Origin of the sequence: Streptomyces sichuanensis (genome assembly GCF_020328095.1) — a bacterium.
Lineage (GTDB): Bacteria > Actinomycetota > Actinomycetes > Streptomycetales > Streptomycetaceae > Streptomyces > Streptomyces cinnamoneus.
Map to the genome: position 1 here is coordinate 1 of NZ_JAIXMK010000004.1, position 56,065 is coordinate 56,065.

The window sequence follows — 56,065 nt, forward strand, 5'->3', positions numbered from 1 at the left end:
GCTCTCCCTTTTTGCGTTTCCCCGCCCAACGCGGGCAGCGCCTCACCAGACCACCTAATGGCTACGGCCGGCAAAAGACTGACGGCAGCAACAGGCGACGGCGCCAGCAGAAACACCCACCACCCCGCCAATAGCAGCCCAGCCGCACCCAGCGGGGGCGACACCCTCAAGCAGGTCCTCAGGCACGGCCGACAACAACCCGCCCCCGCTTGACCACACCCACAACCACACCCCCAGCCAGACCAGCACCCCCCAGCACCAAGCCCGGATCGACGCCTACGTCCCGGACTCCCTGCGCGGCGTCGAGCTGGGCTGCGTCACGACCGCAGCCTGCCCCGCACAAACGAACGGCATCCTCGATCAGCCTCATTTCTTCACGCTGAGGCGCGCCCTGCGGCGCTGCCGTCTGGCTGCGGTGCTCTACGGCCGGGGAAGCCCCTCAGCGCGGCAGGACGCCAGGAGAGTTTCCGCTGTTACCGGCGCCGATGCGAGGGCGCCAGCTCAGTGGGAGCCCTGCACAAGCCCCTCCCCGGCCATGCTGCACGAAAGGCCGGCGGATATCGTCACCGTCAGCCTGCGCTCCCTTCTCCCCTGGCCATGGTTCCGTGCTGCCTGTGCACGGCATCCATGCCCGGCGAAGTGGCGCGGTGGGCGGTGTTCTACGACGGTGAAGCAGAGGCGGGATCGGGTGGGTACGGCGACAGATTCCCTCGTGTTCGACCAGGAATCGGGACTCACCTTGATTCCGCCGAACCGGCAGCCCAAATTCGCGCTCGGCGTCTCCGTCTGGGGCGAGCCCGCCGAGAAGGCTTTCCACGCCTTCGTCCAGCGCGAGGCCGCCTCCGGTGGCCTTGACCGCATCAGCAGACTGCCCGGGCAAGGGGAAACCGTCATGCCCGTCAAGGTCCAGCTCGTTCCGCGTCCCGACAACGACTACAACCCCAAAGCCGTCAGCGTGGCCGCCCCGCCCGAGCACCCTGGCACCGACCACGAACGGCACGTCGGCTACATGTACGACCGCAACCTGGTCGCCCTGGGCGGCCCCATACGCGCCCTGGCCTACGCCACCGGTGGCCCCGTCGGCTGCCACGCTTACGTGCAAGTGCGCCGCGTCGGCCCCAAGGAGTACCGGAAGAGGAAGGCCGACTACGGGTCGGCCATCACCGCCTCCCACAACCTCATGTACAGCTACACCGACAGCGACATACGCCTGCTGATGCCCTGGTGGGAGGACTTGCAGCAGATGGCCATCGCCTACACCCGGACGCTACGCCCCGAGCTGATCCTGCCCTTCACCGGACACTGGGCCCCCTGGAAGCCAGGCGCCCGCCAGGAACTCGCCGCCCGGACCCAAGAGCACCTCTTCCCCATCACGCTGCGCTGTAAGGACGGAGAGCTGCTCGCGTACCACCAGGACCTGCTGCTGGCCTGCCTGTGGCCCTCAGGCAGGGACTTCTTCGATCGCACCGTGCAACGGGTCCAAGAGCTGGGTGGAAGCGCCTGCGCCTACGCGGAAGACTACGAGGGCTCCATCAAGGTCTACGTCGAGGACAGCAGCCCCCGCACCTGAGCTTGACCGTCTTCTACATGCCGGTCGCGGAGTGGACGCCGTCGACGAAGGCGCTCCGCCACTGCGCCTTGTCGCCGCCCCCGGCGTCCTGATCGGCTTCCGACTTGCATGTGCGCGTCGCGGGGTTGTAGCCGTTGCCGGCTGGCCTTGGGGTCGTTGTACTGAGGGTGGGAGAGGGCCCAGGGGAACAGCAAGCATCAGAAGCGCATTCGGTCGGCGTGGATGGGCTGGCGGAGTGGGTGCACCGAGTTGATCTTGCGGTGCCGGAACTGAAGCGGCTGGAGCGGCTGCATCCAGAGTGCGGCTCGCTGGCCGAGGCGTTGAGGGCCTCCGGGACGAGCTGGGGAGATGTTGGCCTGACCAGTGAGGACGGTGCACGTCTCGATGAGGTGTTCACCTGTATCGACGAGACCTGACCAGCACTCCACCGGTGGCCAAGCGGCAGGCCCGACCGCAGGCTCCTGCGGCCGGGAATTGCTGGCTTGTCCGTCTCCTGTCACCTTCAGCATGCCGCCGTCCCGGCTACGGCGCCGCCGCCAGCAAGCCGGCCCTCATCCTGCCCGTTGTACACCCCACCGGTCCTCGATGGTGGTGGTGTAAGTGCTACTTGTGAAGCCTTGGTCGCAGACGGGTAGCTTTTGCGAGTTGCCCAGGAGTGGTCGGTGACGGGCTTGCCGGGCGCGGCGACTTGCAAGGGGCAGGTGAGAGCCCGGCTCGGGATTGCCGTCTCCGTGAAGGGAGCGGGGGCAGGTGTCCGGGCCGGGTTCGGGCTGGGTCAGGGCGAGGGGCTATACCTCGCAGTTGGATTCGGTGCCGAGGAAGGGGATGTCTTCCTGGCAGGTGTCCATGCCGGGGCCACCGTCGACGGTGCCGGTGGCTTCGGCGCCTTCGTGGATGTTGTCGTTACCGGCCCCGCCTCTGACATTGCAGCCGTTGGCGTCGGTGACGTCGATGGTGTCGTCACCGTCGTCACCCTCGAGGGTGCTGAGATTGCAGACGCCCACGGTGATGCTGTCGGCGCCGCCGCCGCCGTGGAGGCTGCTGTCGCTGACGTTGTAGGTGTTGATGTTGGCGAAGTCGTTTCCGGGGCCCAGGCTCAGCTCGTCGGCGGTGACAGCGCCGTGGACGATGAACCGGTCGTTGCCCGAACCGGTGTCGGCAGCTCCGGTCTTGTTGCCGGTGATCTCGACGGTGTCGTCGCCGTCCCCAGTGTTCAGTGAGTTGCCGGCGTGGTTGCCGAGGATACGGACGGTGTCGTTGCCGGTGCCGGTATCGAAGGCGGCCAGGGTGTCCACCGAGCCGACGGTGAGGATGTCGCTGCCGGAACCCGAGTTCACGGTGCCCCCGGCGCTCGCCAGGATCGTGATGGTGTCGTTGCCGCCGAGGCTGTTGATGGTCTGCCCGGGCAGCAGGAACGGGCAGGTGATGTTGTCCGGGCCGTTGGTTTCCGTGCCCGTGCACTGCGCCGGCAGGGCGGAGGCGGCCGTGGCCGACAGGCCGACGAGCCCGAAGGCCATCAGCGCCACCGTGGACAGGCTCGCCAGTCCACGACGAAGGGGTATCGCCTGCATTGGTGCTCCTCTCCGTTCTCTCTCCCCTCTGGGGTGAGAACGACAGGCAGGGGATGTTTGTTGCCACGCGTCCGTACGGGCCCTGGGGATCAGGCCGTCGTCAGCGGGCGGGTGCGGCAGGGGCGCACGGCATGTGACGTCGCAGAAATCCGCACCCTTGCGGGGCCCGGTTCTTGCGCCGGAGGCGCCCCCTGCAGTGCCATGAGTGTGCGTGCGGGGTGGCTGGAAACAGCAGGCGTGTGAAGCGGCATGCGGTGGTGAAAAACAGCGCATGGACACCCCGTGAGCCCCTGCCAGGCCGGTCATGTCTGGGCGCATCACTCGGCGCCCACGCGTTCAGCTTGGCGGGCCTCGATGGCCGAATACGAATGCCTCATGCGGGAACGCGCCAGCTGAGGCATGGGAGCCAGGGTCTTCCGGAACCTTGCGGTGACGACAGGGCTTCCCTCGTGCGGCCTTGACCCTCCCTCCTGGGCAGGGCCGCCATGGCGTCCGAAGGATGGCCTCGGGCGCTGGGCTGGCGTTGAAGCTGTCCACGGACAGGGCCGCGTCCTTCTGGGTGGCCTTTACATGCCCCTGTGGGCGAACAAGTGATCTCCCTTTGCGGTGTGACTTTCCCTCATCGGGCAGGGCGGCGTCTGCGGCGGTGGAGTCGTGGGCTTGTGGGCCCTGCCCGCCCGGGGGGTGATCTGTGAGCGAGCGGCCACCCGCCGTCACAGCCCCCTAGTGCTGTGTCCGGGAAGGTTTGCCGGGTTGCTCGTTGTGCTGGTCGGATGTGACGACTTCGACAGGCATGGGGGCGGACATGGCGTACCGGTCCGGGTTCGCGGACTGACCGAGCAGGAAGGTCAGAAACTGCAGCAGATTGTTCGGCGGGGCAGTACCAGCTCGGTGCGGTTTAGGCGGGCGATGATGCTGCTGGCGTCAGCCGGCGGCAGCACCGTCCCGGTCATCGCACGGTTGGTCCAGGCGGATGAGGACACCGTCCGCGACGTGATCCACCGCTTCAACGAGATCGGGCTCGCATGCCTGGACCCTCAGTGGGCGGGAGGCCGTCCCCGCCTTCTCAACCGTGACGACGAGGACTTCGTCGTCCAGGCGGCCACCACCCGCCCGACCGCACTGGGCAAGCCCTTCACCCGCTGGTCGGTCCGCAAACTCGCCGGCCACCTGCGACGCGACAGCACCCGGCCGATCCACATCAGACGCGAGGCCCTGCGCTGCCTGCTGACCCGCGGGGGCATCTCCTTCCAGCGCACGAAGTCCTGGAAGGAGTCCCCGGACCCGGCCTTCGACGCCAGGCTCGCCAGGATCGAATACGCGATCAACGAGCGCCCGGACCGCACATTCGCCTTCGACGAGTTCGGGCCCTTGGGGATCCGTCCGACTGCCGGATCGTGCTGGGCCGAACAAGGCAAGCCGGACCGGTTGCCGGTCACCTACCGACGCACCCACGGCATCACCTACTTCCACGGCTGCTACTCCGTCGGCGACGACAAGCTCTGGGGCGTCAACCACAGACGCAAGGGCATCGACCACACCTGGGCCGCCCTGCGGTCGATCCGCACTGCCCGCCCCGACGGCGCCCCGATCTACGTGATCCTCGACAACCTCTCCGCCCACCTGAACTGGAAAATCCGCAGGTGGGCGGCCCGCAAGAAGGTCGAACTGTGCTTCACCCCGACCTACGCGTCCTGGGCCAACCCCATCGAGGCCCACTTCGGACCCCTGCGACAGTTCACCCTGGCCAACTCCCACCACCCGAACCACACCGTTCAGACCAGGGCTCTGCACGCCTACCTGCGCTGGCGCAACATGCACACCCGACACCCAGACGTGCTGGCCGCACAGCGACGCGAGCGTGCCCGCATCCGAAGCGAAAAGGGTGTCCGCTGGGGCGGCAGACCCCTATCAGCCGCGGCCTGACCACCCAACCCGGCAAATCTTCCCGGTCACAGCACTAGCTGGTTCGCGGAGCCAGTGAATCAAGGAGGCCAGGACGATTCCGGCTCGGTAGTGGTCGGCGAGCTTGTCGAACCGGGTCGCGATCGCGCGGAACTGCTTGAGGCGTGCGAAGCATCGTTCAAGGAGTAAGCCGCACTGCTGACATAGGTGGGTCCGGCTCGGGGAAGGCGCCGGGCATAGGAGTTGATGGCCTGCTCGCGGCAGTTGCTGTTGTCCGGAAGTTGCGTGAACGGCAGGCCGGTGAAGAAGAGGGCGGTGAGCCAGGGTGGACGAGCACGTCGTCGCTGAGCTCCCCAGATCCCCCGGTGGGGAGCGGTTCCGGTCTGGACGACGAATCCGTACGGGCTGGCGGGCTGCCGGCGCAGTACGACGCGGGCGACGCGGGCGTCGAGCGGTTCCTGTCCGGCAAGCAGCATCGCCTCCAGTTGCACCCGGCCGACGGGCTCCTCTCGGGACGGCCAGGCGGCCTCGATGGTGAGGCGGGCCCGAGTTCCCTGGGCGAGCCAGCGGTGGTTGACCTGCTCATTGGCGGTCACCACCTGCTGGGTGGCTCACTGGGCGGTCTTCCGGTCAGGGTAGGTGGAGGATCGGGTCAGCATCGGATCATTGTCTCAATTCACGTTGAACGACCAGAAGACGCCCACCTCGTCTGCGGACACCGCGATCAGACCGAGGTCCATGAGGTGGTCGGTGACGGGGTGGCCGCCTTCGAGGTCCCCCGCCAGGAAGTCGGGCGCGTCGGAGGTGCGGGCCAGGTCGGAGGAGGACCAGAACACCGCATCGGGGCCGAACCGGTGCAGCACGATCCGGGCGTCCGCCAGCACCACGTCGCGGTCCGCCCGCGACCGGACCGGGAAGCCCTCGAAGAACCACTCCTGTGTCAGCGAGGCGAGCAGCTCGACGGCAGCCCCTGCCGTGATCGGGTGGACCCGGGCGCGGAGGTCCGCGGCGGTCATCGCGCGGAACGGGTAGGAGGGACGGACGGTCTCCCGTCCCTCCTGGTCCGTCTGCCACTCCAGGGCAGGCCAGCCACGGGGGTCGTCGACCGACCGCTCCATGACGGCGAGGACGTCCTCGGCCCAGTCCTCGTGCAGCCGGGGGCCGCTCCTGGCGAAGGTGTAGACGTCCTCCAGGAGCCGTACCAGTGCAGCTTCCCAGGTGTTGCTGTCGAGGGGGGTCATCAGGGGCCCTGAGGGATCGGTCGCGGTGAGGGCATCGAGGTGTAGATGATGTAGGGGGATCGAGGCTGGAATCGTACTTGAGGACGGACTTTGACGTATTTGACCTCGACTGCCTTCGCTGCGAGGCCGCGATCCTTGTAGCCCGTTCCAGGGATCGTGCCCGGGGAGCCGTCCTGATTGGGTGTGGGCTGCTTGGAGACGTAGGTGCCGCTGACCTCGCCATTGGGCGCGGGGCTCTCGAAGGCCTTGTTCTGGCCGTCCGGAGGGTTGGTGGCGAGCCAGGCCTCGATCTCGGCCTCCTTCGTCCGGAGGTTGTGCTCCGTGAGCCGCTGCGCACCCTGCATGGTTTTGAAGCTCGACGAACCGCCGATGGTGGGCCTGCTGTTCTCGGGCCATGAGGCGGCCGGGTCGGACTGGTCGTGCAAGCGCTGGGCGAGCTGCTCGTCGGTCTTGCCGACGTGCTTGTCCAGGGTGTGGCCGCCGCCGAGGTACTCGTTGGCCGCCAGGTCGAAGGCGATGTTGCCGTTCGAGCCCTGGACCGTCCACTGCTGCTCGTGCTTGAAGTCGTTGAGCGACTGCGCCGAATCCATGTGCCAGGGCAACGCCGGCCTCGAAGTTCGGGGCGCTCATGTGTGCTTCGTCCAGGACGCCCTTGAGGGCGTTCATGCGCGCGGTGAGGCCGTCCAGAATGCCGGTGTACTTGTCCACGATCCGGTTCAGCTTGGCCTTGTCCAGGTTCAGGACCGTGTTGACGTCGAACTTCAGCAGGAGTCCGGCGGCCCCGCCGACCACGCTGGTGACGGCACCGGTGATGCTCTTGAGGCTGGGCTTCTTCTTGGCCTTCTCGATGTCGTCGATGATGTCCTTCGCGGCCTGCTTCATGGCCCGCTTAAGCTCTTCGAAGACATCGTGGTTCAGCTAGACGAGTCATTCCGAAGTGATCGTGTTCAGCTTGTCGATGGGCCAAGGGGCCATTCGATGGCCTGCTGCTGGCCCGTGGGCATGCACGCCTCCTGCGCCAAGGCGGTCTTTGCGTCCCTCGAGAAGCCGACGAAGTAGATGATGCTCGCCGCACAATGGAGGCCGGAGCTGGTGCTGCTTGTCCCGGGCCGCTCACGGCAGCTGCCGAATCCCTCCCCGGGGTTTCAACTCAGCTGGTCGCGCACGAGATCAAGGAATGCCTGTCGGCTCGGACGGATGTGCGCCCAGACTTTCTCATCCTGTGGCTCTCCCGGGTCTTCGGGGCCCTTCCTGATCACCTCCTGTACTGCCCACGCGAGGCTGCGTGCCGCTTCGCTGACCTCAGGCGTGCACAGCACGTGGATCGTCTTCTGCATCACCCACACCCTGTCAAGGACCTGCCTGGCCCGGGCCTGCCACTGCTCGTCAGCCAGGTTGTGGTGATGCCGATCCACCGCGACTCGTTCAGCTTCCTGCACCGCAGACAGAAATTCGATGAGGTGAGTGAGACGCTCGTTGCGGCGCGCCTCGGCAAGTTCACGAACACTGCGGCGCGCCTCGCCGCGTTCCAAGGCGCGTCCTGCCGAGCGCTGGGCCAGCATCGACATGAGCCCGCCGAGCAGGACGCCAATGAGCGGCGCAAGCGTTGTCCACACAACGTCCAACTATGACATCGATGGCATGGGCATGGCGCGGGGGTTCGGCAATCTCGGGCCGGACCGGGACACGCAGACGGCCAGGTCATCGCAGCCTTCGACAACGGCGGGCAGCAGACAGCGGAAGATCTGAGATCTTCGCGCTGCCCTGGGCGCTCTTGGCCACAGCGCGGACCGGGAGGTCCGGCACGGGCGGCCATGGCGGTGGCGTCCGGTCTCCCGCGGCTTGTCGGCCTGCTCAAGCGTGAAGCCGAGCAATCGGGCAGCCCCCTGCCGGCGGCCGGAGAGACAGACAGGGCGGCCAAGATCGTTCTGTGACGAGTGACCTGGACGCCCTGCTCACCGCACTGTATGTGAAGATTGACGACGAGATCACGGACACCCGGTGGCTGGGACGCCCTCCCCGGCTGACCGATTCCGAGCTCGTCTGCCTCGCCGTCGCCCAGGTGATGCTGGGCTTCACCTCGGAGTCCAGGTGGCTGCGGTTCGTCGGCTCCCGCCTCGGCGAGATGTTCCCCTTCGTGCCGAAGCAGCCGGGCTGGAACAAGCGGCTGCGGGCCGCGCTGCCGCTGGTCAAGCGGGCTATACGGCTCCTTGCAACGGACACCGACTTCTGGTTCGACAACCACTGGATCATCGACTCCACCCCGGTCGAGTGCGGCCGGTCACGCCCCACCGTGAAGCGGTCGGACCTGGCAGGCTGGGCCGGATACGGATACTGCGCCAGCCATTCCCGATTCATCTGGGGCCTGCGGCTATACCTGGTGTGCACCCCAACCGGTATGCCGATCTTGTGGTCCCTTGCGAACCCGAAGCTGGACGAGCGCGAGGTGCTGACGGCGATGTTGGATCGTGAGCCTGACACAGTCACCGACCGCCCCGGCCTGCTGGTGATCACGGACAAAGGCTTCGCCTCCAAGGAATTCGAGACCGATCTGGCCATGCGCGGGGCAGAGCTGCTGCGGCCCTCGTTCAAGCGGGAGAAACGCCGCAAGGGCGAGTCGCTGCTGAAATCGGTGCGGCAACTGATCGAGTCGGTGAACGACACCCTCTAGAGCCAATGCTGTTGCGTTACGGTCTGGGCGATGCCGGGCTGTGAATGGTGACGGCTGTGGCGGGTGGTGTGGTCGGCTGGGTCCAGTGCCGGTGTTGAGCGCGTTTGAGGCGGTAGTTGGACATCTTGCGTTTGACCACGCGAGGTTGCGCCCGTAACCGCCGTGGCGGCAGGAGCTGGGACAGGAGGTCATCGCGGAGCCGGGCGAGTGCGGTGACCAGTTGTTCAGGGGGAAAGCACGCCTGGTGTTGTGGTGACGCTGCGGCGGGCTGACCGCAGGGTGTCGGTGAAGGAGAGCCGGTCGGGGTCGGTCCCGCGGGTAGCAGCTGTTCTGCAGATCAGTGACCTGAGCGCGTGGTGGACCAGCAGATGGGCCCAGATCTGCTGGAGCACACCGTCCGGTGTTTTGCTGGACAGCACCACACGGGTTCCACGCTGCTGGGTCTTGATCTCCCCGAATACGGACTCGATCTCCCACCGCTGGCAGTACAAAGCGGCCAGCTCCTTCGCCGGGAACCGATCCGCATCGAGCAGGTCGGTGACCAGCCGGTACTCGGTGTCGTGCCTGTCCAGCCCATAGGCGATCACGCGGACCCGGACTGGGGCGCGTTTCTTGCCGTCGGTGCAGGCATGGATCCGGCTGAGCCAGGAGCCGTCCGGCAGCCTGGTCTGGACCGACAGGACACGGTTGGCCGACACCCGCCACAACACGTGGGCGCCGGCCCCGGTGAAAGCCCTCCACAACGGGACACCGAGGAACTCACGGTCGGCCAGGACCAACATGCCCGGCCCCACCGAGCGGACCAGGCGGGCGGACAGGGTGAGCTCACCAGTCCGGCAGCCACCCAGTTCCGCGTCCAGCACCGCATGCGTGCCACACTCGGCCAACGCGGCCATCCTCACCTGCGGAAACGCCGCCCTGTCCGGGCCGCGGGTATTGCCAGGCCGGCCAAACGCTGCCTCGTTCACGGCCGTGTCCGCTACGTCCCAGCAGGTGCTGTCCACCGCGACCAGCCGCAGGCCCCGCCAGAACGTTCCCGGCGTCCTCTCGTCACCCAAAGGCCCCGCGCTGGTAGCGAACAGCACCCGCAACGGCTCCGGCCCCAGCCGATCCCGGGCTCTGAACAGTGAAGACTTCGCCGGGACCCGCCAGGATCCCAGCATCCCGGCCCCGCGCAGACCCTCGGTCAGATGCCGTAGCACCTCCAGATACGGTGCCGGCGAGAACAACGCCAGACCGAGAACGAAATAGACCACCAGCCGCGCGGGCAGAAGCCGTCTGCGTTCCTCGGTCCGGCCACACCCAGCAGCCACCCGGTCCACCAGACCCGGCGGATACACCCAGGTCAACAGCCCCAGACCCGATAACTCCGGCATACTCTCGGCCACCGGCACCACCCCCGAGCATCCTGCCAACAGCGCATGCCCGAACCACCGCAGGACAAACGCAACGACATTGGGCCTAGAGCGCAGCTTCCGCATACTCGCGCAGGCAGTCGCTGATCTTGATCGCCACGTCCTTCAGAACGGTCATCACCGGCTCGCTGCCCGTGACAGTCCGTGCCCCGGGCCGGCCGGTGGTGTGCCCCCACTGGTAGCCGAGCCGGGACTGCGCTCGCCCCGACCCCGGCGAAGGCCGCGAAACTCACCCTCGCCCAGCTGCGCGCCGCCCTCAAGCGCAGCGGCCGCACCCGCTCCTTCGACACCGAGACCACACGCCCGCGGGACATCTTCCGCTCTGAGAACGCCCGGCAGCTCCCGGCCGTCGAAGCCGCGTTCGGCCACCAGCTCCTGGCCCTGCTCAAGCAGCTGGACGCCACTTGTCAGGCCGCGGACGACCTTGCCGCAGCCGCCGAAGGCGCCTTCAGCCGGCATGCCGACAGCGCGATCCTGCTCAGCTTCCCCGGCCTCGGCCCCCTGCTCGCAGCCCGCGTCCTCGCCGAGATCGGCGACGATCGGGCCCGCTTCGCCGATGCCAGGGCGCTCAAGTCCTACGCCGGATCCGCCCCGGTCACCCGCGCCTCTGGCAAGAAACGCTTCGTCGGCCGCCGCTTCGTCAAGAACAACCGGCTCATGAACGCCGGCTTCCTCTGGGCTTTCTCAGCCCTTCAGGCCTCTCCCGGATCGAACGCCCACTACCGCCGCCGACGCGAGCACGGAGACTGGCACAACGCCGCCCAGCGCCACCTGCTCAACCGCTTCCTCGGCCAACTCCACCACTGTCTCCAAACCCGGCAGCTGTTCGACGAACAGCGCGCCTTCGCACCACTCCTGTCGCCCCCGACCGAACAGCCTGCTTGACTCCTGCCCCCCCTAAGATGTCTAACGGGTGATTCGATCCTGTTTGGCGCGCAACACGGTGGTTTCCACTTCGTGGAGGGCGGGTGGCCGACGCCGGATGCGGACGTGCACGCGTGCGCCGCCCAGGAGGCCGGGTCCGTGAGTGACGCCGCCTGCGCGGCCACTCGCCGCGGTTCACGCCCGCAGCCCAACTCGCCGTGGCCCACCAGGTCAGCGCCGCCAGGGTCTTCGCGCTATCAGTGGAAACGGCCAGGACTCCGCGCCCTCAAGGCTGCTCGCCGAACCGTCCCGCGGGGCGGACTGGACATCACGACGCATCCAAGCGCGCGCGGACCCCCTACCCGGTGAACCTATGCGGTCACAGCACCAGCCGATCGGCTCGGAGCCGTCGTAGCCGATCACGCAGGAGGATCCGGAATGGCTGGACCAGTGGTCCAGGAACCAGGGGAAGCGCTGGACGAACGGGTCGTCGGCGCGGTCGGCATAGGCGTCGGCGTGTAGGTCGAGGGTCTGGCGGGTCTCGGCCGCGTCGTCGTGGGTGAAGTGCCGGACGTCGAAGGTGGCCAAGCTCGGCTCCATTCGCTGCGCAAGCGGTCGCCCCCTCTCCCGCGATGGCGGCGTCCGGGGCCAGGGTGATGAGGTCTCGGTAGAAGTCGCCCAGCAGGGGCCGCACCCGTCCCGGGACCGGATATCCGGCCATCGGGTCGAAGACGCTGGAGGCGGTGACGCACGCCCCTTCGATCTCTCGCTGATGCAACTGTGCGGGGGCGAGGCGGGTGGAGGCCAGGGCGCGGTTGCGGTGGAACTGGCACGGAATGGACGACAACGCGCGGTGCGAGGCGGCCCCGGCCTCCTCGGAGTCCCCGATACGGTCTCGGACGATAGCCTTGAGCGCCGTCAGCTCCGACAGGTCGTGGACGGCGATCCATGGGCGATCCATGACTGGTGAGGCTGTTCGGGATCGGCCTTGGACAAGGTGGCCTCGGCGTACCCCAGGGACCGAAGCGCGGCTGGGCGAGCGTGCGCTAGAGAGGCATAGAGCGGGCACTTGCGGCCGATCCCGACCGCTTGGGTGGCGGCGTACCGGCATCGATGGCCGTGGTGTGCTCCTGACGCTGGTGGGCCATCATCGCGTAGCTGTTCCACACGCGTAGGTGAGCGGCGCCGTCCTTGGCCATGCCCACGAGGTGCAGGGCGTGGTCGAGGTGGGTCTGGGCGCGGTCGGAATTCGAAGGCGCGGATCCCTGCGAGGGGTGCGAGGCCCGGCTGCTGTACAACCTGCGTACTCCCCCGTCCGGCGCTCATTGAGCAGGCGACGAGCCGGAGCCGGCGTGTGCCGTGCGCCCTGCTTTGCGTGGGAGGGATCGCGCATGTCCTGGGTACGGGTACTCAGCTGCGGATGAGCATCACGTCCCTGCCTGTATGCCGGGCGGGTGCGGTGGGATCGGATCATGGACACGCAAACGCCCCAGGAACCGGTCCCCGGCACGGCGGACACCCCTGCCGGCAGCACGGTCAGCCGCAAGGTGCTCGTGCGGCGGTGGCTGACCGCTGTCGCCGCGGCCGGAGCCGTCGGGTGGGCTTGCTGTGCGGTGTCCGATTTCTTCGAAGAGCTAGGCGGTGGCCCGGTGCGGTCGGCAGCGCACTTCCGTGGGCAGGACATCAACACCCGCGAGGCCGGGCGTAAGGTCTTGGGCCAGCTGCGGCCGGGGATGTGGGTCAGTGAGATCCGGGAAGGACACGGCGGCACCTCGTGCGTCGATGACTTCGGACGCTACCAGGATGGCGTGACCCGTAAGCAGCTCGACTACGAGTGGAGCCTCGACTACTCCAGCAAGGCCGACTACTCGGCCGATCTTGCCAAGCTCCGCAGCGCCTGGGAGGAACGCGGCTGGAAAGTGCATGACACGCCGCCGCCCGAGACCTTGAACCCGGACAAGCCGGTGCCGGACTGGCCGGGCATCCGCACCACCGACGACCACGGCGTCACCATCGCCGTCCGCCTGGACTGGTTCACGTATAAACCCGTGCTGTCGGCCGATGGCGGCTGCATCCGCTACGACAGCGATGACGGGGTTCCTGCCCGCAAGCGCACCGGCGCCGCCACCGGCAAGCGCCCCGCCCCCGGCGGCACGATCACGTACAAGGACGGCGTCCAGGTCACCATCGGCCCCGTCCAGCGCATCACTTCCACCCCGGAGATGACGGAGGCCGGCGCATCCGCCGCCCACACCTACCGCATCCCCATCACCGTGACCAACCGCAGCGGCGCGCCCGTGAAACTGGGCCTGGGGGCCGGTGGCTATGCGGGGGCGAACCGGGGCGTGACATGGCTGCCCGGCTACCCGAAGGAGCTCTTCCAGAGCTCCCCGGCAACGGTGCCCGAAGGCGGTTCTCTGCAGATGGATGAGGTGTTCACCGCCAGGACTTTGCCCGAGAGCCTGCGCATGTCGTACCAGCCCAGCGACCTCCACGCCGCTTACGTCTGGCGGCTGTCCACCCCGTAGGGGGTGCGCCCCGCTGGTCTGCTGGCCGTGACCCCTTCTACCGTGACCGTCATGACCGGCCCTCTCCCCGTCCCCGTACCGGACATTTGTGTCCGTGTGAAGCTGAACGTGGGTGCCTGCGGACCGTATGCGCATATCGTGGCGGACTTCGAGCCACCCGTCCCCGGAGGCGAACTGGAGCTGCTGAGCCTGCTGCCTGAGAGCCGGCTGCCCTCGGAGTACCTCCCATGGTTGGAGGAGGGCATGCGGGAGGGTCTCGACGGGGTCGCCGCCGCTGTGCTGGTCACCGACGGCAGCTTCCACGACGTGGACTCCTGCGAGCTCGGCTACAAGATCGCCGGACAGCAGGCAGGCCGGGCAGCTCTCATTGCTGCAGGGCTGCTGCCGCCCGAGGCCGCCGCAACGCTGCGCTGGGCGACCTGGCCAGGCATGCCGAGGCGAGGGCCGTCGCCTGCGGTGGGCGCGCGTCGACCGGCCCCATAGCCATCGACGGCCCAGGTCGGGGTTCAACACGTCGGTGGTGTTGATGTGGGCCGGCGGCGATGGACGGTTGCCCTCACGTTGTCCGCTGGGGGTCCTTCCCAGCTGTGCGTTCGGCGTGCGCGAGCCAGTCCAGGTACCACTGGGCGAAGGTCATGCGCTCGGCACCGTTGTGGCGCTTGGGGGCCACACCCTCGCCCAGGGCCTGGACGTCGTCCCAGACGGTGCCCGCCTCGGGGCCGGTCACGGCGAGCACCGTGTAGTAGCCGCAGCCCTGGCAGCTGAGGTAGAGCGTGCCGGCGAAGAGTTCCTCGCGCAACTCGTCGTCGCGGGTGTCCCACGCGCGGTAGGCGGCGGAGAACGCCTCGGCGTCGGTGAAGTCCTCGCCGGCCGGCTCGTTGTACTGGTGCTCGTCGAAGAGGTCGCCGATCTCCTGGGGGCGGAAGGGCACGGCCAGATTCTTCGCCCGTGCCTTGGTGCTCTCGGTACCAGGTTGCAGAGGGAAAATCCCGTAGTCGGGGCCGGCGCCGCCGGCGCCGACCTCCGCCAGGAAGGTCCGGTATTCCTCGGGCAGCCGCACACCGATCTCGCGCTCGAGCTCCCCGAGCTCGTCGGGAGTAAGCGGCGGCAGGAGTTCGAAGCGGTGCCCCTGGTCCTCGAGCCAGACCGCGCCAAAGACCTCGCTCATCCTGGGGGCTGTGTGCAGCGCCAGCACGCGCTCGCGTACTCCCGTCCATATGTTCGTCACGCTTCCACGCTACCCAACACCCTTCCGTTACCCGGCCAGGCGGAGACGGCACTGCACGACCGTTGCCCGGCCGTCGGCGCGCACGCGCAACGCATTCGATGGGTCCTCATGCGCACTCCCCCGCGGCGACGGTTTCGCCTGGCGGGGCCAACGACCGATCGCCGATCCACACCGGCCGGAACGGGTCCGACACGTCCCAGCCGGCCCACTGCGGATCGACCTCCCCCGTACGCGAGTCGACGACGTCCTTGGGCACCAGGCGCAGCCGCGGCCGGTCGGGCTGATACCGGCGAGCAGCACGCTCGGCACGCCACTCCACATACCGCTGATACGAGGTGCGTTGCTCAGCGCGGCGTTCCCGCCGTCGTTCGCCCATTCCCTCGCTGCCGCGCGCCTGCGCCACACGCTGAAGCTCCTCTGCGGTCCGAGCGCAGACCGGCGTCGTCGGCCAGGTGCCACGGTGGGTAGTACAGGTCGTCGGAGACCACAGCCAGTCCGTCCTCGACGAGCCGGTTCATGCGCCACTTGACGGTGGATCGGTTGAGGCGGCGCTAAAGCAGTCCGTGCCGCACGTTCCCGACGACTGCGGGATCGCCCGCGGATCTGGAACTGCTGGCCATGACCGTGTAGCGGATGACGGTCTCCCCATCGGCGGCGTGGAAGGTGATGGCATCGCCGGGAACGTCAGCGTCCTGGGGAGGCCAGGCGCGGTCGGGTGGTGCTTTGGGGGTCAGGCGTTGTGGTTGACGACTACGCTTCCTACTGCCTTGTCGTGGAAGCACTGGCGGTAGGGCTTGTCCCAGAGGCAGGACAGGACGTTGACCAGGCCGCCGAAGGGGATGAGACCGATGAGCAGGTAGACGAGCCAGCGGCCCAGGGCAGCCCCGAGAGACAGCTTGTCCGCGTCTGCGAGCCGCGCGACGCGAAGACCGCAGATGCGCTTGCCGAAGGTGGCGCCATACGCGTAGGTCATCAAGGGGTCGTAGAGAACAAGGGCACCGATTGCTGCTGTGGCGAAGGCGACGTCGCCGGCCGATTCGCTGTCGGACAGGGCAACTACGGGTATGCCCACGATCAGGCCCAGAATCATGATGACCAGGATGAGAAAGATGATGTCCAGGAGGCGGGCGCCCAGTCGTGCCCCCGGATTGGCGAGCACCTCCTCGGGCGGCCCGGGCCTGAGCGGTACGAATCCTGCCTGGCGCGGGTCAAACTGCTGCTGCGCTCCATAGGTGTAGGGGTTCGGGGACGGGTACTGCTGGTAGTCGCTCACGTGACTGATCATTTCGTTGAGGGGCGCTGCTGCCAAACCGCAAGGGTGCCACGGCTGGCCCAGCATCGACTTGTGGATACCCGGCGGGGAGGATGTACGGGAAGCTGGCTTGAGTGCGATGGGCGTTCCGGGTGGGTTGTTGCCCCGCCATGACGCGCTGAGAGGCTCCCCGCGCTGGACGGCCGGCAGGCGTGGACAGCACGACGGGACGTCCCCGCTCATGCCCCGCCGAGGATGACGAACGGGGTGATGAGCAGTAGGAGGTGCAGGCAGGCCAGGCCGAAGCGGAGAGCGGCAACGCGCCGGGGCAGGAGTACGGCGACCGCTCCCGTCGCGCCGGCCAGCCACATCACGCGCCAGGACCAGTGGATTGCCACCATCAGCGGCTTGGTGCAGCCCTGCTCATGGCAGTGATCGTGGGAGACCTGCTTGACGAGATCGGTGAAGCCCAGCAGCACGAGGGCGGGCAGAAAGAGGACCAACCCGGTGATCGCCAGCTTGCGGCCCAGGGTGACATAGGCCGGCTGCGTGTCGTGCTGAGATGCTGCGCTGTCACAGGAAGCAGGGGCGCTCTTCATGGTGACCACCCCACACCGGGTGGCCGAGCCACCGCATGGGTACCCGTACTCAGGCCGGCCCCTTGCCGTACTCAAGAACCCGGAAGTAGGGGTTGCCGCCAGCGTGAAGCGATCGGGTATCTGGCGCCGACCACATCGAAGTTGCTGCAGGTCCTGCCGAACCCTGGCTGACCAACAGCAACGACCTGTCCCGACGAACACCCGACTTTACGGAGCAGTGGAACCCGGCGCCCGCCCGGAGCAACAGCCGGGCCACCAGCCTGCCCACCTACAGGAGACTCCGCCCTGAACAGACGGAAAGGGTCCGTCAGCAGGCTGACGGACCCTCGCGCGCAAGATCGACGCTAGACGTTTAGACAGGGGGTCTTGATGTACTTGTGGTGAGGGATTTCCGTGCCACTCAGAAAATCCATGCTCAGGTCACCTTGATAGCACTGCTTCCCTCGTACGTTCTCTTTGGCGACGCTATAGTTTACGCCGTTCCCTTGACTAACGATTCGCATGCCCGGGCTTTTCTGGCCATAACGGTGGCCGTTCTTCCGGAGGCCGATCCAAGGCGTTACGATCACCGAGCCTCCGTCATCGCAAAATATCCCGAAGAATGCCTCAACATCGGGGCCGGTGTTGTTGGTGTGAACATAGACGTCGGCATAGCACTTCCCGAACTGATAGTGAGCGGTACGCGATGCCGCCTCAGCTTTTGGTGTGGCCAGTACAGCCATGCTGAGGGCCGTTACGCCAACGAGGGCGCCCATCCTCGCCTTGTGTTTCAAAGAGTTCTCCTTGAATGCAGGGAATGAAATGAGAACGTCGGTCGCGACCCCTAGGCTGTCGTGATTGGGGCCGTGATCGTCCGAATTGCGGCCAGCCTGTGGCCTAGCGTTGAGGGAAGGTCAAGCCGGGTGGCTTTCCCCTGCCGTGGACGGCCTGTCAGACGCGGTGGTGGAACCAGCCGGAAGTATCTGGCGGGTACGACACGGGGGCGGACCAAGCAGCATGCATGAGGACGAGCCGAGGTCCGGCGCGAGTGACACAGCACCCGGCGCCCTGGCCAGGTTTCGCTTCACCAGCCCATCCTCTCGCTTGGGGCTCGAAGATATAACCTCACCGCTCGCCGGGTGACAGTGCTCAATAGTAGAGGTACAGCGAGTAACCGCTGCCTGAGCTCTTCCTGCACTGCCACGGCACGTCGGCCGTGTGGCCGTCCGCAATACACTTCGCTTCGGAGGAGTAATGGGCTGCGTAATGCCAACTCTTTGCGGCGATCGCGGTCCCCGGCTGCCCGGCAACCGCAGCATTCGCCGTGCCCGCCGCCTCGACTCCCGCGCCGAACAGCAGCGCGGCGGCCATCCCTACAGCAGCGACAGTCCCTTTGATTTGAGGCACGACTTCCTCTCGGCAATAATTCAACGGTGTTTGTATCGCCCGCCCATTCGCGAGCGCCGCAATCCATTCTGGCCGAGCGGAAGTCCGTCCGGAAGCTCTCATTAATGTGAAGCAGAAGGCGATTGATACCCTTCCCGCATCGGAGGGTGGACGGCCGACCTGCCGTCCTGACAACAGGGGGGAATCATGGCGTCCGATCCGAGTCCACATCAGTTGCGGTTGCTCCTCGCGCTGGCGGAGGAGCTGCACTTCGGGCGAGCGGCAAGGCGGCTGTTCGTCAGTCAGCCCGCGTTCAGCCGGCAGATCCGCGCCCTTGAGGAGCACTTGGGAGTGAGCCTCGTGGAGCGTTCCACGCGGCGCGTGGAGCTCACACCGGCCGGGGAGGCCCTGCTGCCGCAGGCGCGAGCCGTGGTGGAGGCCGTTGACGAGCTGCTGGGCGCCGCGGAGGTGATGGCACACCCAGCCGCGCAGGACCGAGTGGTAATCGGCTCCTACATATCGGCCCTACCCGCCCTGCGCATCCTTCTCGACGAACTCCGTGGACGCCACTCGGGCCCGGATGTCGAGTGGCACGCCGTCGACAACATCGCGCAGGTCAGGGCGCCACTGGACGGAGAGGTCGACGGGGTCATCTGCTACGGGCCCATGCCCGCCGACTTCGAGACTCTGCGGCTGGGCAGCGAGGCTCGGTTCGCCTGCATACCCGAGACCCATCGGCTGGCGGAGCGCGAGTCGGTGACCCTCGCGGACCTGGCCGACCTGCCCGTCATCGGCTTCTCACCTCACGTGCGCCGGGAGTACCGCGAGTTCTGGGCCGCCGACCCGCGCCCCGACGGCACCCCCGTGCGGTACTCCGACCACATAGCGACCACGCTGGAGGACTGCGTCTCCCTGGCCAGCCTGGGGCACGGCACTCGCTTCATCACCGAGAGCACCCTCGCCCTCATGCCCCGGCCCGGCGTCCGCTTCGTCCCTGTCACCGACCTCCCCCCGTGCACGGCCCTGCTGGCCTGGCCGGTCTCCCGCCCCCGTACCGCCGCCTTCGACTCGCTGCTGCGCCTGCTGCGCGCCCACGCACGCACGACGGACGAAGACACCCTCCGCCGCACCGGCAGGCGCTGGTGGAACCCGGCCTGAGCCTCACGGGCGAAGGAAGGGCCCCAACCTCGCGCTCTACGAAGCGGAGCGTCCGGAGGCTGGCCAGGCAGGAGGATAGCGGTCCTGACCTGGAAAGATGGGACTTGCCGAAGGCTCTGCCCATCGCAGGAAAGAAGCCACTCTCCAGGTGAAGAGGCGCACCGGGGCGTATCCGTGTGTCCGCGTTGAGGGCGGCGGCCGTCGAGTGGCCAGCCAGGCCGGTAGCGTGCTGCTGGACGAGACAGCCCGCAAGGCGCCTGCCAGGTAACCGCTTCGGCGTTCTGATGGGTTCCACTGACAACGGGCACTCGATGTTGGCTCAGGCCAGTGGTTCCGGGAGGTACCGCGGTGTGGGCATGCTGTCAGGGCAGTGAGGTACGTCCGTGCGGATGGAGCTCGTGGTGTCCATCTGGAGAGACAGGCAGTTCCTGCGCATCCTGCGGCTGCGCGGTTGGACCATGACGCTGGCCACCAGATCAGCGAGCGGGCAGAGCAGTAGGTGGTGGCAGTTAGGAAGACGCCGAACGCTGCCGCTGTCGCACAGTTGCTTGGTGAAGCATCGCCGGGTGGTCAGCGGCTCCCATGAGCAGCTACTGATCGAATTCGAAGGGCGATCTTTTCCGTGGCCAACGGCTGGCTGTCTTTCTTCGCGGTTCGGGCAGCGTGGATCGCCGACGTGTCCGGTCAGTGGTTCGTCGTAGGGTCCGGGTTATGAATCCGCATCCCACCGGGCGGGCCGCGGGGCCCTACGACGCCGCCTTCCTGCCACGCTGCCGGATGGCCCTCAGGGCCGCCGGGCAGCCGGCTATCGAGCCAGTGGCCAAGCTCGGCGGCGCGCCCTGTTGGCTCAGCGACCCGACCTGGCCGCTCGATCCTGACAGCGGGGAGCCGCTGGTCTTCGTCGGCCAGTTTCTCGTGCCGGGTAGCGACAAGCGCCTCGCCTACCTCTTCTTGCATGAGGACGACCGCATCTGGGGCGGCATAGGCACCGAAGACGGTGATGCCGTGCTGCTCATCCAGCCTGGCGGCCGGATACCGTCCCACGCCGTCATCGGCCCGCCCGGCACGCGTGGCCGGTCGCTGTGGCGGTGGGGGCCGGACGAGACCGAGGTGCCCGTCGAGTGGTACGTCGACCTGGTGCCGGCCCCGGAGGACGAGGCCGACCAGGCCCCTGAGGAGTACGTTGGCGGCGTAGCCGACTACGCCCACCATGCGCAGATCGACGCGCCCTGGCAGTTCTTCTTCCGCCTCACAGACTGCGGCGAAGCGGAAGACGATCCGTACTTCCTCAACTTCGGCTACGGGTACGGCTACGCCTTCCTCAGCCCCGACGGCGGGGAGGGCCGCTTCTTCTGGGAATCGTGCTGAGCACGGACATTTCCCACCTCGGCCGAGACTCACACCCGGCGGCCGGCGCCTGCTCCCATGACTGGCGGGGCGCGCGCTGGAGGCCCGTGTTACCCGAAGGGCTTAGCGGCCCCCTAAGCTCTTCGGGTAGCGGGATCAGATCCAGCCCCGGGTTTCCCTTCTCCAAGTTGCCGTAGTACCAGCGATTTCCCCGCATCAATGAGAGCACCGCAGATGGTCGGCACGGCAGCGAGTACCCCCCTTCCTCGTGCCTGTGATGAAGGGCAGGGTTACGTACCTCGGTCCGGGCCGTGCCAAGGTTCGGGGCGGTCCTCGTAGGACATCGGACGGGGTTCCAGTTTCACAGGGCCGGGGTAGAAGGCGGAGCTGTTGGGGCCGGCCATGTCCTCGCCGATGAGGTAGCGGTACAGCCATTCGGCGAAGCCCATGTCGTAGCGCGCCCAGCCGCCTTCCCCGTCCTCGACCACCAGCCACGAGGCGTCGGAGGGGCTGACGAGGAAGATGGTCTCTCCTCGGTCGGTGCTCGCGATCGGCCAGAGGCCGTCGTGGGTGCCGAAGGTCAGCTCTTTGAGCCCGAACAGCCGGCGCGGGTCCTCGTCCGCTTCGAGGTTGAGGTCGTCCCAGGGCACGTCGGACCAGGCCCGTATGGTGTCCTTGATCTTTTGCCCCAGGTTCCACCGCTCGGTGGCTGGATGGTGCAGGTAAAGGTGGCCGTTGAGCTTGACAGGGGCGTAAGCGTCCACGAGAACCTGGTAGTCGGACGGCAGCCCGACTCCGAGTTCGGCGCGGAGCCGGTCCCATGCGTCCGGATCGGCGTAGCGGTTCTGGGCGGGACCGAGCATTGCCATGGCAGCGGTCAGGTAGTCGGTCATGGCGTTCCTTGCTGGTGTAGGTGCCCGTCCATGGGCCATCCGGTTACCGTATTGATCATCCCAGGCCCGGCAGTACTTTCCGATCAGCCGGTTGGTCTACGGTTGCAGATCAGCGCGGCGGCCTTGCCCGTGCCCGTCGGCCCGCCGGACTCCGGCACGCGAGTGAGCAGCTAGGGAGTCGGGAGCGAAGCGCTTACAGCGGTGCGGGAGGCAGCTGCTGGCCCTCGGCTTCGAACTGGCTGGGCCAGCGCCTGGATGAGCGACGCGAATCGGTGGATCGGCCCTGTCCTCAGCCTCCCGGCATTGCCGTTCGTCGACTTCGGAGAGGCCCTGATGAACGAGCGCCCAGACGGAGTCCACTGGAAAACCGCACCACTGGTGGCCCACGCCGACGGCAGGCCCTGAGCCGTCGCCCTGGTGGTGCGGGAGTGGTGGAAGCGGCCGTCGTCTGATGAATCTGCGCCAGGATGAAGCCGCGGATGACATTGCTTGCCGCCCTGCCCAGTCCCATGAGTTAGCCGCCGTCGCCGAGTTGCGGTGGCGGTGGGTGCAGGAGCTCTACGGAACCCCCGACACCACGCTGGACGAGTTCGTTCCCCGGTTCGTGGCATGGGCCCGTGAGACCGAGTCCTCGCATCGGTGCATGGTGATGGTCCGTGACGAGGTTGTGATCGGCATAGCCTGGCTGGCGATCACGCAGCGTGTTCCGCATCCGCGCGCGTTGAAGCGGATGTCGGGTGACGTGCAGTGCACGTACGTCGTGCCCGATGAGCGTGACCGCGGCCTGGGCGGCGAGCTGATCGAGGCGGTCTTGGCGTGGGCGAGGGACCTCGGTCTTGAGCGGGTGACCGTTCACTCCAGCGACCGGGCGGTTTCGGCGTACTGCCGTCATGGGTTCGAGGCCTCTCCACGCCTGCTCCAGACCGAGGTGGGGCAGGGCCGCGCGGGGTGAGTCCTCTGACCGGTGGCCGGAGCGAGTCGCTGGCCGTGTTGTCGCAGTTCCGGGCGGACTTCTATGGGTGTCTCACGGGACGCTCGGACGCGTTGTTCGAGCTGACGGACGCCCTCCTCTGCACGGAGGGCCCGGTCATAACGCTGGTGGATCTCGCGCTCGCACCGGAACACCGCCGCGGGCACGGAGCCCGTTACGGGCCTGAACCAAGGGCGGATCGACATCGCCCGGCTGCGTCGGGCCCTGGCCGGCATGCCGCTGCCGAAGGCGGCGGACGGGCGGATCGTCCTGGCCGTGGACGTCTCGCCATGGGTGCGACCGGACGCCAACACCTCTGCTGACCGGTCCTTCTGTCACACTTTCGGCCGCGGGGAGGGCAAGCACCAGATGTTCCGGGCTGGCCGTACTCGATCGTGGCCGCGCTGGAGACCGGCCGCACATCCTGGACAGCGGTGCTGGACACGGTCCGCCTGGAACCCGGCGCGGACGTCGCCGCCGTCACCACGGTCCAGATCCGCGAGATCACCGAGCGCCTTGCCGCTGCCGGCCAGTGGCAGGAGGGTGATCCCGAGGTCCTGGTCGTGCTGGACGCCAGATATGACGCACCCCGCATCGTCCACCTGCTGGAGGATCTGCCGGTGCAGATCCTCGGTCGGCTCCGCTCCGACCGCGTCATGCGGCGGCCGACACCACCGCGGGATGGCCGTCCGGGCCGACCGCCCAAGCACGGCGGCGAGTTCGTCTTCGGCTACCCCGGCACCTGGGGCACCGAACAGGCCGTGACCACGACCGACACCCGCCTCTACGGGAAGGCGACCGCGCAGGCATGGGACCGGCTGCGCCCGCGGCTGACCCGGCGGGCGGCCTGGCTCGACCACGACGGGCCGCTGCCCGTCATCGAGGGCACCGACGTCCGCCTGGTCGTGGAGAAGCTGCCCAGCGGCGGGGTGAACAAGCCGGTCTGGCTCTGGTGGTCGCAGGCCGGGGCCACCCCCGAGGACGTGGACCGCTGCTGGCGCGCGTTCCTCCGCCGGTTCGACGTGGAGCACACGTTTCGCCTGTTCAAGCAGACACTCGGCTGGACGAAGCCCCGTCTTCGCAGCTCGGAAGCGGCCGACCGCTGGGCTCGAAGAACCGCCGCCCAACCACCCGTCATGACGTGGGCCGCGTCCTCGCCCTCGGCGAGGCATATAGCCGCCCTGCCCACCACAAGAAGGGGACAAAGCCACGGCGCTCTACATAAATGACAAGTTTACTGAGCGTTTCGTCCCGGCTCGAAGCGCATCATTAGCCATGAAAGTCTCTTTCGCCGCTCTGGCGATGCGAAAGGCTCAATAGGTGGGTACGTCTCGGCCGGCCCTGGGCTTCCTGGGATGAGACAGGAGAAGTCCGGGCAAACCTGGCTGACGATCTCCTTCATCTGCCCCTCAGGCCACAGAGGGACCTCAAGCCTTCCGCTGCCCCAGCTTGGCTGCCAAGCACGTTGGGACCAAACACGATTCCCGGGGCGAACGCTCAGTCAGGTATTTCAGTACATTCTGTTAGCAAGCGCCTCACACGGCGATCCATCTCCCGGACGCCCATCCCTACGCGGCCGTGTCCGCTCGCCCGTTTACAGGGGCTGAAGCGACGGAAGATGCCGATTTTCCGGAAAGCGGTCTACTTCAGGTGAGCGGGCTCCTACCCTCGCTTGGGTGATCGTCCTCGACAGCAATCAGCTGCGTCTCTTCGCCCCTGGCAGTCCGGCCCTCAGGCTCTTCGCTGCCGTGGCCGTCCGAGCCGGCCACACCGTCGCCACCACCGACACTGCCATCCAAGAGGTGGTCCGTCAGCGGCGTGACGAGCTCTCTTCGGCCCATAGCGCGCTGATGCGGGCGGAGCGGGAGATCAATGCGCTCACCACCAGCCCGGGGAACTACGTCAGGTTCGCGCATCCGACTCTGCGGAACCGGCCCCTGTTCGTCGCGGAGGAGACCGCGCGGTTCGAGTCGGAGCTGCGTGACGCCTTCCGTGTCCTGGAGACGACCCCGCAGGATGCCCTGGAAGCCCTGCGGTGGGAAGCCGAGCACCGGCCGCCCTGCCGTAACGGGTCGGGAGCACGCGATGCCGCCATCTGGCTTACTGCCGCACGTGCCTGCCAGCGGCCCGACACGGATAAGAAGGGCCGGCAGCTACCCGTCATCTTCGTGTCCAAGGACAAGGACTTCACCCAGCCGGGCGACCCCTCCCGCCTCGACGAGGCGCTGCGGTCCGAGCTGACCGACAGCGGGATGCTGATCCTGAAGTCCGAGGTCGTCCACGCCATGGCCGAACTCGGATACCCCAGGCGGAATGTCAACGCGGAAAAGATCACGAACCGTGAGGACTTCCGGCAGACGCTGATCGGAGTCATCCGCGACGGGGCGGCACCCTGGGTCCCGAACGTGATCGAGTCGGCAGAGGCCATCATCAGCATGGCTCCCGGCGGCAGGGCCTATGAGTGCCGCGGAGACGGAACGAGACTGATCAGCATCTCCGGTACCTGGAACCTCCAGTTCGTGACGGAACCGCTGCCCCCGCAGCCCAACGGCCAGCCCGGCGGCCACAAGGGACTCCCCATGGGCGTCCAAGGGATGGCCCTGCTGGTGGAGGACGAGCAGACAGAAGCAACGAAGATCGATTTCTTCCCTCAGATCACGAGTTTCGCCAGCATGGGCGAGCAGACGAGTTGGTGAGAGGTCGTTTTATCCCGTTGTTTTATCCCGTTGTTTTATCCCGTTGTTTTATCCCGTTGTTTTATCCCGGAATCTGCGGCTGGTGAGGCTTTGTGAGGTCACGCCATACCGCGAACTCAAGCACGGCCTGGGCCTGGACCACTTCGAGGGACGTTCCTGGCCGGGCTGGCTCCACCACGTCACCCTCGTGACCGCCGCCCATGCCTTCCTCACCGGACAACGCCTGGCCCCAAAAGCGCCCGGCTCGGTCTCACCCTCTACCAAGTCCTCGACGCTCTCCAAGACGTCCTGAAGTGCTGGACCGGTGTCTGCAACACCTGCCACCAAACCCTGCCCACCAGGACACACACAACGCCAAGACCGAGAAAGACCTAACGGAGTCCTATTAGCCGGGTTTGACGGTCGCAAGTTGCGCGAGCAGCAAGACCAGCCGGTATGCCTCGGCAAAGTCGGCTGCGGTGAAGGTGACCGTGCGGCCACCTTCACCGCGTGAGACCCCTGGCACGAGTGTCGCCAGGTCAACCATGAACGGCGCGGAAAGATCGACCTCGACCTCAAGCGGTCCAGCAAGGGTAAGCGGCGCCACTTGTGCGCGCCGCGCGATGGCTTCGGTGGCCGCCCGGCGCAGCCGCTCCCGGGCCTCCTCCGGATGGAGGGCGACGGCGGCGCCTTGTCCGAGGGCTTCCTTGACCGCGACGGTGACAGCGGAGGGGAGCAGATCACGCAGTTCGGTGCAGGCACTGTCGTCGCCGCTGAGCAGCACGACTGGCACGGCCAGATGCCCGGCCATAGCGGCATTGAGACCGATCTCGCCCATGGAACGCCCGGCCACACGCACGTCGAGGATGCCGTCGTTCATGGTGTGTGCCAGCACGGCCGGGCCGCGACCGGCACGGGCGTGATAGCCGACGAGCAGAACCGCGTCAGTGCCTTCGTCGAGCCCACCGAGCATGCCCAGCGGACGCGGCTTGCCACGAACCAGATGCGCCCGTCGGTCGAGTTCCTCTGGTAGCAAGTTACGGAACGGCCCATGCGCGTCGGCGACCCGCACCACGGCCGTGGGCTCGGCGTCCAGAACGCCGGCAATCACGCTGTTCGCCTCGGCCGTCATCAACGCCCGACCACGCTCGTAGTCGTAACCATCTGGATTCGTCTCGTTGGGATGCACGATCCCCGAGATGCCCTCCATGTCAACAGAGATCAGTACCTTCATAACTCAGGGAGCCTATGTGTTTGCGCACCACGGGCCGACGTCCGGGCAGGCGGGCGGACAGGCGGCGATGCTCATCCCGCACCGCACAACGGGCATGGAGGAGACCATGCTCCCGCCGGAGCGTACGATCCTGCGGGCCCGTTCCCGGGCCGGGTGGAAGGTCGACGGGTGGGTGCACCCGGAAGCGCGCTGCCCGTGAGTGCGGGGGAGGCTGCCACGCTTCCGGTATCCGAGAGGGCCCGCTCACAGGGGCCCTGCTCTCAGCCCTACGAGGTCTCGCACAGCGCCGCTTCGGCAACCTTGTACATCTTCACGATGGAGGCGCTCTGGTTGAGGGAAGCGGCCGAGTTGCTCATCACCGACGCGTGGCGGCCGTCGGCGGTCACCATGGTCAGCGACATGTAGCCGTTGACGATGCCGGTGTGTCCCATGGCCACTCCGCCACAGGGCAGGGGGCCGGCCGCCAGGCCGAGGCCGTATCCGGTGCCCGGGCCCTGGCCCTGGTCCCAGAACGTCTTCATCTCGGCCAGGCTCGCCTGTGACACGACCTTTCCGCCGATGAGTGCCTGGTAGAAGGTGGTGAGGTCCTGCGCGGTCGAGACCATTGCCCCCGCGCTGCCGAAGTGGGACGGTTCGAAGTCCGACGTGACGTCGGTCCAGAAGACGGCCGGGCCGATGCGGAGCACCCTGTAGCCGCGGACGTACGGGTCGGGGAGGGTCCGGGTTCCCGGCACGGGGTAGAAGGTGCGGTTCAGGCCGAGCGGCCCGATGATGCGGGTCGTGATCACCTCGCCGACCTGGGCCTTGGTGACCTTCTCGATGAGCATGCCGAGGATCTGGTAGTTCACGTTGGAATAGACGAGCTTGCTTCCCGGCGCGGCGACCGGGGGCGTTCCAGCCCCTGGCGCACCAGCTCGGCATGGGTGTACGTCGGCTGCGGGCGCAGGCTGGGGCTGTCCGGGATGCCGCTGGTGTGCTGGAGGAGGTGGCGCACGGTGATGGTGTTGCCGTCGTAGCCGTTGCCGTCGACCACGCCGGGCAGGTACCGCTCGATCGGGGCGGTGAGGGAGACCTTCCCCTCGTCGACCAGCTGCATGACCACGGCCGCGGTGAAGGTCTTGGTCTGGCTGCCGGCGCGGAAGTGGTCGGTGGGCTGGACGGGCCGGTTGGTGCCGGTCTGGCCGGTGCCGACGGTGAGGTTCCACGAACCGGTGCTGCCCCCGGCGTAGACCCCGGCGCCTGGGCCGGTCACCGCCTGGAAGGCGTTCAGCGCGGCCTGTGTGGCCGTGTGGGCGTCGGCGGCGGGCTGAGCCTGCGCGGGCCGGGCCTGCGCCGGGGACGGCAACACCAGCACCGCCGCGAACACCGCGCCGACCACGGCCCCCAGTCTCCGGTGCGTAAGTTCCCTGCCACTGGGCCTCCTCGATGGATACGGGCTTCTCGCCCTCTTAACGCGACTGGGCGAGCCGCGCCCGGGCGAACCGCATCGGCCGAGTATGGGGCGTCCGGGCCCCTGTTGTGGAAATCGTTTCTGGACGGGTGGTGATTGCTATAGACACAGAGCCTCCTCCAGCTTGAAGTCGCAGGTAAAAGGGATGGCGTGAGGTGTCCGTCAGCGGTTGACTTCGAGGTTCGTCAGGACGAGCAGGGCGCGCAGGAGGTGAGTGACGCGGCGGAGTTGGTGCGGAGTTTGGTGAGGATTCGCCAGACACCCTCACGGTGCCAACGTGTCAAGATGCAGCGGCGAGTTCGGCGGGGAATGCGGTGCGTTCGTCGAACAGCTCGCGCCTTTGCAGACAGCGGTAGAGCTGGCCGAGCATTCGATTGAACAGGTTCCGCCGGGCGGCGGCGTTCCAGTCTCCGTGGTCGTCGCGGCGCCGCCGGTAGTGGGCCTTGGCCCCGGGGGATCCGTTCGGAGCTGCGAAGGCCCACAGGTAGCCGGCGTGGTTGAGCCGGTCGTTCTTCACCCAGCGGCGGGTGATGCTCGATTTCTTGCCGGAGGTGCGGGTGATGGGCGAGGAGCCCGCGTAGGCATTCAGCCCCGGGCGCCGGCGAAGCGGGTGCGGTCGTCTCCGATCTCGGCGAGGATCCGGGCGGCGAGCTGGGTGCCGAGCCCGGGGAAGCTCGTCAGGATCTCGGCGTCAGGGTGCTGAGGGAACGCTTCTTCCACCGCCTCGGCGAGCTGGTCGGCGGCGGTGCAGGCGGCGTCGAGTCATGGACCATGGCCGCTCATGAAGCACCGGTGTACCCCGAGAGTTGCAGCGAAACCCGTGCTAGGTCACAGCCCGAGCACTACTGTCCCGCTCACCTGAGAACCAACAAGACAGACGACAGGGGGGTCCGTGGACCTGACCGAAGTGGTGAAGAGCGTCGAGGCCGGGAACGGCTGTGCTGCAATCTCCGTCAAGAAGCTCCGCAACGCGCTCCCGGCGACGAAGGCCAAGAAGCGCGTCGTGCAGCGGATCTCTGCCGCTCTCCGGGAGGGCGGTTACAGGCACCTCCCGTTTGAGATCCCGCGGCGACAGGACCGTATGGTCCTCGTTTACCGACTCGACGGCAGCCCCGCCTCCGCTCTTCTCTCCCTGGCGGCATGATGCGGTCATGCGGAATCAGCCTGTACTCGTTTTTGATGGAGATTGCGGCTTTTGCTCCACTTCGGTGAGGTTCGCTGAGCGACGCCTGCAGCCTCGTTGCGAGGCCATTGCTTGGCAGTTCGCGGACTTGGAAGCTTTGGTGTCACCTCAACGCGAGCCGAGTATTGCGCGAAGGCGGGCTTGTCGAAACCGAGTGGGGGAAGGGCACGTTCGTTACGCGTCTCGGCAACGACAAGGCGTGAGCAGTGCCGGGCAGGCGGCAGGAGGGAGCCGTGATCCGCGTGGCTCGTGGAGGAACGCACGGGCAGCGGGTGCATGCAGGCGACCAACGGCCAGTACCCGAAGCCACCCCACCGGTTCGCTGGGCCGCCATTTCCGGGTACTTGCCCGGAGGGGGCGGCGGTACGTGCCCGAGCTGGTCGCCCAGGACGTGTCTGACCGGCCAGGGCGTCGTTGATCCGGTCACCAGGCCGCGATGATGAGCGGCCCATATGACAGGAGCACAGCGATGCTTTTGCCCATTGTCGGTCAGATCTTGGGCCTGGCCGTGGCCGGGTACCACGCCCTCGTCGGAGTCGTGATCAATAACCTGGCCAGCCTGCTCTGAGACAAGTCGCCCCGGCCCATACCGACCGGAGCGACTAGCACTGCCCAGATGTCACGCGGCCCATCGGACAGACCCTGGTCGTCATCGGTCACCGGTAGGTCCAGGGCAGTTGGGTCAGTCGTGGTCGGCGAGTGTGCCGGCTGGGTCCATCGCCCTCTGGGCCGTGGACCATGCCGCCCGTGACTGGCAGGACGCGGCCCCGGTACCCAGGAGGTACCGAGGCCGTTCTGCCGTCGGCCGGGAGGACAGGACGGGCTACTCGCCCTGGGTGCTGGGCACGGGGTTTTCCGAAGCGTCCAGCCATACGGGCTGGCCTTGGGTGTCACGGTGAGCCCGTACCGCGTGAAGCCGGGCCGGCCGTTCTGCTCCCACCAGTCCATGACCTGTTCCACCTCGGCCCAGAGATGGCGACACCTGACTCGACGACGTGGTACTCGGTGCAGTCCTTACTCATAGTCGGCTGTGGCCCACCCGGTCGCCGCCATGTCGAACAGCCACAGGCGGTAGGCGCTCTCCTTCCCCAGTCGACCTTGCAGAAGAGGTCCGGGACGCACACCCCGATCGTGAACATGTGAATCCAGTCGCCCATGTCGTCGGGCGAGAGTGCGGTCGACCTCGCCCTGCCGTCTGCCGGCCACGCCGAGCCGAGATAGGCGCTGCGGGGCGGGAATCTCTCGCGCTGGTCGCGCAGTCGCATGAAAGCGGACGACATGACGAAGGGGCCGGATGCGGTGCCGTCGTCAGCGACGGTCAGTCGTGCGACTCCCTGTCCGCTGTAGGCGGGGCCCCACTGGGCCGATGATGATTCCGCCGGGGCGGGTCTTCAGGCGGTCGAACGGTGCTCCGGGTGGGTAGCCCTGGATGCCGTTGCCGATGATGGACAGGGGCTAGAGGCCGACTGCCTTGAGTCGTCGGCGGGCCTCTTTGGCGTTCGCCGGGTCCACTTCCACCGTTACGACGTTGTCGGAGCCGAGGCGGTAGGCGAGCAGGGCGGCGTTCCAGCCGGTGCCGGTGCCGGTGCCCACCTCCAGGACCCGGTTCCCCGGTTCGACGCTTAGGGCGCAGAGCATGGAGAACACCATTGTCGGCATGCTGTTGGACGAAGCGGGGGAACTGCCCATTCCGCTGCCGGTGTGGGTGCCGTCGTCCCACTGGGTGGTCAGGGGGATGTCGGAATAGACCTTGTTCCACCACGCTTTGGGGTCGATGGCGCGGTCGGTGCAGTCGCCTTGGACGGTGCCGCTGGCTCGTCCGGGCCAGAGCAGGTCAGGAACGAATTGGTCTCGGGGGCGAGCGGGTCGTGGCCGCGGGCGGCGGCGCGTTCGCGGAGGTGTTCCAACGCGGTGACCGCTTGCAGGGGGACGACCCCGTTGCCGAGTGCCTTGAGCTGGGCGGTGCGGGACAGGGCCGGGACGGCGGTGACGTGGCCTGGCGGAAGGCCCATCATCCATTCCACCAGCAGGGGGTTCAGTCGTCCCAGAGCATCGGTTGCCCGGGGGCGTGGCGTCCGACGATGGGTGTCCACTGGTCGACGGCGTCGGGGATGGCGCGGCGGATCGTGGGGGGCGAGGGCGGCGGCGATATCGCGGCCGAGGGTGGTGCCGATCTGCGCGCCGCCGCCGACACCGGCGGTCATGGCCTGCGTGAACGCCTGCCCGGCCAGGGCGCCCGGCCTCCTGCCCCGCGGTCGTGGCCGGTTCGGCAAGCGCCGTCTTCAGACGCTGTCCGATTCCCCGGGGGTTGGGGATGACCTGGACCTTGACGGAGCCGACGACGATTGCCACGGCGGCCCTCCTTTCGTGCGGGAGTGACCGCCGGACCGGCGGACGTTGGTTCTATGACGACGACCCTGGACCGGTTGTGAGGAAGGTTGATCAGGCAGCGTCTGGCCGTGCGCTCGTCGCCGTACGGCCTATTTGTTCGTGTTCAGAGGGCGTGTGGCTCGTTCGGGGCACAAATCCGGGGTTACGCATGGTGCGCGGGCAGGGAGGGGAAGCTCCTGCGGCTGGAGACGAGAGGCGCCTTGTGACCGGTCCACGGGTATCGGTCTGTGGCGTAGGGCGCGAAACCGAATGGAGTTCACATGGCTGTCGGCGACGAGATCAGGACGGATGTCTTTGCCGTGGACTTGGGAAAGTTTCGGGTGGCCACCTACCAGGGTGTCAGCGGCCTAAGCTTCGGGTCCGATGCCGTTGAGGTGAAGAGTGTCACGACAGATGGGCACCTTCTCACCCGGAAGAATCCCGGTGCCGAAGTGCTCCCGCACGTCACCTTGACCCGGCCCATGGACCATGACCAGACGTGGACCGATTGGGTCAAGGAGTCGGCAGCTGGCCAAGGAGGCGATTCGGCACCGACGAACATCTCGATCTCGCTCCTTGACGGAAACAAGGCCCCGGTCAGGCGTGTCAACCTGATCAACGCCTGGGCCTCATCGTGGTCAGGGCCGTCTCTGCAGGCCAGCAACACTGACCCGGTGATCGAGAAGGTAACGATCACCTACGAAGACATGACCATCGAGTGAGGGCAGCCCTCCCGCCCCGAGTCCTCCACCGAGGCCAGCATTCGGCGTAGGTGCACTGTCACAGGACGGGGAGTTACGCGGGCGGGCCGGGGTGGCCGTTGATGATCTGCAACAGCGTCTGCACCGTCGCGTCGCTCATGCGCGGGCGGTAGTCGCGGGTGCGGGGGACGCCGGGGCGTGAGACCGGCTGGGGCGGGTCCTGCTGCTTGCCGCCGCTGGTGTTGACCAGGGTGTAGTAGTGCGTGAGGCGGTTGATCGCGTCGATGGTCTGCGCGAGGAACAGGTCAGTCTGGGACCAGCGGCCCCGGGACGGGTCGGCGTCCTCGGCCTGCGCTTCGAGGTCGGCCGGCGGCGCGTTGTTGCGCAGGGCGGTCATGGTCGCTGCCTCGGGCGGAAGGTGCTCGATCATGACGCGTACCTGCTGCCAGGTGAGATGGCCCCGGTGCAGGTCTCGCCCCGCCGAAGGGCAACAAGACCCGTGTGGCGCCCTGCCCGCCCGAGCTCGCCGCGGCCGTCAACGCGCACGTCGCCGGGTTCGGCACAGTGGACGTGACGCTGCCGTGAGTGGACCCGGACCGGACGAACCTGCCGTGGAACAAACGCCCACTGGTTATGATGCGCCTACTGGTCACCACCACGCGCACCGGCGGGAAGAGCGGCGGCGCGATCAACCGGTCCACGTTCGATGAGAAGCAACTGGAAGCCGGCCCTTGTCGCGGCCGGGGTGATCCCGGAGCCGGAGATCACCGTCATCCCGCGGCCCGATCGGCCGGCGCTGCGTCGCGTGAAGTGGGCGATGCCGCGCGAGGACGGCTCCCACGTCCTCCGCCACGCCTTCGCGTCGGTCGTCCTGGCGGCGCAGACGCAGGCCCGGATGCCGAGTACTCCGGCGGATTCTCCCAAGAGCCCCAAAAGAAGCCCCCTCTGAGCCTGTTTTCGCAGGTCAGAGGGGGTTAGAGGCGGACGGGTCGGCCTGTACGCCGGGTTCTGTTACCTAGGGGGCGCTCACCTGCGAGGATGCCCGCCGCACCGCCTCTGACCTGCGGAATCTGAGTTTCCTAGCGTTTCAAGGGTAGCGGCGCTTTGTGGGCTCGCACCCCCCATCCGCTCCCCAGTTCTCCCCAGATTCTCCCCAGGAATTGGGCGCGTCTGACGACGTCAGAGCCCTCAGGAACAACAAGAACGCCCCGCTCGGCCAGGTGCCGGACGGGGCGTTCCCGTATGCTCAGGGCGGGGCTATGCGGTGGGCGCGAGATCCCACCGGCGGCCGTCGGTCGTGTGGCACACGGATGCACGACCGTCGGGTTCGCGGACGTATTCGAAGCGATCTTGGGTGGGGCGGCTGGTGTCGTTCCACCATGTCCACGCGGCCTCGACTTGCTGCCAGAGGTCGAGTGGTCCGCCGTAGGTGACGACGCCGACGTCCTGTCCGGCGAGGGGGGCTCGGGCCCATGAGCCGTCGCTCTGCTGGAGCTGGAGCGACAGAGCGCCGGCGTCGTCACGGTGGTAAACGAGCTTTGCCCCGGGGAGATGGAAGGCGAGCAGTAGCCGGAAGGGGTAGTGCGTGCGGATGTCGGCTGCTGTGACGGGGGTCGGGCGTTTGCCGGCCTCGGGGGCGGCGGGTGCATGGTTGGGGTGGGGGTAGACGCGGGCGTCGGTCCGTGCGGCCATGAAGCGGCCGGTGGTGCGGGTGAACATTCCGCGCGCCTGGTGGTCCTTGTCGGTGGTCAGGCGGACAAGGCCGCCTTCGATGCCGAGGGCGATGTCGGTGTGGATGACGGATCCGGACTTCGTCTGCTCGATCCAGGCTTGGGGGATGGACGGCACGGAGCAGGTGGCGATGATCCGGTCGAATGGACCGCCGCCGGGGTAGCCGGTCTGCCCATCAGCGGAGGCGAGCTGCGGGGCATATCCGATCTTGGAAAGACGGCGTTCCGCGGTCCGGACGAGCTCGGGGTCGATGTCGACGGAGTGCACGGCGCGGTCGCCGAGGCGGGCGCACAGAAGGGCGGCGTTGTAGCCGGTGCCGGTGCCCACTTCGAGGACGCGGTGCCCGTCCTCTACGGAGAGTTCTTCCAGCATTCCGGCCATGAGGCTTGGCAGGGTGCTGGACGAGGTGGGGATGCCGGTCCACGCCGATTCATCGACCCGCTGGGCGGTGTCGGGGTCGAGGGCCGTAACGAGGGTGGTGTCGCGGTACACCGCGGCAAGGTCGTCTTCAGTGGCGCCGGCCTGGCGGCGACGCCACACGGTGATGCCTTTGTCGTTGGTCTCCTGTTCGTACCACTTCGGCACGAACACGTGTCGAGGCACGGTGGCGAACGCCTCGGCCCACCCGGGAGACCGAACCACGCCGGCCTTGGTGAGCTCGTCGGCGAGCGCGGCCATGTACGGCCGGGCCGCTTCGGGGGCGGGGTCGGTCACGTGGCGACTCCTGTCAGTTCGTCGGCGATGGCTTCGGCGATGGGCAGTCCGGTGGCGGCCTGTATCCAGTCCCACTGGCCGCACGGGTTCGCCTCCAAGAACGTCCATGCGCCCTCGGGCGACACGATGAAGTCGAGTGCGGCAAACCGGAGCTCAAGGCGCTCCATCAAGCGCCGCACTCCCTCGGCGACGTCCTCGGGCGTCTCGGTCGCCCGGTAGGTCAGTGACGGGTAGTCGCTGCGCCAGTCTGTAAATGCCTTGGAGCTGCCGGCATGCACTTCCGCGGCGAGCAGCCGGTCACCGGCAACGGTGAGCCGTACCTCGTGCGCTTTGTCGACCCATGCCTGAAAGAGGTGGGCAGTGGTGTCGATGCCTCGCAGGTCGTCGAGATCCCGTTCGGTGAGCTTGCGCGTGTAGACGATCTTGAGCTCGTCGGCCTCGATGAATACGGGCGAAGCAACGGGCTTGCAGATGAGGGGGCCGCCGACGTCGCCGGCGAAAGCGAGGACCGCGTCGGGGCTGTTGGTGATGAGGGTCGGGGGGATGGTGAGGCCGCACTCGCGGGCCGCGGCGAGCTGGAGGGGCTTGTACTCGGCGCGGGACATGGCGGCGGGGTGGTTGACCCATCGGCAGTCGAGGGCCGAGATGATGCCGCCGAGTCCGGCGCGGGCCTGGGCTGCCGCGAACCTTCGCTCAGGCTCGGACATGCCCTCGGCCAGGCGGAACGGGGTCGGTCTGCGGTAGTAGACGCCGCCGATCTCGGCGAGGTCCACGACGCGGTGAGGGGTGGAAAGCCCGCCGGCCCACCCTCGCCGGGCGTCAATGCGCCCGGCGAGGGTGAGCCGTTGCGGGAACTCGGCGGTGTCCATGCGGAACACCTCCACCCCTCGGTCAGCGAGCACCTTCACGACACGGTCGGTCGGCCAGTCGTCTTGGGCCGCGATCACGAGGATGGGAGCCATAGGGATGCTCAGTCCTTGACGCCCTCGTCGAGGGGTGGCGGGTTCGTGGTGTCGCCGTCCGGAATGGTGGGGTCTTCTGTCTGCATGTACGGCAGGGGGCCGTCGTACAGGCCGACAGACATCTGCACCTGCTCGTCGTAGAACGCCGGCGGCTTGACGGTGGCTTTGGTGGGGTCGGGGGAGATAGCGAATCGAAGGATCCACGGGCGGCTGCCGGTGTGGGTCGGGGGCTCGCTGCTGTAGAGGAGCGACCCTCCCTCAGGTGCGAGCGGGAATGCTTCCCGCGGGTGCGCGATGGTCACAGCCGGTCCTCTCGTTGACGTTGGTCGATCGGACAAGGGATGGCTCGGGCAATCCCCCCGCGGATGCCTGAGCGTGGCAGAAATCAGCAGGCAGTAGAGGGCGTCATTCGGGAAACCGCGCCCTGAACCGTCAGCAGAACCTGGCGAGTTGAGTGTCGCGTCGGGCTTTGTTCGGCGGCCCGGAGCGGCGATGCAGGGACGGTAGCGCTGTCGCCACTCCGGTGCAAGGGTGGGGCGGAAGTCGCACTGTTGAGGCTCACGTACCTACGTTGGGCCCCATGTACGCCAAAAGCCCCCCACCTGCATCGATGGGGGGCGTGCACCGGGGGTGATCGCTAGATCAGGTCATCAAGGCGCCCTGACTTGACGCCGCTGATCAGCATGCGGAGGTGTCCCGCGGTCGTCGTGATGACGTCGTCCGGGGTGTCGCTCTCCCTGATTGCGATCAAGTGCGAAGCGTGCGCGATTTCAACGCAAGCTTGGTTATTGTCGCCGCCAGAGAACGAGGACTTCTGCCATATGAGTTCGCCGGTCATAGCTGTTCTCTCACAATTCCTTTGCGATGCGTCGGATAAACTTGCTCGATTCGCCGGGGTCGAGCGCTATGTCCGCCACGGAATCCAACAGGGCCCGGTAGCGCGACAGCTGAGCCTCTGCGTCGAGGAACCCGGCATCAAACGCACTGTCGATCTGCACGGTGTCGAGTTGCGGAATCGGCCCGCCTGCGTACAGCAGCGAATGAACCGAGCTCGTGATCCGCTTTTCGAACGGGATCACGCGAATCGTGACGGTCGGGAAATCCGGCATGTCGCTTAGGAACTCTAGCTGTTCCCGCATGGTCTCAGGCTCGCAGTAGCGCATGCGCAGTGCAGCCTCGTGGATGAACGCTTCGAACTTCGGCGGCGCTGGCCTGTCGAAGATCTCCCGGCGGCTGAGTCGGTGCTTAACCCTGGCATTCAGCTCGGCCGCCGGCAGAGCAGGCATTGAAGAGATGCTATTTGACATCACCTCGCGTGCGTACTCGGCGGTCTGGAAGATTCCCGGGATGTGCAACATCTGCACGTCCCGCAGGTACGTTGCGTGGTGCTCAAGCTCAGACAGGTCAAGGAATCCCGGCGACAGTATCCCCCGGTACTCCTCCCACCAACCCTTACTGCGCTCGTCTGCCATGGCGGCGAGTGCGTCAATGAGGTGTTTGTCTGTTGCGGAGTAGTAGGCGGCCAAACGTCGGACTCTCTCCGCGCTGATGCCGTATCGGCCGGATTCGATGTGGCTCACCTGTGCGCGCTCGCCACCCAGGTAAGCGGCCACCTTGCTGCCGGACATGCCTGCCTTTTCACGGAGCTTGCGCAGTTCAGCCCCGAGTCGCCGCTGCCGCGCGGTCGGGTAACTCCTCGGCGGCATCGCCCCTCCCTCTGCCTCGTCGGTCTGAGTGTGCCGCCTACTGTGCCACGCTCTCAAACCTTTGGGCCCGGCGTACCACTGTTGCACCGTCCCACAGGTGGGCCCTATGGTCCCATGTAGCACCGCACAGCACGCCGGGAAGAGCCGAAGTGCAGCTGCCTGCACGCCTGTTGACGGGCGCTCCGGGGGGTGGCCAAGCCACGGACGACGTGCGGTGCGGCCTACCGTTGGGAGACCTCCGTGCGTACAACGATGCTCAATCCCAGCACCACCGACCTTGTCTTATCCGAGACGTGCCGCCTCGTCGTGCGGGCGAGACCTGCGACTGCAAAGGTCGCTCGTGACGCGGTTGCGGCGTTCCTGGCCGGGACCGGTCACCACCCCCATGCCGTCGAAGACGCGCGTACCTGCGTGTCTGACGCCGTCGCGTACATCCTCAACCGCGAGACGCAAGCCGTGCACATGACGGTGACGGCCCGTGTTGTCCCCCAGGGGGTCACTGTCACGGTCGAGGACAGAGTCGAACTCGAACCGACCACCCTCCTCGGCTGGCTCACTCCCACAGACCTCGGCAAGGAACCGTTGCTCGCGGTTCTGCGCCGAGTCACGCTCTGGTGCCGTGTCTCCCCGACCTGGGGGCTCGGCAGGCGGGGAACGCGCGTGACCTTCGAGCTGTCGAGCGCGGGGCGGGTGCACGCATGATCAGGCCCCGAGGCTTCAGCGTGACTCACGTCGGTTGGCGCGCCCATCGCGTGTACTGGGTCCACTTCGACACGCGTCTGCTCGTCGAGCTGAAACCGGACCTCGCCCGTGACCTGGCCTACGAGCTTGCCGCGTACACCGGCCTTGATGTCGCGCCGGCCGAATCACGAGGCGCGCGTGCGGTGCGGCGGTTACGGTCGCTCGTCCGCCGGTGGCCCGCCCCCCTGGGCAAGGGGGCGTCGCATGCGCGCCGTTGACCCCGGGCCCGTGATGATCGGGATCATCGTCATCACGCTGTCGATCCTCGCCCTGGCCCTGCTCGTCATGTGGTGGGCCATGCCGAGCCCCCGCCGGGCGTTCACGCCGCCCCCTGTCGGCGTCCCCGGTATGCGCTTCCGTTGCTACTGCCACGAGGACCCCATCACCGTGATCGTGCTCGCCTCGCCCGAGCACGAGCAGCAGCTCGCCGCCCGCGCTCGCCGGCAGCGCCGCCACCGCCGGCATGCCCGGCTCTCGCCGCGGCGACTGTGGCACCGCAGCCGTCCTGCATCGACCGATCACGAGGGGGCGGGCGGTACAGGCAGGGGGAGATCTCCCGCACCGGCGGCCCTGTAGGCGTCCCGGGCGGTGAATCCCCCGAGTAGGGCCCGGTCGACACCCTTCGACCGGGCCCTACTTCATGCCCTATAACTGCAAAGAGCGCCCCCGCTCCGGCCAGAGGCCGGGGCGGGGGCGGGGGCGGGTCGTATCAGTGGCCGGTGGTGGCCTGCCAGATGGACACGATCACCGCGGCGATGCTGACCACGGCGGCGAGGGAGGGCAGGGGCCACCGGCTACGTTCGACGGCGTCGAGGCGGGTGTCGAGGTCGGTCAGACGCTGGTCGGTCTGGTCGCCCCTCTGAACCAGGAGGGCGAGGGCACCGTCAGCGCGAGCGAAACCGACCTCCATGACGCCCCGGAGTCGTTCCAGCTCGACGGCGACGTCCGAAGGGGTCGGGTCGGTCACGCGGTCCCCTTGTCCGTGGGGGTCGGCGGGATGGCCGGGTCGGTGCGCAGCCATCGGGGCAGGAGTGCCTGCACCCCGGGGATGGCCATGATGCGGGTCAGGCCGGCAGCGACGGCCAGGGCGCCGGCCGCCCACGGGAGGGTCGCAGGGATACCGGCGGCATCAACAATGACCGGCAGGAGCGCGGCGAGGGTGATCGCGGTCTGCACGGTGGTGCGGATGGTGCGGCGGGTGGCGTCTGTCAAGGTGGGGGCTTCCTTTGATCATGCGGTGACCGGGGACGTTCTTGAGAGCGCCCCGGGGTGAAGGTCAGGGGTCGGCAGTGGGCGGGGCGAGCGGGTCGTGGCCGCGGGCGGCGGCGCGGTCGCGGAGGTGTTCGAGCGCGGTGACCGCTTGCAGGGGGAGGACCCCGTTGCCGAGTGCTTTGAGCTGGGCGGTGCGGGACAGGCCCGGGACGGCGGTGACGTGGCCTGGCGGAAGACCCATCATCCATTCGACCAGCAGGGGGTTCAGTCGTCCCAGAGCATCGGTTGCCCGGGGGGCATGACGTCCGACGATGGGCGTCCACCGGTCGACGGCGTCGGCATAGGGCCCCCATGGGTTTTCCCCTTCGCGGCCGGAGGCCCGCTCGAGTGACCCGTCTGCCGGGGGCCGCCGGTGTCGTCCGTCGCCCTGGTTGCCGGGCGGAGTGAACAGACCTCGGCTGCCAGGCTCTTCCCGTGCGTCCCGGCCTCCTGTGACGGGGTTCTTCGGGTCGCCCGGTTCTCGTTCGGGGAGGCGCGAGGGGTGGGCAACAGGGTGGTGTCGAGTGCGGAGACGGCCGAGCGGAGGTTCATACCCCCCTGCCGGCCGCTGCTGTGCCCTGCGCCCGTGGCCTCGGACGCTGATGGTGTGGGCAGAAGCGCCTGCGCGGTGGGACATCGCGCCGTGCGTCCGCCGGGCCGGATTGGTGTTGCAGGCGTGGTTGCCAGGTGCGCTACGACCGTGGGGAGCTGCCCCCTCTGGCCGCCGCCCTTGTAGTCCCGGGCTGCCGGGGTCGGCAGGCCACGCGAGGATGAACAGGCGGTTCCTCTGGTGCGGGGCGCCCACGTCGGACGCGCGTACACAGACCCATTCCGCATCCCACCCGAGGGCGGCAAGGTCGGCGAGGACGTCGCTGAAGCCCAGACCAACGTGAGCTGCGACATTCTCAAGGAATGCGACTCGGGGTCGTAGTGTGCCAAGGGCGCGTGCGATGTGCGGCCAGATGTGGCGGGGATCGTCGGTTCCCTTCCTCTTGCCGGCGGTGCTGAACGGCTGGCACGGATACCCACCCACCAGAACGTCGACCGGTTCAACGTCGTCCCAGGACAGGGTGGTGATGTCGCCGAGGTTCGGCGTCTGGGGGTAGTGGTGGGCAAGGATCTTGGCGGGGCCGGGGTCGGGGTCGGCTACCCACGTGAGGGTGCCGCCGGCCACGTGCTGCACCGCCATGTCGAGGCCGCCGTAGCCGCTGCACAGCGAACCGATACGCAAGAGGGCGTCAGCGGCAGGACTCACGAGGCGCCGGCGGTCCGGGGCACCTTCAGCGCGGCCCACTGGAGCGGGCCGGGCCAGCCGTCGCACTCATGCGGCGCGTCGCCGATCTTGCGCTGCCACTTCCGAAAGCTCTCGCGGTCGGCGGACGTCCACTGCGGCCCCGGGCCCTCGCGGTAGGCGGAGCAGTTCTCTTCGACCAGGCGCCGACCCATGGCCGTGATGATCGGCGAGGCGGGCGCGTCACGGAACCACCGCTCTCCGGGGAACGGCTCATACCCACCACCGGCGCCACGGTCGTGGTCGCGATCGGGCTGGTCGTCACCCTCGGGGATGTCGTCCGTACTCGCCTCGTGCCCGAAGAACGTGACCCCCTTCTCCCCCCGCCAGCCCGGATCGGCGAGCACCACACCCTCCGGGTACGCGGGGATGCCGTACCCGTGAATGTAGGAGCTGTGGCGGGGGCGGGTCATGAGGTAGACGCCGTCACCTTCGGGGGAGCCGGTGCCACCGTTGGTGTTGCCTTCCACGGTGGTGATCTCCGCGTCGGTGTAGGACACGACTATGCCGGTATGGGAGCCACCGCCGGGACCGAAGTACACGATGCCGCCGATCACCGGGTAGTCGGTGTAGCGGCCCCGGACCTGAAACCACTCGACCCCCTCGGCGCAGGAAGCGGTGACGGGGGCGAGGTCGGCGGCGCCGGCCTCCTGGAAGCACCAGCTCACGAACGTGTGGCACCACGGCTCACCCTGGGCCCACTCCAGGCCCTCGACGGCCGGCGCGTACCGCTGGATGTTGTTCCAGTGGCCGTCTTCCCACCCTTCCTGATAGCCGATCTCGTCTCGGGCAACAGCAATCACATCATGGGCAACTGACATATGGGTTACTCCTGTTGGATATACGAAGGCCCCATGTCGTCGTGGCATGGGGCCTGGGATACGCCACCGTTTCTTTGGCGGCTTGAATTCGTTGGGCTGTGCGTAGGGGTCTGCCAAGAGACAGGAGAGAAAGCCGTGGAACACGAACTACGCGCAGAAGCCGCGGATGGCGCTTCGCCGGGCGACGGCAATGCAGTCAAAACCTGGCACGTAGTGCGGATGGAAGATTCCACGGCGCTTTGTGGTCGTGATCTTCATCCCGCTGCTCCTACGCGGTCTGTCGACCTCTGGGGCACCGGCCAAGTCCCCATCTGCCACAGCTGCGGGGCTCTGTACCTGCGGGAAACTCCCTGACGCTGTCGTGTCATCCGGTGAGTCGGCGGGGAGTGGCGCAGGCATCCAGGGGTGAGGGTCAGGCGTCGATGGCGAAGCGAATGGAATCGAGGTAGATCCACTTCACCGGGCTCTGCACCTGTGCTTGGAGCTGGCCCGGGTACGGGTCGGTGCCAGAAGTGACGTCGATGCGGATCGAGCTGTTCTTCACCGCGTTGAACGACGTTGCGCAGATGAAAGACCGCATGTACTTCGGCCGTGCTTCGGGCGGCAGGACGGCCAACAGCCAGCTGTCAGCGACGTTGAAGTCCTTGCCGTCCTTGCGCTCTACGGACCCGCTCAATTCGATCGTGCCGTTGACCAGGCGCCACCGGGGGTTACCGCCGTGCGGGGCGACGTCGGCGGGGAGGGGCAGGGGCTGCCAGGGGCCGGGGGACAGAGGGGTCCAGGTGCCGTTGGTGTAGATCTCCATGCGGTCTTCGGCCTGAAGGTAGGCCAGCTTGCCGGGCACCGGCCGTTCCGGTGACGCCGCGCGGGCGGCGGCGGTGGCGTAGACCGTCTGCGTCAGGGCGTACACCCGCTCGTCCACGATGTCCCGGGGGGCGATGGCGCCGGCCTGCGGGGCCACGGCTACCCGGCACAGCGGCACGTCGAAGACGCCGTCCTGCCCCTGGCTGAGCGCCGGGGGCCGAGGCTGGGCTGCCGGGGTGCCCTGGAGGTAGGCGACGGAGATGCGCTGGCCGGTGCGGGTGAGGCGGATGGTGATCCGGTCGACGCGCGGCTGCGTGCCGGTGTTGGCGGCGATCACCACGTGGCGTTCGGCGTCGGAGTAGTAGTGGAACCCCTGGACCGTGGCGTGACCGGGGGCGACGTTGACGGTCATGTCCTGGCCGGTTGCCGTGGTGGCGAGGGGGTCGGCGGGGTCACTGGTGCGCGGGGCACGGATGCCGTCGGTCTGCCACATGGACGTCATCTGTGACCACTGCTCGCTCGTGACGGTCGTGCCGGCGCCGCTGTCGAAGGGAAAGTAGTACTCGGCCAAAGGGGCCTTTCATGATGGTTGGACTCAGTGTGGTGTAGATGCCTCACAGCAACCCATGTGGGTGCGTCGGGCTGGCCTCAGGGAGTCGAACGGTCGAGCCTAGGAGTGACTTTCCCCTATTAGTCAGTATCACTGCCTGAGCCCTGGAGGGTAGATGACTGAAAGCCCACGCAACGTTGATAAAAAGCCATGGCACAAGCGGGCCGTCGCGCGAGTTGGGGTAGCTATCGGGACCGTTATTGTGGGGCTTGTTACCGCTTGGGCTGTTGGCCTCTTCAGTTCCGGAAAAGCAGAGATCGGGGGGAGGACGGTAGAGTTTCCCATCTTCACCAAAGGAGAAGGTGCGCCGACTCTGCGCGCATATGTTGAACCTGGCGAAAGTAATGGGTGCGAGGAGGGGAAGGTTAGTTTCGTCTATCCAAACAAGCCTTCAGACCCGCTAATGAATACGCCGCCGGGGTCAGGACCTCGCAAGAATGGAAAGACGTGGGATAAAGATCCGGAAGCGTTCGGCGCAGTACCGGCAGGCCCCGCCTGGCTCTCCGTGCTTGCAACATCAGAGGACGAGCGTGCAGTGATTATCAAGAATATTGTCTTCCATGTCCAAGACAGCGGACCCCGAATCGACGGAACAATCGTAACGCCTGAAGGTGGATGTGGCGACGGAGTCACCTATCACCTTGGCCGAGTTGACCTCAGCAAAGCTCCCCCCTACTGGGCTGAACTTCCAGATGGATACCAGGACGTCCGGTCAGACGACTTGAAATTCCCATACAAGGCGTCACGATCTGATCCGGCTTTTTTGCACATTCAAGTGGACCCTGGAATGATGCGCCGCAAATGGTATGCAGAGCTTTATTGGGAAGATGGGCAGCGCTCAGGAAAGGTTAGACTTCCCGAACATGGCGCCTGGAGCACGACGCCGTCAAAGGGATTGTCGACGGTTTCATGGACAGATGGGGTGAGAACTCTGACACCCCCAACTTGATTCCAGCTCATACCCGAATTAGTCAGTAGCGGGTGTTGAGGGCATGCACGGCCTGCCACAGACGCCGGACCTGGGTGTAGAGGGCTGGGGTTTGGGTGGCGGCTTCGGTGCCGACGGTGGCCTGTACGGAGTTGGAGTCCGCGGTGTCCGTCAGGTGCACCTCGCGGACGGGGTGGACGAGGTCAGTGCCGGCGGCGGTGGTGACGGTGACCGTGTCGCCCGTGCGGTAGTCGCGCCCGTACTGGCACTGCTCGGTATCGATCGGCGCAAGGGACAATTCGGCTTGCGCCCCGCCCTGCTGAAGGGCGTTGATGGCCGAGGTGCGCAGGGACCGGAACTGCTCGTCCGTGTCGTCCGTCCGGCCGGGAATGGCGGTGTCGCGCTGGTCCACGAACGTCTCCCCCACCCGTGCCCACTCGGCCTCGGCGTCGGGGGTGGTCCATTGCCAGAAGAACCGGTCCTTGCCCTGCCCTTGAGCGGCGACGACGGCGCGCGTCGTGCGGGGCGCGGTGAGCTGGTAGGAGTAGGAGCTGAGGTTGCCCAGGTCGGGTGAGAAGCGGACGGCTCCGCGCAGGTCACGGGTGGTGCCGACCTGGAGGGCGAGGCGGGGCGTGGTGGGGTCGGGCTGGGTGATCCGCACGGACAGGCCGGCCGTGGAGGCGAGCGTCTGTGTCGCGGACAGAAGGGTGTCGAAGCGCAGCGAGACCTTCGTGGGGGCGCCGCGGCCGGTCGTCGGGCCGGGGTCCAGGCCCAGGACGCGCCGGTCCGGCAACGCGCTCGGCCCGGCGTTGGCGGCGACGAGGCGGTTGATGATGTCGCCGGCCGGGCCCGCGGACGACCAGTAGTCGACGCCGTAGCGGCCGTTGCCGGTGTCGGGGGCGCGGGTGGGGTCGGGGAAGGCGAGGCGGGCGGCGAGTGCGGTGTTGTCGCAGACGCCGGAGAAGGTCAGCGTCCCGCCGGTGGACGACCAGTTGTCACGGATGCTGGTGAGCGGTCCGGTCAGCAGGGGTTCGGGGGCGTCGTCGGACCAGATCATCACCCCGTGGCCGCCGGTGGCGAAGAGGTGGGCGTGGGGGTGGTCGGCGGGGAGGACGAGGGTCCAGGTGCCGACGTCGAGGTGGCGGACGATGACGTCCAGGGAGGTGTAGGAGTCGATCTGTCCGACACGGCGGAGGGCCGCGTCGCGGACGTCGACGCGGTAGCGCCGCAGGGTCAGGCTCCGAGGTGTCGTGGCTGATAGGTCAGGGTGACCGCAGACTCTTCCGACGCGCCGGTGGCGGTGAGGGCGATGCGGTTCTCCCCGGGGACGAGCTGCCAGAGGGAGGCCGGGCCGGTGAGGTAGGGCCAGAGGTTTTCGCCGCGGGTGCCGTCGGGGTTTTCCAGGTGGACGGCCTTGATGCCGGGGCGGGTGTCGATCACGACCGTCCGGCCGGCGGGGATGCCGTAGGACAAGATGAGCTGCTGGCCGGTAGTGCGGTTGGCCAGGCGGAGGGGGACGACGGGCTGACCTGCGTCCTGCTGGCCGAGGGGCCCGGTGATCCGCCAGACCGGCCACGCGTCCACGTCTGAGGTGACCTGGACCGGCAGGCCCTCGTCACTGATCACGCTCGGGGCGATCCGCAGGGGGAAGAAGGGGGTGGTGTGCGGTTCGCCGGCGGGGGTGGCGTCGAGGCGGGCGAGGGTGAGGTGATCGACGTCCAGCGGGGTGGCGTCAGACTGGATCACCGGCCGCACGGTCACCGTGCCCACGGGCATGCTCCCCGGGGCGGTCTCCAGCGGGTGGGCTGCGCCTCCGGCTGCGGGGGAGCTGTCGCTGTCCCACCCCCGGGCGTAGCCGGTGACCTCCACCCACCCGTCGGCGTCCGTGAGCGGAAGCCGCGCGGCGGTGATGAAGCGGGCCCCGTCGGGCCCCGCCCCCGCCAGGCCGACGGAGGCCGACGTGGGGACGTCGGCGGGTGCCTTGCCGCTGCGGCGCACCCGGGCCGTCAGGCGGTACAGACTCGACCCGTCGTAGGGGACCGCGGTCGTGGCCTCCGCCCGCCCGGCGGGAAGGCGGGTGTACTGGCCGTCCGTGACCCGGCGGTCGTTGAGCACCGTCCCGGCCGTCGTCCAGGCGGAGGGGTTGTTCATGGTGTCGGACAGCAGCGCCGTCCAGGACCCGGAGGGGTGAGAGAGGAACGCGGGCGCCCCGTGGACCCGGAAGGTCTCGGTGCGTTCGTCGCCGTAGAGGTAGGGGTCGGGGGCGCTGAGCTGGAGCCCGTAGCGGATGTAGGTGAGGCCGGCGGCGTCGGTGCCCTCGTCGCCCTCCATCCCGCTGGTGTAGTGCACGCGGATGCTACGGGCGGTGCCGTCGGCCTCCGCCACCCGCAGCGTGCACGGCCCGCGCCCGGCGACGACGGCGGCCACGAAGGAACGCTTCAGGGCCAGCAGCTCCGGGCGGGTCGGCGCCCACAGCAGCAGCGGCAGCGTGATCCGGCGCGAGGCGGCACGGGTCTTGACCAGGCGGCCACCGTCCATCCCCGCGTACTCCGTGACCGTGGCCTGCACCGGCGGTGCGTCCAGGCCGGTAGGCCCGGGGAGGATCGCGATGCACGCCCCCTTGTGGGACAGGTCCGCGGTGAGCAGGAAGTCCTGGCCGCCGGCGGTGAGGGTGACGCGGGGTGGGGTGTCGGGGGCCGCGTACTGCGGCTCCGGAAGGATGCCGGCCGAGACGATGGCCGACGGGGAATTCAGCGTGGCCAGTAAGGACACGCGCCAACCCCCTTTCATTCATGGGTGGTTGGCGCGTGCGCCGCTGGGTCAGGCGTACAGGACGTCCGCAAATCGCAGCGCGGACACAATCTGCTGCTCGGTGGGGACGCCGGGAACGGCGTGCAGGTGGATCACCGGGGCACTCCCCTGCGAACCGTCGTCCTGCGGGGTGGAGTTGAGCCCCTTGGAGTTGGCGATCATGTCCCACTGTGTCGGGGTGAAAACCGGCTCGGGCCGACCCAGGCCGTTGTAAACAAGGCTCAGCCCCGGCGGCAGATATCCGCCGCTGTCATACCCGCCCGGCCTGTCGAGCGCGGACAATGAACCGTACCTGTGGATTGCATAATTCAGGCCGGAATAGATATTAGCTAGCGGATCAATTGACGTGCCGTAGACGAACGGACCGGTATTCCTAAAAGGGCCCGCGTAGGCGTCAAAGGTCGGGCCGATTACCTGCATGAGACCGACTGACGGCGTGCCGTCGAGCCAGTTGATATCCCATGTGTTGACGATGCCGGGGTTTCCGCCGGATTCGTCGTTCATGCGGCGCAGGACGGTGTCGAGCCAGGAGGCGGGTTGGCCGAGCATGCTGAGGGCCTGGAGGACCTGCGGGGTCCACCGGGTGACTCCGCTGCCGCCGGTGTCGCCGCCCATCTGGGGGGTTCCGCCGGCGGAGAAGAAGCCCTTCACGAAGTCGACGACCGTGTCCTTCAGGCCGGTGACCGGGGCACGGAAGACCTGCCCGATCATCTGCGACCACGTGGCCGCATCCAGGCTGTCCAGGTCACCGAGGACCGGCTTCAGCAGGGCATCCATGGCCTTGCCCGGGTTGGCAAGCATGTCCGCAGCGCCCTTGACGCCGCGCCACGTCTTGGTGGCCTTGTCGCTGGTCCAGTCCCACGCCTTACCGGCCGACTCCTTGCCCCAGTCCAGGGCCGAGCCGAGGATGCCGCCCTTGGCGAGCATCTGCGTGCCGGCGGCCTGAAGGAGGCCGAGGGCGCGTGCCCGGTATTTGGGGTCGGTCGGGATGACGTATTCCGGGTATCGGGGATTCCCCTCACCAACGATGGCCGTCGGCCTGTTGAAGACCCCGGGGCGGACCGGAAGCGGGCCGCCGGAAGCAAGGAGAGGGAGTTTCTCCATCTTCAGCTTGTCGCCGATTCCGGGAATCCAGCCGGTCAGGGTGTTCCAGACGTCAAGGACGCCGTTATTCCAGACGGTCCCGATCACGAAATTGACCGGGTCCTTCGTGGCGCCCTCGATTTTCTTCCAGGAAATCGCGATGGCGTCCTTGGCATGGGCGAAGGCACTGGAGACGCTGTTGATGCCATCTTTCAGGGCGCCGAAGGCGGGCCGGATTCCGTTCTCCCAGGCCCACGAGATCGCCTCGGCTATCGCGCGCCAGGTCGGCTTGACGGCGTTGTAGTAGAGCCACGAGACGGCGGGTCCGAGGATGTTCTTCAGGAAGGACGCGAACGCGTCGACCGCAGGCTGGATGACGTAGGACCAGGCGGCGGCGATCGCGGCACCGATCAGCGCGAACGTCGGCTTCACCACGGCGTCGTAGAGAAGGACGATGACCGGCCACAGGATGTTCTTAATGAACGACCAGAACAGCTGAAGCGTCGGCCAAATCACCGTCTCCCAGGCGACCTTGATGACCTGGCCGATGAACTGGAACATCGGCCAGACGCACGTCATCGCGAAGTCCCGGACGACCGGGAACAACGTGTTCGCGATGACCGACCACAGGGCCGAGAACACCGGCTGAAGGACGCCAGCCCAGACGGCCGAAACCACCTGCCCGATGAACTGGAAAGCCGGAACGAAAGCGTTCTGCCAGAGCCACAGGACCGCCGGGACGACCCGCGTCATGATGAAGTCGGCGAGCCAGGAGAACGCCGGCTTGACGTACGTCGCCCAGATGGTTGAAAACTGAACCGCTATCCAGGCAAAAAAGGGGGAGAGCGTGGAGTTCCACAGCCACAGGAAGGCCGGAACGACCTGCCCCATGACGATGCCGGCGATCCAGTCGAAGACCGGCTTGATCACCGTCAGCCACGCCAGCAGGCAGGCGGCCTTGATGGCGTCCCAGCAGGCCAGTACGCCCGCGCGGAACCAGTCGAAGCGGTTCCAGAGGTAGACGACGGCCAGGCCGAGGGCGACGAGAGCGCCGATGACCAGCAGGATCAGGTCCATCGTCCAGCCGATGGGCGTCGCCTGGAGGAGGACGGCCATGGCGCCGGTGGCCGTGTTGACCAGCCATTCCGCCAGGGCGACGGCGCGCAGGCCGAGGCTGATGGTGATCAGCGCAACGCCGATGGCCTCCAGGACACCCGGGGGAACCAAAGCGATCAGGCGGGCGAGGTCACCGACGAAAAGGAGGGTGACCCCGGACATCGGCTGAAGGGCCGTCCAGAGGTTGCCTAGGGTGGTGCCGATATCGCGGAGGATTCCGCCGACGACCGGGCCGTTTTCGCGGATGCGGGCGAGGAAGGCGGCGAAGCCGGGTGAATCCCGAAGGCGCTCGCCCCAGTCGGCGAACCGTTTCGCCTCGTCGACCAGGCGCTGAGTGAAGCTCTCGGTGTGGGGAAGGGCGGCGTCGAGGGCTCCGGCAAAGCCCTTGAAGAAATACCCAACCGCCGTGCCCGTATTGCGAATTGCGGGCTGGATGGACTTGGTCAGGTCATCGCGGAACCGCGACCAGAACGGGGTTTTGAAGTCCGCCGACGTGGCGTCCATCAGCTCCCGCGTACCGGCGGCGGCAGCGCGCACCAGCGGTGTGAACGCAGGGAGGGATGCCCTGGCGCCGTCGAGGCCGCGGGTGAATAGCGGCATCACCTCCGGCTGAAGGGAGGCGGACCACTCCTTGAACGCGCCCTTGAGGGCCACGAAGGCGTCGAAGGTGGCGCGGGCCGAGGGCGAGAGGGCGTCGAGCGCGCGTTGGTACTTCTGCGCGGCGGTGTCGGCTGCCGACGTGGCGTCGGCCGCCTGCATCTGCGCGGCGGCCACCTGCCGCTCGGCATTCGCGATGGCGTCGGCCGCGGCAGCCTGCGCCCGCGCCACGCCGCGGACCGCGTCGCCCACCCGGGCCTGCGCGTCGGCGACGGCGCGGGCCTGGTCGGCGACCCGCTCGTGGGCCTGCGCGGCGGCGTCCTGCGCACGCCGGACCCCATCCGCGCCATCGATGCCGGCCGCGTTCGCCCGGCGGGTGTCAGCCTCCAAGCGGCGGTGCGCGAGGGACTGTTCCTTCAGGCCCTGGACGGCCTGGTCGTAGGTCAGCTGGGCCTGGTCCCGCTCCAGCTGGCTGGCCGCCGGGTCGGCGCGGACCTTGTCGAGGTCCTGTTTGGCCTGCGTCAGGCGCAGGGTGGCCGCCCGCTCGTTCAGGGCGGAGTCGGCGAGCTGGTTGCCCAGGTCTTCGAGCTGCCGGACGGCATCCGCGCGGGCCCGGGTCAGCTCCTGCTGTGCGCGCCGCTCGTCGTCCTGGGCGCGGGCAAGCTGCTGTTCGGCGCGGCGAACGCCGTCCTCGGCCTGGGCGACCTGCCGGTGGGCCGCGGCGATCTGCTCGGCGGCGTTGCGCTGGGCGGTGGCCAGGGCCCGGACGGCGCCTTCCTGCTGGGCTGCTCGCTGCGTGGCCGCGACGGCGGCTCGTGCGCCGTTGTCGGTGGCCTGCGCGGCGGCGTCCTCTGCGGCCTTCCTGGCCTGGAGAGCCTGGGCGATGCCGATGATCGCCGGGGCGGCGACGGCGCCGAGGACGGCGAAGCCGCTCGCGGCAACGACGGTGGCGGCGGCGAGGCCGGCAACCTGTCCGGCAAGGATCTCCGCGCCCGGGACGGTGGCGAGTCCGGCCAGGGCGAGGGTCAGGCCCATCGTCCCCAGCAGGGCCGGGGAGAAGTCGAAATCGATGCGCTTGCCGTCGAGGGCGTCGGCCTGCGCGCGGACGGCGGCCAGGGCGGCGGATGCCTGCGCGGCATCCACCCGGACGTCGATGTCCGCGTCCGAGGCGGCCAGGGCGGCCAGGCGGGCCTGGACGGCGTCGATCTGCGCCATGGCCGCGCCGGCGTCGACATCGATGCCGATGCGGGCGGCGGCAAGGGTGGTGAGCTGGGCGCGCAGGGCGGCGAGCTGGGCGCGGGCGGGGGCGGTGTCCGCGTCGATGTTGATCTCGGGCAGGGCGGCCTGCGCGGCCTGGACCTGGGCCCGCAGCCGTCCGCCGAAACTGCCGTCGGTCTCCAGGCGGATGACGCCAGGGCGGGCGGTGATGCGGTCGATCTCCTCGCGGACCGCGGCGAGGTGGGCGCGGGCGGCGGCGGTGTCCGCGCGAACCGTGACGTCCGGGTGCGCGGCGCCGAGGCGCAGAAGCTCGGCCTCCAGGGCCTCCGCTTCCGCGCGGGCGGCCTCGGCATCGATGTCGACCCCGACCGTCTTGCCGGCCAGGGCCTCCATGCGCACGCGCAGGGCCTGAAGGTCCGCGTCGGCCTCATCGGTGTCCGCGCCGATGGTGATCTTCGGCAGCGTCCGGAATGCTGCCTCCAGCCGGGTCTTCAGCGACCGGGCGAAGGCACCGCCGCTCTGCTCGCCCTCGCGGGTGGCCTGCTGGCGTGCCCGGGTGCCGCCCTGCCGGACGGCGTCGGGGATGGCGCGGCGGATCGCGGGGGCGAGGGCGGCGGCGATGTCGCGGCCGAGGGTGGTGCCGATCTGCGCGCCGCCGCCGACACCGGCGGTCATGGCCTGCGTGAACGCCCGCCCGGCCAGGCGCCCGGCCTCCTGCCCCGCCGTCGTGGCAGGTTCGGCAAGCGCCGTCTTCAGACGCTGGCCGATTCCCCGGGTGTTGGGGATGACCTGGACCTCGACGGAGCCGACGACGATTGCCACGGCGGCCCTCCTTACGTGCGGGAGTGGCCGCCGATCAGGCGGGCGCTACGCGGGCGGGCCGGGGTGGCCGTTGATGATCTGCAACAGCGTCTGCGCCGCCGCTTCGCTCATGCGCGGGCGGTGGTCGCGGGTGCGGGGAACGCCGGGGCGCGGGACCGGCGAGGGCGCCTCCGGCTGCTTGCCGCCGCTGGTGTTGACCAGGGCGTAGTAGTGCGTGAGGCGGTTGACCGCGTCGATGGTCTGCGCGAGGAGCAGGTCAGTCTGGGACCAGCGGCCCCGGGACGGGTCGGCGTCCTCGGCCTGCGCGTCGAGGACGGGCGGCGGCGCGTTGTTGCGCAGGGCGGTCATGGTCGCTGCCTCGGGTGGCAGGTGCTCGATCATCACGCGTACCTGCCGCCAGGTGAGACGGCCCCGGTGCAGGTCCAGCAGATCCGTACCGGGGTAGTACCGCCGTAGGTCTGCCTCTACCGCTTCCGCATGCTCTTCGAGGACCCGGTGCGTCCACTGGACTTTCCCAGCGCCTCACCACTGGCCTCGGCGACCCGCGCGACCCACTCGCCGATCTCGTCCTGCGTCGGGTCGCCCTCGTACCAGGCATCGACGTCGTCGGGGTGAAGCACGCTCTCGGCGAACCGGTCGAGGTCACCAGCGTTCAGGGCGCGCAGGTGGGAGGCGCGCCAGCGCTGCGAGGGCAGGGCGCGCACCGGGTAGCCGGCCAGTTCCACCGGCACGTAGCCGGTGGTGGCGTCGGTCTCCTGCCCCGCCGTGGCGCGGTCGGTCGTGGACAGGGCGGTCGTGGTCACAGTCATGGGTCCTTAGAAGTTCAGCCGGCCGAGCCGGGATGGTGCGAGGAGGGCAAGCGGGGGCGGGAAGCTGGGGCGGGTCAGCTCTTGGGGGTCGGCAGGTCCTTCGGCACGACCGGGGCTTTCGCCGTGAACTGGTGGTACACGGTGTTGTTCGCAGCGTCCGGATAGGCGGTGATCTTCACCTCGTAGCCCACCATGTCCTCGCCCTTGTACTGGACGTCCGACCGGTCGGTGATCTCGCCCGACGGCACGTAGAAGCCTTCGAGCGAGTCGCCGTCGGCCACGATGAAGTAGAACGACCGGCGGTCCGGCGACGGGGACGCGCTCTCCGCGAACTTGGCCACGCCGTCAGGGCCGGGGGCAAGGTCGGCGGCCGGGACGCGGAACATCAGGCTCTTGACGACAGGGCTCTTCGTCTCCCACATCGTCACGCCGAAAGTCCGCACCGACTTGGTGACCTGGGTACGGAAAGCCGAGGTCACACCCCACGGGGTGAACTCCTTCGACTCCTCGTCAATGCCGTACTTCAGGCCGTCGTCGGAGATGGCGCCCAGGCCCGCCCAGGGGGCGGCGGGGACGCCGAGGGCGATCGGGCCGGCGGTGCCTTCCGGCGCGACCCAACCGCCGCCGTTCGCACCGACCATGGCCAGGTCGGCCGCACGGGTGATCTGAATCAAGAGGGCTTCCTTCGAAAGAGCAGGCCGCCGCCAAGGGTGGGCGGAGGCGAGGCGGAGCGGTGGTTCAGGGGTGCCGGTGCAGGCGGATCGCGTAGGTGGCGCCGATCCGCGTCACGGCCGGGTTCTCCCACGGCCGCCACGCCGGGGCGGAGACAGTGGAGGCAGCGGTGAACACCGCGGCGGCGGTCGGGACGACGGCTCCGGGCAGGGAGCCGAGAAGCGCGTCACGGGTACGGGCGGCCAAGCCGGCGGCCTGGGCCCTGGTGGCGGCGAAGGCGTCGATGTCGACCACGGCCAGGTCGAGACGGAACCCGTCGTCACCGCCCCCGATCCGCTGAAGTCGCAGGAGGGGGACGGCATGGTCCAGGTCGGCAGGGGCATCGGTGCACACCCGCACGCCCAGGTGGGGCGTGAGCCAGGCGACCAGTGCCGCTTCAGCGTCCGGCCACATCACGTGCCCCGGCCGCTGGTCGCGGCACGGAGAAGGGTGTGGTGTGCTGGGGCGCCGTCACCGCCGTACTCCACGAACCGTGCGTGACGGGCGACGTTGATCACGACGGCGCCCGTGCGGTCTTTGCGCACGCCCATCCGGCGCCGGGCCCACACCTCGAACGACGCCTTGTAGGTGCCGAATTCCACCGGGGCAGTAGCCTCGGCCACCGCCTTGATCTCCTCCGCACGCCCCACCAAGGCCCCTGTGATCACGGAGGAGTTGAGGAGCTGGCGGAGACCGGCGCGGTTGATCTTCACCTTCGGTGGCACGACGACAGCCCCTCTCTTCCAGGCACTGGCCGGTGGGTCGTGTACCAGCCCCCCCCCCCCCGCACACAGGCGTGGTCGGTACAGGCGGGGCGATCCATCAGCAGTTTCTGACCTGACGCCGGGTTGACCGATCCTGACGTGACCATGGCTGGATTGCCGCTACTCGCGGCATTGAAATGGCGACAAAGTGTGTTCGACGGTTGGCTCCTGGTCCAACCGTCATGGCTCGGCGGGCGTGGGCCCGCGGACACAAGGAGAGCGCGTGGCGTTATTTGAGAAGCACCCGGACAACACGGCCATCGACGCGCAGCTGCGCGGGTTCGGGATCGACCCCGCAACCATCGGCTCGCTGCCGGTCATTGACCCATCCACGATCCGCCCGACCATGTGGCCTGTCACGGGCACGCCGGGGAGAATGGGCTGGGGGGTTATTGGGCGGCACAAGGTGATGCGATACGACTTCGGGACGCCGACGTCGCTCGGCCCGGCCGTGTACAACCAGACGGCGGGCACGATCACGCGGGTCATCGGCGGCACCGAGACCATCGAGACATCGACCACCATGTCGATCTCCACGACAGTCGAATCATCCTTCTTCAACACCGTCAGCGTGTCGGTGACCGCCGGCTTCTCGCAGACCTGGTCCAGCTCCAAGACCTGGAAGGACGAACTGACGGTCCCCATCCCCCCCGGCCGCATGATGTGGCTGGAGCTGAAACCGGTCATGCGCATCCTCGATGGCGACTTCGTCAAGTTCGTGTCGGCTATGGGCACAGCTTCTGCTCAGCGGTTCAGTGGAACGGTCACGGCACCGGGATTGGAAGGAACCCTCCAGGACGTGATCGTGGTGCGCGAGGCAGCGATCACTGACCGCCTGGCGGAGGGCCTGAGCTCGGCCGCCGAGAACGCGCAGGTGCGCCGGAACGGCGACGGAACGCTCTCTCTGCCCGGCTTCGTGGCTGCCGCCCTACTGGGTGAAGACGCTAAGAGCACGGACGTGACAGACCAGGTCCGGCCCGCCTAAAGAGCTGGCGCAGGGGCTAACCCGTGATGCGGCGTGCGGTGATCTGCACACCGGCGGTGGTGCCGGTGAGGGGTGACCGGTAGACCTCCACCGGCCCGTGGACGGTGTAGGTCAGGCCACGGATGCGGAGGCGGTCAGTGGGGCGGACGTCCGCCGCCGGCGGGGCAAAGATCACCAGGTGTTCGACCACGGTGTCCCGCCCCCCGACCGTTTCGCTTCCGGACCGCGGGGCGATCGAGCAGCCGGGCACCGGGTGCTCTTCATCGGGCCCGTGCACGTCGTTGCCGTACACGTCCCGCACCGGGGCGCCGGGACGCAGGACGGTGACTACCTCGCCGAACCCGGGGGTGGGCGCATTGATCACTGTCCGTACCACCAGGGCAGATCCCATGACGCCGGGCGCCCCGGGGGCGGTCCCGCTGTTGCGGAGGTGGGGTTGATCGAGAAGGCGCCGCCGCGGCCGGCCATCAGCTTCAAGGACCGGCGCTCGTCACGGGTCATGTACAGACCGGCCTGCGACTGGGGCCGCTGGACGCTGTACGGGCCGACCGTTTCCGACACAATCCCCTGCGGGTTGGCGTACGCGCGGGCGGCCACAGAGAGGACGACGGCGCCGGCGCCCTCGGGAAGGGGGCTCACCACGGCCAGGCACAGGGCCTCGGCCTGCGTGATGATCAGGGCTGCCCGCTCTTCCTGGACGTCTTGGCCGAGGAAGTCGGCGAGGTGCTGAGGCGCGACGCGCGACAGTGCCGATCACCTCCTCCCCAGACCCTCGAGGATGGTAAAGGAAAGGTAAATCGCTGAAGAGGGTCAGCTCTTCGGCGGCGCAGGGGTGGCGCCAGGGGCGGCGTAAGTGACGAACGCGTTCACATCGCCGATCGCGAACCCGTAGTGGGCCTCCGCAAGCAAGAGAATCAGGTTTTCCTGGAAGGCCGAATGGACGTGTCCGTCGGCGTCAACGTAGGTACCAACATCGGTGCTCTTGATCGTGATGTCCATGCCCGAGCCGTAGATGGCCTGATCCCAGTCGCCGGCGATCGCGCGGAGACCTGTATCGGCGGTCGTGGACTGTCGGGCAAGCTTTCCGCCCACGCCCCGGTTGTAGGCGATGGGGTAACCGATAAGGGTGCCGCGTGAGACGGTCCCCGGGGTGGCAGGGTCCTGCACGAAGATGGGCCTGCCGGTGGTGTCGGTAGCGAGCTGCATTTCGGGCTTCAGCAGCGGGTCTGCGATGAAACCGGTGGTGTCATGACCAGCGGCGGCGACCAGCTTGGTGCCGGTGACCAGGTCGGCGTAGATGCCGCCTTTGGCCTGGGCAGTCGTCCCCAGCGTCATGGCGTTCGGGGTGGCCGTCAGGCAGTCTTCGAACGGACCCCGTGCGCCGCTCATGGTCTTGCCGT

At 67.9% G+C, this 56,065-nt stretch carries 55 protein-coding genes and 10 pseudogenes (1 of these 65 cut by a window edge); 23 read left to right on the forward strand and 42 right to left on the reverse strand.

What is annotated here, in order from left to right:
• The first annotated feature begins 712 nt into the window (after positions 1-712).
• Both LE181_RS01685 and LE181_RS01690 read left to right on the forward strand, forming a co-directional pair.
• A complete protein-coding gene (locus LE181_RS01685) occupies positions 713-1,570 on the forward strand; it encodes a hypothetical protein (RefSeq protein WP_225659075.1) in 858 nt (285 codons plus the stop codon).
• Between the two features lie 260 nt (positions 1,571-1,830).
• Positions 1,831-1,986, forward strand: a complete 156-nt coding sequence (locus tag LE181_RS01690) for a hypothetical protein (protein WP_225659076.1) — start codon at positions 1,831-1,833, stop codon at positions 1,984-1,986.
• A 372-nt stretch (positions 1,987-2,358) separates the two neighbouring features.
• Here LE181_RS01690 and LE181_RS01695 read toward each other — a convergent pair whose 3' ends face one another.
• Positions 2,359-3,141: a hypothetical protein gene (locus tag LE181_RS01695; protein WP_225659077.1), complete on the reverse strand. Its 783-nt coding sequence runs from the start codon at positions 3,139-3,141 to the stop codon at positions 2,359-2,361.
• A gap of 765 nt (positions 3,142-3,906) precedes the next feature.
• Here LE181_RS01695 and LE181_RS01700 point away from each other — a divergent pair.
• Entirely contained in the window at positions 3,907-5,067 is a 1,161-nt protein-coding gene (locus tag LE181_RS01700; protein ID WP_443742919.1) for an IS630 family transposase, read from the forward strand.
• On the opposite strand, the pseudogene LE181_RS01705 reads toward LE181_RS01700, so the two are convergent.
• The 4 genes and pseudogenes from LE181_RS01705 to LE181_RS01720 form a co-directional block, all read right to left on the reverse strand.
• Positions 5,053-5,232, reverse strand: a pseudogene (locus tag LE181_RS01705) (hypothetical protein); the annotation flags it as partial. The gene LE181_RS01700 and the pseudogene LE181_RS01705 overlap by 15 nt on opposite strands.
• A gap of 194 nt (positions 5,233-5,426) precedes the next feature.
• Positions 5,427-5,645, reverse strand: a pseudogene (locus LE181_RS01710) (RNase A-like domain-containing protein); the annotation flags it as partial.
• A gap of 72 nt (positions 5,646-5,717) precedes the next feature.
• Positions 5,718-6,287 carry a hypothetical protein gene (locus LE181_RS01715; protein ID WP_225659079.1) on the reverse strand — a complete coding sequence of 190 codons (570 nt, stop codon included), beginning with the start codon at positions 6,285-6,287 and terminating at the stop codon, positions 5,718-5,720.
• Positions 6,287-6,877: an RNase A-like domain-containing protein gene (locus tag LE181_RS01720; RefSeq protein WP_225659080.1), complete on the reverse strand. Its 591-nt coding sequence runs from the start codon at positions 6,875-6,877 to the stop codon at positions 6,287-6,289. The genes LE181_RS01715 and LE181_RS01720 overlap by 1 nt, the downstream gene beginning before the upstream one ends.
• Here LE181_RS01720 and LE181_RS01725 point away from each other — a divergent pair.
• Positions 6,876-7,346 carry a hypothetical protein gene (locus LE181_RS01725; RefSeq protein ID WP_225659081.1) on the forward strand — a complete coding sequence of 157 codons (471 nt, stop codon included), beginning with the start codon at positions 6,876-6,878 and terminating at the stop codon, positions 7,344-7,346. The genes LE181_RS01720 and LE181_RS01725 overlap by 2 nt on opposite strands.
• Positions 7,347-7,432: 86 nt before the next feature.
• Here LE181_RS01725 and LE181_RS01730 read toward each other — a convergent pair whose 3' ends face one another.
• Entirely contained in the window at positions 7,433-7,903 is a 471-nt protein-coding gene (locus tag LE181_RS01730; RefSeq protein WP_225659082.1) for a hypothetical protein, read from the reverse strand.
• A 314-nt stretch (positions 7,904-8,217) separates the two neighbouring features.
• On the opposite strand from LE181_RS01730, the pseudogene LE181_RS01735 reads away from it, so the two are divergent.
• Positions 8,218-8,955, forward strand: a pseudogene (locus LE181_RS01735) (IS982 family transposase); the annotation flags it as partial.
• Positions 8,956-9,182: 227 nt separating this feature from the next.
• Here LE181_RS01735 and LE181_RS01740 read toward each other — a convergent pair.
• Positions 9,183-10,334, reverse strand: a complete 1,152-nt coding sequence (locus tag LE181_RS01740; protein WP_225659348.1) for an IS4 family transposase — start codon at positions 10,332-10,334, stop codon at positions 9,183-9,185.
• Between the two features lie 237 nt (positions 10,335-10,571).
• On the opposite strand from LE181_RS01740, the pseudogene LE181_RS01745 reads away from it, so the two are divergent.
• Positions 10,572-11,258 (forward strand): annotated as a pseudogene (locus tag LE181_RS01745) (transposase); the annotation flags it as partial.
• A 210-nt stretch (positions 11,259-11,468) separates the two neighbouring features.
• Here LE181_RS01745 and LE181_RS01750 read toward each other — a convergent pair.
• Positions 11,469-11,825: a hypothetical protein gene (locus LE181_RS01750; RefSeq protein WP_225659084.1), complete on the reverse strand. Its 357-nt coding sequence runs from the start codon at positions 11,823-11,825 to the stop codon at positions 11,469-11,471.
• 884 nt (positions 11,826-12,709) lie between these two features.
• Here LE181_RS01750 and LE181_RS01755 point away from each other — a divergent pair.
• The gene (locus LE181_RS01755) at positions 12,710-13,765 is read left to right on the forward strand and encodes a hypothetical protein (protein WP_225659085.1); all 1,056 of its coding nucleotides are present in this window, start codon (positions 12,710-12,712) and stop codon (positions 13,763-13,765) included.
• 96 nt (positions 13,766-13,861) lie between these two features.
• Positions 13,862-14,248 carry a hypothetical protein gene (locus tag LE181_RS01760; RefSeq protein WP_225659086.1) on the forward strand — a complete coding sequence of 129 codons (387 nt, stop codon included), beginning with the start codon at positions 13,862-13,864 and terminating at the stop codon, positions 14,246-14,248.
• 73 nt (positions 14,249-14,321) lie between these two features.
• Here LE181_RS01760 and LE181_RS01765 read toward each other — a convergent pair whose 3' ends face one another.
• The 6 genes from LE181_RS01765 to LE181_RS01790 all read right to left on the reverse strand — a co-directional run bounded on the left by LE181_RS01765 (position 14,322) and on the right by LE181_RS01790 (position 18,194).
• Positions 14,322-14,993: an SMI1/KNR4 family protein gene (locus LE181_RS01765; RefSeq protein ID WP_225659087.1), complete on the reverse strand. Its 672-nt coding sequence runs from the start codon at positions 14,991-14,993 to the stop codon at positions 14,322-14,324.
• A gap of 106 nt (positions 14,994-15,099) precedes the next feature.
• Complete coding sequence (locus LE181_RS01770) at positions 15,100-15,396, reverse strand: hypothetical protein (protein ID WP_225659088.1); 297 nt, start codon at positions 15,394-15,396, stop codon at positions 15,100-15,102.
• A gap of 327 nt (positions 15,397-15,723) precedes the next feature.
• Positions 15,724-16,266, reverse strand: a complete 543-nt coding sequence (locus tag LE181_RS01775) for an RDD family protein (RefSeq protein ID WP_225659089.1) — start codon at positions 16,264-16,266, stop codon at positions 15,724-15,726.
• Positions 16,267-16,484: 218 nt separating this feature from the next.
• Positions 16,485-16,844, reverse strand: coding sequence for a hypothetical protein (locus LE181_RS01780; RefSeq protein WP_225659090.1), 360 nt, complete (start codon positions 16,842-16,844; stop codon positions 16,485-16,487).
• A gap of 344 nt (positions 16,845-17,188) precedes the next feature.
• A complete protein-coding gene (locus LE181_RS01785) occupies positions 17,189-17,617 on the reverse strand; it encodes a hypothetical protein (RefSeq protein ID WP_225659091.1) in 429 nt (142 codons plus the stop codon).
• Positions 17,618-17,972: 355 nt separating this feature from the next.
• Entirely contained in the window at positions 17,973-18,194 is a 222-nt protein-coding gene (locus LE181_RS01790) for a hypothetical protein (RefSeq protein ID WP_225659092.1), read from the reverse strand.
• Between the two features lie 222 nt (positions 18,195-18,416).
• On the opposite strand from LE181_RS01790, the gene LE181_RS01795 reads away from it, so the two are divergent.
• Together LE181_RS01795 and LE181_RS01800 are read left to right on the forward strand one after the other, a co-directional pair.
• Entirely contained in the window at positions 18,417-19,367 is a 951-nt protein-coding gene (locus tag LE181_RS01795) for a LysR family transcriptional regulator (RefSeq protein ID WP_225659093.1), read from the forward strand.
• A 711-nt stretch (positions 19,368-20,078) separates the two neighbouring features.
• On the forward strand, positions 20,079-20,735 hold the full coding sequence (locus tag LE181_RS01800; RefSeq protein WP_225659094.1) for a hypothetical protein: 657 nt from the start codon (positions 20,079-20,081) through the stop codon (positions 20,733-20,735).
• Between the two features lie 269 nt (positions 20,736-21,004).
• Here LE181_RS01800 and LE181_RS01805 read toward each other — a convergent pair whose 3' ends face one another.
• A complete protein-coding gene (locus tag LE181_RS01805) occupies positions 21,005-21,607 on the reverse strand; it encodes an SMI1/KNR4 family protein (RefSeq protein WP_225659095.1) in 603 nt (200 codons plus the stop codon).
• Positions 21,608-21,812: 205 nt separating this feature from the next.
• Here LE181_RS01805 and LE181_RS01810 point away from each other — a divergent pair.
• The 5 genes and pseudogenes from LE181_RS01810 to LE181_RS01830 form a co-directional block, all read left to right on the forward strand.
• Positions 21,813-22,009: pseudogene (locus LE181_RS01810) on the forward strand (hypothetical protein); the annotation flags it as partial.
• Between the two features lie 49 nt (positions 22,010-22,058).
• A complete protein-coding gene (locus tag LE181_RS01815) occupies positions 22,059-22,559 on the forward strand; it encodes a GNAT family N-acetyltransferase (protein WP_225659096.1) in 501 nt (166 codons plus the stop codon).
• Positions 22,556-23,683, forward strand: a pseudogene (locus tag LE181_RS01820) (transposase); the annotation flags it as partial. The gene LE181_RS01815 and the pseudogene LE181_RS01820, both read left to right, overlap by 4 nt.
• A gap of 570 nt (positions 23,684-24,253) precedes the next feature.
• Entirely contained in the window at positions 24,254-25,273 is a 1,020-nt protein-coding gene (locus tag LE181_RS01825; protein WP_225659097.1) for a PIN domain-containing protein, read from the forward strand.
• A 79-nt stretch (positions 25,274-25,352) separates the two neighbouring features.
• Positions 25,353-25,565: pseudogene (locus LE181_RS01830) on the forward strand (IS701 family transposase); the annotation flags it as partial.
• 93 nt (positions 25,566-25,658) lie between these two features.
• Here LE181_RS01830 and LE181_RS01835 read toward each other — a convergent pair.
• The 3 genes and pseudogenes from LE181_RS01835 to LE181_RS01845 all read right to left on the reverse strand — a co-directional run.
• The gene (locus tag LE181_RS01835) at positions 25,659-26,486 is read right to left on the reverse strand and encodes a M55 family metallopeptidase (protein ID WP_225659098.1); all 828 of its coding nucleotides are present in this window, start codon (positions 26,484-26,486) and stop codon (positions 25,659-25,661) included.
• A 266-nt stretch (positions 26,487-26,752) separates the two neighbouring features.
• Positions 26,753-27,864 (reverse strand): annotated as a pseudogene (locus LE181_RS32560) (serine hydrolase domain-containing protein).
• Positions 27,865-28,216: 352 nt separating this feature from the next.
• Positions 28,217-28,698 (reverse strand): annotated as a pseudogene (locus LE181_RS01845) (transposase); the annotation flags it as partial.
• 130 nt (positions 28,699-28,828) lie between these two features.
• Here LE181_RS01845 and LE181_RS01850 point away from each other — a divergent pair.
• Positions 28,829-29,080: a hypothetical protein gene (locus tag LE181_RS01850; protein ID WP_225659099.1), complete on the forward strand. Its 252-nt coding sequence runs from the start codon at positions 28,829-28,831 to the stop codon at positions 29,078-29,080.
• Between the two features lie 1,494 nt (positions 29,081-30,574).
• Here LE181_RS01850 and LE181_RS01855 read toward each other — a convergent pair.
• Positions 30,575-31,138 (reverse strand): protein-L-isoaspartate O-methyltransferase family protein, encoded by a 564-nt coding sequence (locus LE181_RS01855; RefSeq protein ID WP_308103049.1) that lies wholly within the window; start codon positions 31,136-31,138, stop codon positions 30,575-30,577.
• A gap of 632 nt (positions 31,139-31,770) precedes the next feature.
• On the opposite strand from LE181_RS01855, the gene LE181_RS01865 reads away from it, so the two are divergent.
• A complete protein-coding gene (locus LE181_RS01865) occupies positions 31,771-32,211 on the forward strand; it encodes a phage tail protein (protein WP_225659100.1) in 441 nt (146 codons plus the stop codon).
• A gap of 73 nt (positions 32,212-32,284) precedes the next feature.
• On the opposite strand, the gene LE181_RS01870 is transcribed toward LE181_RS01865, so the two are convergent.
• The gene (locus LE181_RS01870) at positions 32,285-32,620 is read right to left on the reverse strand and encodes a hypothetical protein (protein ID WP_225659101.1); all 336 of its coding nucleotides are present in this window, start codon (positions 32,618-32,620) and stop codon (positions 32,285-32,287) included.
• 276 nt (positions 32,621-32,896) lie between these two features.
• On the opposite strand from LE181_RS01870, the gene LE181_RS01875 reads away from it, so the two are divergent.
• Positions 32,897-33,139 (forward strand): hypothetical protein, encoded by a 243-nt coding sequence (locus LE181_RS01875; RefSeq protein WP_225659102.1) that lies wholly within the window; start codon positions 32,897-32,899, stop codon positions 33,137-33,139.
• A 308-nt stretch (positions 33,140-33,447) separates the two neighbouring features.
• On the opposite strand, the gene LE181_RS01880 is transcribed toward LE181_RS01875, so the two are convergent.
• The 5 genes from LE181_RS01880 to LE181_RS01900 all read right to left on the reverse strand — a co-directional run bounded on the left by LE181_RS01880 (position 33,448) and on the right by LE181_RS01900 (position 37,303).
• A complete protein-coding gene (locus LE181_RS01880; protein WP_225659103.1) occupies positions 33,448-34,635 on the reverse strand; it encodes a methyltransferase domain-containing protein in 1,188 nt (395 codons plus the stop codon).
• Complete coding sequence (gene tgmB, locus LE181_RS01885) at positions 34,632-35,597, reverse strand: ATP-grasp ribosomal peptide maturase (RefSeq protein WP_225659104.1); 966 nt, start codon at positions 35,595-35,597, stop codon at positions 34,632-34,634. The genes LE181_RS01880 and tgmB overlap by 4 nt, the downstream gene beginning before the upstream one ends.
• An 8-nt stretch (positions 35,598-35,605) precedes the next feature.
• On the reverse strand, positions 35,606-35,899 hold the full coding sequence (locus tag LE181_RS01890; RefSeq protein ID WP_225659105.1) for a hypothetical protein: 294 nt from the start codon (positions 35,897-35,899) through the stop codon (positions 35,606-35,608).
• A gap of 335 nt (positions 35,900-36,234) precedes the next feature.
• Positions 36,235-36,435 carry a DUF397 domain-containing protein gene (locus LE181_RS01895; protein ID WP_225659106.1) on the reverse strand — a complete coding sequence of 67 codons (201 nt, stop codon included), beginning with the start codon at positions 36,433-36,435 and terminating at the stop codon, positions 36,235-36,237.
• A 10-nt stretch (positions 36,436-36,445) separates the two neighbouring features.
• The gene (locus tag LE181_RS01900; RefSeq protein WP_225659107.1) at positions 36,446-37,303 is read right to left on the reverse strand and encodes a helix-turn-helix domain-containing protein; all 858 of its coding nucleotides are present in this window, start codon (positions 37,301-37,303) and stop codon (positions 36,446-36,448) included.
• 240 nt (positions 37,304-37,543) lie between these two features.
• Here LE181_RS01900 and LE181_RS01905 point away from each other — a divergent pair, with 240 nt between their 5' ends.
• The 3 genes from LE181_RS01905 to LE181_RS01915 are packed head-to-tail and all read left to right on the forward strand — an operon-like array spanning position 37,544 to position 38,620.
• Positions 37,544-38,005, forward strand: coding sequence for an ATP-binding protein (locus tag LE181_RS01905; protein ID WP_225659108.1), 462 nt, complete (start codon positions 37,544-37,546; stop codon positions 38,003-38,005).
• Positions 38,006-38,025: 20 nt separating this feature from the next.
• Complete coding sequence (locus tag LE181_RS01910) at positions 38,026-38,262, forward strand: hypothetical protein (protein WP_225659109.1); 237 nt, start codon at positions 38,026-38,028, stop codon at positions 38,260-38,262.
• Entirely contained in the window at positions 38,249-38,620 is a 372-nt protein-coding gene (locus tag LE181_RS01915) for a hypothetical protein (protein WP_225659110.1), read from the forward strand. Before LE181_RS01910 ends, LE181_RS01915 begins: the two co-directional genes overlap by 14 nt.
• Positions 38,621-38,753: 133 nt before the next feature.
• On the opposite strand, the gene LE181_RS01920 is transcribed toward LE181_RS01915, so the two are convergent.
• The 6 genes and pseudogenes from LE181_RS01920 to LE181_RS01950 form a co-directional block, all read right to left on the reverse strand.
• A complete protein-coding gene (locus tag LE181_RS01920; protein WP_225659111.1) occupies positions 38,754-39,011 on the reverse strand; it encodes a hypothetical protein in 258 nt (85 codons plus the stop codon).
• Positions 39,008-39,256, reverse strand: a complete 249-nt coding sequence (locus LE181_RS01925; protein WP_225659112.1) for a hypothetical protein — start codon at positions 39,254-39,256, stop codon at positions 39,008-39,010. Before LE181_RS01925 ends, LE181_RS01920 begins: the two co-directional genes overlap by 4 nt.
• Before the next feature lie 64 nt (positions 39,257-39,320).
• A complete protein-coding gene (locus LE181_RS01930; protein ID WP_225659364.1) occupies positions 39,321-39,497 on the reverse strand; it encodes a hypothetical protein in 177 nt (58 codons plus the stop codon).
• 570 nt (positions 39,498-40,067) lie between these two features.
• Positions 40,068-40,616, reverse strand: a pseudogene (locus LE181_RS01935) (DNA cytosine methyltransferase); the annotation flags it as partial.
• On the reverse strand, positions 40,547-41,407 hold the full coding sequence (locus LE181_RS01940; RefSeq protein ID WP_225659113.1) for a peptidoglycan-binding protein: 861 nt from the start codon (positions 41,405-41,407) through the stop codon (positions 40,547-40,549). The pseudogene LE181_RS01935 and the gene LE181_RS01940, both read right to left, overlap by 70 nt.
• Before the next feature lie 412 nt (positions 41,408-41,819).
• On the reverse strand, positions 41,820-42,782 hold the full coding sequence (locus LE181_RS01950; RefSeq protein WP_225659115.1) for a hypothetical protein: 963 nt from the start codon (positions 42,780-42,782) through the stop codon (positions 41,820-41,822).
• Positions 42,783-42,936: 154 nt separating this feature from the next.
• Here LE181_RS01950 and LE181_RS01955 point away from each other — a divergent pair, with 154 nt between their 5' ends.
• Positions 42,937-43,770 (forward strand): hypothetical protein, encoded by an 834-nt coding sequence (locus LE181_RS01955; RefSeq protein WP_225659116.1) that lies wholly within the window; start codon positions 42,937-42,939, stop codon positions 43,768-43,770.
• Positions 43,771-43,792: 22 nt separating this feature from the next.
• On the opposite strand, the gene LE181_RS01960 is transcribed toward LE181_RS01955, so the two are convergent.
• The 8 genes from LE181_RS01960 to LE181_RS01995 form a co-directional block, all read right to left on the reverse strand.
• Positions 43,793-45,088: a siphovirus ReqiPepy6 Gp37-like family protein gene (locus LE181_RS01960; RefSeq protein ID WP_225659352.1), complete on the reverse strand. Its 1,296-nt coding sequence runs from the start codon at positions 45,086-45,088 to the stop codon at positions 43,793-43,795.
• A complete protein-coding gene (locus LE181_RS01965) occupies positions 44,983-46,521 on the reverse strand; it encodes a phage tail family protein (protein WP_225659117.1) in 1,539 nt (512 codons plus the stop codon). The genes LE181_RS01960 and LE181_RS01965 overlap by 106 nt, the downstream gene beginning before the upstream one ends.
• Before the next feature lie 48 nt (positions 46,522-46,569).
• A complete protein-coding gene (locus LE181_RS01970; RefSeq protein ID WP_225659118.1) occupies positions 46,570-51,396 on the reverse strand; it encodes a hypothetical protein in 4,827 nt (1,608 codons plus the stop codon).
• A 45-nt stretch (positions 51,397-51,441) separates the two neighbouring features.
• Positions 51,442-51,777, reverse strand: a complete 336-nt coding sequence (locus tag LE181_RS01975; protein ID WP_225659119.1) for a hypothetical protein — start codon at positions 51,775-51,777, stop codon at positions 51,442-51,444.
• 83 nt (positions 51,778-51,860) lie between these two features.
• Positions 51,861-52,205, reverse strand: a complete 345-nt coding sequence (locus tag LE181_RS01980) for a hypothetical protein (protein ID WP_225659120.1) — start codon at positions 52,203-52,205, stop codon at positions 51,861-51,863.
• Between the two features lie 74 nt (positions 52,206-52,279).
• The gene (locus LE181_RS01985; protein WP_225659121.1) at positions 52,280-52,879 is read right to left on the reverse strand and encodes a phage tail tube protein; all 600 of its coding nucleotides are present in this window, start codon (positions 52,877-52,879) and stop codon (positions 52,280-52,282) included.
• A gap of 64 nt (positions 52,880-52,943) precedes the next feature.
• Complete coding sequence (locus tag LE181_RS01990; RefSeq protein WP_225659122.1) at positions 52,944-53,330, reverse strand: phage tail termination protein; 387 nt, start codon at positions 53,328-53,330, stop codon at positions 52,944-52,946.
• On the reverse strand, positions 53,330-53,641 hold the full coding sequence (locus tag LE181_RS01995) for an HK97 gp10 family phage protein (protein WP_225659123.1): 312 nt from the start codon (positions 53,639-53,641) through the stop codon (positions 53,330-53,332). The genes LE181_RS01990 and LE181_RS01995 overlap by 1 nt, the downstream gene beginning before the upstream one ends.
• Before the next feature lie 262 nt (positions 53,642-53,903).
• On the opposite strand from LE181_RS01995, the gene LE181_RS02000 reads away from it, so the two are divergent.
• Positions 53,904-54,665, forward strand: coding sequence for a hypothetical protein (locus LE181_RS02000; protein ID WP_225659124.1), 762 nt, complete (start codon positions 53,904-53,906; stop codon positions 54,663-54,665).
• 16 nt (positions 54,666-54,681) lie between these two features.
• Here LE181_RS02000 and LE181_RS02005 read toward each other — a convergent pair whose 3' ends face one another.
• The 3 genes from LE181_RS02005 to LE181_RS02015 all read right to left on the reverse strand — a co-directional run.
• A complete protein-coding gene (locus LE181_RS02005) occupies positions 54,682-55,029 on the reverse strand; it encodes a hypothetical protein (RefSeq protein ID WP_225659125.1) in 348 nt (115 codons plus the stop codon).
• Positions 55,026-55,304: a hypothetical protein gene (locus LE181_RS02010; protein WP_225659126.1), complete on the reverse strand. Its 279-nt coding sequence runs from the start codon at positions 55,302-55,304 to the stop codon at positions 55,026-55,028. The genes LE181_RS02005 and LE181_RS02010 overlap by 4 nt, the downstream gene beginning before the upstream one ends.
• 171 nt (positions 55,305-55,475) lie before the next feature.
• Positions 55,476-56,065: the 3' portion of a phage major capsid protein gene (locus tag LE181_RS02015; RefSeq protein ID WP_225659353.1), read on the reverse strand. 382 nt of this gene lie beyond the right edge of the window; 590 of the gene's 972 nt are visible here — the last part of the coding sequence; the start codon falls outside the window, past its right edge; its stop codon occupies positions 55,476-55,478.

Coding starts and splice junctions, on each gene's coding strand:
- LE181_RS01695 (WP_225659077.1), bottom strand. CDS start 3,141: ATGCAGGCGATACCCCTTCGTCGTGGACTGGCGAGCCTGTCCACGGTG.
- LE181_RS01715 (WP_225659079.1), bottom strand. CDS start 6,287: ATGACCCCCCTCGACAGCAACACCTGGGAAGCTGCACTGGTACGGCTC.
- LE181_RS01725 (WP_225659081.1), top strand. CDS start 6,876: ATGTGCCAGGGCAACGCCGGCCTCGAAGTTCGGGGCGCTCATGTGTGC.
- LE181_RS01720 (WP_225659080.1), bottom strand. CDS start 6,877: ATGGATTCGGCGCAGTCGCTCAACGACTTCAAGCACGAGCAGCAGTGG.
- LE181_RS01740 (WP_225659348.1), bottom strand. CDS start 10,334: ATGCCGGAGTTATCGGGTCTGGGGCTGTTGACCTGGGTGTATCCGCCG.
- LE181_RS01755 (WP_225659085.1), top strand. CDS start 12,710: ATGGACACGCAAACGCCCCAGGAACCGGTCCCCGGCACGGCGGACACC.
- LE181_RS01780 (WP_225659090.1), bottom strand. CDS start 16,844: ATGAAGAGCGCCCCTGCTTCCTGTGACAGCGCAGCATCTCAGCACGAC.
- LE181_RS01790 (WP_225659092.1), bottom strand. CDS start 18,194: ATGGCCGCCGCGCTGCTGTTCGGCGCGGGAGTCGAGGCGGCGGGCACG.
- LE181_RS01795 (WP_225659093.1), top strand. CDS start 18,417: ATGGCGTCCGATCCGAGTCCACATCAGTTGCGGTTGCTCCTCGCGCTG.
- LE181_RS01800 (WP_225659094.1), top strand. CDS start 20,079: ATGAATCCGCATCCCACCGGGCGGGCCGCGGGGCCCTACGACGCCGCC.
- LE181_RS01805 (WP_225659095.1), bottom strand. CDS start 21,607: ATGACCGACTACCTGACCGCTGCCATGGCAATGCTCGGTCCCGCCCAG.
- LE181_RS01815 (WP_225659096.1), top strand. CDS start 22,059: ATGAATCTGCGCCAGGATGAAGCCGCGGATGACATTGCTTGCCGCCCT.
- LE181_RS01835 (WP_225659098.1), bottom strand. CDS start 26,486: ATGAAGGTACTGATCTCTGTTGACATGGAGGGCATCTCGGGGATCGTG.
- LE181_RS01855 (WP_308103049.1), bottom strand. CDS start 31,138: ATGGATGATGGGCCTTCCGCCAGGCCACGTCACCGCCGTCCCGGCCCT.
- LE181_RS01865 (WP_225659100.1), top strand. CDS start 31,771: ATGGCTGTCGGCGACGAGATCAGGACGGATGTCTTTGCCGTGGACTTG.
- LE181_RS01870 (WP_225659101.1), bottom strand. CDS start 32,620: ATGATCGAGCACCTTCCGCCCGAGGCAGCGACCATGACCGCCCTGCGC.
- LE181_RS01875 (WP_225659102.1), top strand. CDS start 32,897: ATGAGAAGCAACTGGAAGCCGGCCCTTGTCGCGGCCGGGGTGATCCCG.
- tgmB (WP_225659104.1), bottom strand. CDS start 35,597: ATGGCTCCCATCCTCGTGATCGCGGCCCAAGACGACTGGCCGACCGAC.
- LE181_RS01895 (WP_225659106.1), bottom strand. CDS start 36,435: ATGACCGGCGAACTCATATGGCAGAAGTCCTCGTTCTCTGGCGGCGAC.
- LE181_RS01900 (WP_225659107.1), bottom strand. CDS start 37,303: ATGCCGCCGAGGAGTTACCCGACCGCGCGGCAGCGGCGACTCGGGGCT.
- LE181_RS01915 (WP_225659110.1), top strand. CDS start 38,249: ATGCGCGCCGTTGACCCCGGGCCCGTGATGATCGGGATCATCGTCATC.
- LE181_RS01930 (WP_225659364.1), bottom strand. CDS start 39,497: ATGGGTCTTCCGCCAGGCCACGTCACCGCCGTCCCGGGCCTGTCCCGC.
- LE181_RS01940 (WP_225659113.1), bottom strand. CDS start 41,407: ATGTCAGTTGCCCATGATGTGATTGCTGTTGCCCGAGACGAGATCGGC.
- LE181_RS01955 (WP_225659116.1), top strand. CDS start 42,937: ATGACTGAAAGCCCACGCAACGTTGATAAAAAGCCATGGCACAAGCGG.
- LE181_RS01975 (WP_225659119.1), bottom strand. CDS start 51,777: ATGATCGAGCACCTGCCACCCGAGGCAGCGACCATGACCGCCCTGCGC.
- LE181_RS01980 (WP_225659120.1), bottom strand. CDS start 52,205: ATGACTGTGACCACGACCGCCCTGTCCACGACCGACCGCGCCACGGCG.
- LE181_RS01990 (WP_225659122.1), bottom strand. CDS start 53,330: ATGTGGCCGGACGCTGAAGCGGCACTGGTCGCCTGGCTCACGCCCCAC.